This is a genomic window from Streptomyces flavochromogenes (assembly GCF_000717595.1).
Lineage (GTDB): Bacteria > Actinomycetota > Actinomycetes > Streptomycetales > Streptomycetaceae > Streptomyces > Streptomyces flavochromogenes.
This window is the reverse complement of sequence record NZ_JNZO01000004.1, coordinates 57,672-111,988: the sequence shown is the minus strand read 5'-3', so window position 1 is coordinate 111,988 and position 54,317 is coordinate 57,672. Positions and strand designations below refer to the sequence as shown.

The 54,317-nt window shown below is 72.7% G+C and carries 57 protein-coding genes and 2 pseudogenes (2 of these 59 cut by a window edge); 36 read left to right on the top strand and 23 right to left on the bottom strand.

From position 1 onward, the window contains the following. From IF00_RS0105690 to IF00_RS0105680, 3 genes are all read left to right on the top strand, one after another. A protein-coding gene (locus IF00_RS0105690) for a hypothetical protein (protein WP_030314891.1) crosses the window boundary here: on the top strand, positions 1-50 show its 3' portion. 271 nt of this gene lie to the left of the window's left edge; 50 of the gene's 321 nt are visible here — the last part of the coding sequence; its start codon lies off the left edge, out of view; the stop codon is at positions 48-50. Positions 51-293: 243 nt separating this feature from the next. Further along, positions 294-875 carry a dienelactone hydrolase family protein gene (locus IF00_RS0105685; RefSeq protein WP_030314889.1) on the top strand — a complete coding sequence of 194 codons (582 nt, stop codon included), beginning with the start codon at positions 294-296 and terminating at the stop codon, positions 873-875. Between the two features lie 201 nt (positions 876-1,076). Continuing rightward, complete coding sequence (locus IF00_RS0105680; RefSeq protein WP_030314887.1) at positions 1,077-2,258, top strand: YncE family protein; 1,182 nt, start codon at positions 1,077-1,079, stop codon at positions 2,256-2,258. 6 nt (positions 2,259-2,264) lie between these two features. On the opposite strand, the gene IF00_RS0105675 is transcribed toward IF00_RS0105680, so the two are convergent. Then, positions 2,265-2,834: an NADPH-dependent FMN reductase gene (locus IF00_RS0105675; RefSeq protein ID WP_030314885.1), complete on the bottom strand. Its 570-nt coding sequence runs from the start codon at positions 2,832-2,834 to the stop codon at positions 2,265-2,267. A gap of 172 nt (positions 2,835-3,006) precedes the next feature. Beyond that, entirely contained in the window at positions 3,007-3,279 is a 273-nt protein-coding gene (locus IF00_RS0105670; protein WP_158710430.1) for a hypothetical protein, read from the bottom strand. 23 nt (positions 3,280-3,302) lie between these two features. Between IF00_RS0105670 and IF00_RS0105665 the strand changes: the two genes are divergently transcribed. Next, positions 3,303-4,685, top strand: a complete 1,383-nt coding sequence (locus IF00_RS0105665) for an NAD(P)/FAD-dependent oxidoreductase (RefSeq protein WP_030314881.1) — start codon at positions 3,303-3,305, stop codon at positions 4,683-4,685. 193 nt (positions 4,686-4,878) lie between these two features. Here IF00_RS0105665 and IF00_RS0105660 read toward each other — a convergent pair whose 3' ends face one another. Beyond that, complete coding sequence (locus IF00_RS0105660) at positions 4,879-5,703, bottom strand: hypothetical protein (protein WP_030314879.1); 825 nt, start codon at positions 5,701-5,703, stop codon at positions 4,879-4,881. A gap of 176 nt (positions 5,704-5,879) precedes the next feature. Here IF00_RS0105660 and IF00_RS0105655 point away from each other — a divergent pair, with 176 nt between their 5' ends. The 3 genes from IF00_RS0105655 (at position 5,880) to IF00_RS0105645 (ending at position 7,976) form a co-directional block, all read left to right on the top strand. Next, on the top strand, positions 5,880-6,320 hold the full coding sequence (locus tag IF00_RS0105655; protein ID WP_030314876.1) for a GNAT family N-acetyltransferase: 441 nt from the start codon (positions 5,880-5,882) through the stop codon (positions 6,318-6,320). Between the two features lie 91 nt (positions 6,321-6,411). Beyond that, entirely contained in the window at positions 6,412-7,491 is a 1,080-nt protein-coding gene (locus IF00_RS0105650) for an NAD(P)H-dependent amine dehydrogenase family protein (RefSeq protein WP_030314874.1), read from the top strand. After that, entirely contained in the window at positions 7,488-7,976 is a 489-nt protein-coding gene (locus tag IF00_RS0105645; RefSeq protein ID WP_030314873.1) for a carboxymuconolactone decarboxylase family protein, read from the top strand. Before IF00_RS0105650 ends, IF00_RS0105645 begins: the two co-directional genes overlap by 4 nt. 75 nt (positions 7,977-8,051) lie before the next feature. Here IF00_RS0105645 and IF00_RS0105640 read toward each other — a convergent pair whose 3' ends face one another. From IF00_RS0105640 to IF00_RS0105630, 3 genes are all read right to left on the bottom strand, one after another. Next, complete coding sequence (locus IF00_RS0105640; protein ID WP_030314871.1) at positions 8,052-9,695, bottom strand: GMC oxidoreductase; 1,644 nt, start codon at positions 9,693-9,695, stop codon at positions 8,052-8,054. 286 nt (positions 9,696-9,981) lie between these two features. Continuing rightward, positions 9,982-11,415, bottom strand: a complete 1,434-nt coding sequence (locus tag IF00_RS0105635; RefSeq protein WP_051819863.1) for an aspartate ammonia-lyase — start codon at positions 11,413-11,415, stop codon at positions 9,982-9,984. A gap of 339 nt (positions 11,416-11,754) precedes the next feature. After that, the gene (locus IF00_RS0105630) at positions 11,755-12,870 is read right to left on the bottom strand and encodes an asparaginase (protein WP_030314867.1); all 1,116 of its coding nucleotides are present in this window, start codon (positions 12,868-12,870) and stop codon (positions 11,755-11,757) included. A 118-nt stretch (positions 12,871-12,988) separates the two neighbouring features. Here IF00_RS0105630 and IF00_RS0105625 point away from each other — a divergent pair, with 118 nt between their 5' ends. The 10 genes from IF00_RS0105625 to ehuA all read left to right on the top strand — a co-directional run bounded on the left by IF00_RS0105625 (position 12,989) and on the right by ehuA (position 21,256). After that, positions 12,989-13,453, top strand: a complete 465-nt coding sequence (locus IF00_RS0105625) for an Lrp/AsnC family transcriptional regulator (protein WP_030314866.1) — start codon at positions 12,989-12,991, stop codon at positions 13,451-13,453. Positions 13,454-13,685: 232 nt separating this feature from the next. After that, positions 13,686-14,489: an endonuclease I family protein gene (locus IF00_RS0105620; RefSeq protein ID WP_030314865.1), complete on the top strand. Its 804-nt coding sequence runs from the start codon at positions 13,686-13,688 to the stop codon at positions 14,487-14,489. Positions 14,490-14,850: 361 nt separating this feature from the next. Next, entirely contained in the window at positions 14,851-15,381 is a 531-nt protein-coding gene (ectA, locus tag IF00_RS0105615) for a diaminobutyrate acetyltransferase (RefSeq protein ID WP_030314864.1), read from the top strand. 52 nt (positions 15,382-15,433) lie between these two features. Further along, positions 15,434-16,705, top strand: a complete 1,272-nt coding sequence (gene ectB / locus IF00_RS0105610) for a diaminobutyrate--2-oxoglutarate transaminase (protein ID WP_030314863.1) — start codon at positions 15,434-15,436, stop codon at positions 16,703-16,705. A 73-nt stretch (positions 16,706-16,778) separates the two neighbouring features. After that, complete coding sequence (locus IF00_RS0105605; RefSeq protein ID WP_030314862.1) at positions 16,779-17,195, top strand: ectoine synthase; 417 nt, start codon at positions 16,779-16,781, stop codon at positions 17,193-17,195. A 48-nt stretch (positions 17,196-17,243) separates the two neighbouring features. Further along, entirely contained in the window at positions 17,244-18,140 is an 897-nt protein-coding gene (gene thpD, locus IF00_RS0105600) for an ectoine hydroxylase (RefSeq protein WP_030314861.1), read from the top strand. Then, positions 18,137-19,054: an ectoine/hydroxyectoine ABC transporter substrate-binding protein EhuB gene (ehuB, locus tag IF00_RS0105595; protein ID WP_030314860.1), complete on the top strand. Its 918-nt coding sequence runs from the start codon at positions 18,137-18,139 to the stop codon at positions 19,052-19,054. Before thpD ends, ehuB begins: the two co-directional genes overlap by 4 nt. Positions 19,055-19,141: 87 nt before the next feature. After that, complete coding sequence (ehuC, locus tag IF00_RS0105590; RefSeq protein ID WP_051819901.1) at positions 19,142-19,816, top strand: ectoine/hydroxyectoine ABC transporter permease subunit EhuC; 675 nt, start codon at positions 19,142-19,144, stop codon at positions 19,814-19,816. Continuing rightward, positions 19,816-20,451 (top strand): ectoine/hydroxyectoine ABC transporter permease subunit EhuD, encoded by a 636-nt coding sequence (gene ehuD / locus IF00_RS0105585; RefSeq protein ID WP_030314858.1) that lies wholly within the window; start codon positions 19,816-19,818, stop codon positions 20,449-20,451. Before ehuC ends, ehuD begins: the two co-directional genes overlap by 1 nt. After that, complete coding sequence (gene ehuA / locus IF00_RS0105580) at positions 20,441-21,256, top strand: ectoine/hydroxyectoine ABC transporter ATP-binding protein EhuA (RefSeq protein ID WP_078944554.1); 816 nt, start codon at positions 20,441-20,443, stop codon at positions 21,254-21,256. The genes ehuD and ehuA overlap by 11 nt, the downstream gene beginning before the upstream one ends. A 162-nt stretch (positions 21,257-21,418) precedes the next feature. On the opposite strand, the gene IF00_RS0105575 is transcribed toward ehuA, so the two are convergent. After that, positions 21,419-22,291: an RNA polymerase sigma factor SigF gene (locus IF00_RS0105575; RefSeq protein ID WP_030314855.1), complete on the bottom strand. Its 873-nt coding sequence runs from the start codon at positions 22,289-22,291 to the stop codon at positions 21,419-21,421. Between the two features lie 189 nt (positions 22,292-22,480). On the opposite strand from IF00_RS0105575, the gene IF00_RS40955 reads away from it, so the two are divergent. The 3 genes from IF00_RS40955 to IF00_RS0105560 all read left to right on the top strand — a co-directional run bounded on the left by IF00_RS40955 (position 22,481) and on the right by IF00_RS0105560 (position 24,824). Next, positions 22,481-22,906 (top strand): ATP-binding protein, encoded by a 426-nt coding sequence (locus IF00_RS40955; protein WP_209439733.1) that lies wholly within the window; start codon positions 22,481-22,483, stop codon positions 22,904-22,906. Positions 22,907-23,038: 132 nt separating this feature from the next. Then, entirely contained in the window at positions 23,039-23,842 is an 804-nt protein-coding gene (locus IF00_RS0105565) for an N-formylglutamate amidohydrolase (RefSeq protein ID WP_030314851.1), read from the top strand. Positions 23,843-24,107: 265 nt separating this feature from the next. Next, the gene (locus tag IF00_RS0105560; protein WP_030314849.1) at positions 24,108-24,824 is read left to right on the top strand and encodes a flavodoxin family protein; all 717 of its coding nucleotides are present in this window, start codon (positions 24,108-24,110) and stop codon (positions 24,822-24,824) included. Between the two features lie 64 nt (positions 24,825-24,888). Here the strand turns inward: IF00_RS0105560 and IF00_RS46775 are convergent. Continuing rightward, positions 24,889-25,230, bottom strand: a pseudogene (locus tag IF00_RS46775) (FtsX-like permease family protein); the annotation flags it as partial. A 99-nt stretch (positions 25,231-25,329) separates the two neighbouring features. Between IF00_RS46775 and IF00_RS0105550 the strand changes: the two are divergent. Beyond that, complete coding sequence (locus tag IF00_RS0105550) at positions 25,330-26,604, top strand: VWA domain-containing protein (RefSeq protein ID WP_030314841.1); 1,275 nt, start codon at positions 25,330-25,332, stop codon at positions 26,602-26,604. Further along, positions 26,604-27,440 (top strand): hypothetical protein, encoded by an 837-nt coding sequence (locus IF00_RS0105545; protein WP_030314839.1) that lies wholly within the window; start codon positions 26,604-26,606, stop codon positions 27,438-27,440. Before IF00_RS0105550 ends, IF00_RS0105545 begins: the two co-directional genes overlap by 1 nt. A gap of 148 nt (positions 27,441-27,588) precedes the next feature. On the opposite strand, the gene IF00_RS0105540 is transcribed toward IF00_RS0105545, so the two are convergent. Continuing rightward, the gene (locus IF00_RS0105540; protein WP_030314837.1) at positions 27,589-28,869 is read right to left on the bottom strand and encodes an MFS transporter; all 1,281 of its coding nucleotides are present in this window, start codon (positions 28,867-28,869) and stop codon (positions 27,589-27,591) included. Positions 28,870-28,931: 62 nt separating this feature from the next. Here IF00_RS0105540 and IF00_RS0105535 point away from each other — a divergent pair, with 62 nt between their 5' ends. Further along, positions 28,932-29,306, top strand: coding sequence for a MerR family transcriptional regulator (locus IF00_RS0105535; protein ID WP_030314835.1), 375 nt, complete (start codon positions 28,932-28,934; stop codon positions 29,304-29,306). A gap of 49 nt (positions 29,307-29,355) precedes the next feature. Here IF00_RS0105535 and IF00_RS0105530 read toward each other — a convergent pair whose 3' ends face one another. Beyond that, a complete protein-coding gene (locus IF00_RS0105530; protein WP_030314833.1) occupies positions 29,356-29,835 on the bottom strand; it encodes a (2Fe-2S)-binding protein in 480 nt (159 codons plus the stop codon). 17 nt (positions 29,836-29,852) lie between these two features. Further along, complete coding sequence (locus IF00_RS0105525) at positions 29,853-32,243, bottom strand: molybdopterin cofactor-binding domain-containing protein (RefSeq protein WP_030314831.1); 2,391 nt, start codon at positions 32,241-32,243, stop codon at positions 29,853-29,855. Between the two features lie 17 nt (positions 32,244-32,260). Between IF00_RS0105525 and IF00_RS47770 the strand changes: the two are divergent. Then, positions 32,261-32,887: pseudogene (locus tag IF00_RS47770) on the top strand (class I SAM-dependent DNA methyltransferase); the annotation flags it as partial. Positions 32,888-33,021: 134 nt separating this feature from the next. Here the strand turns inward: IF00_RS47770 and IF00_RS47765 are convergent. After that, on the bottom strand, positions 33,022-33,480 hold the full coding sequence (locus tag IF00_RS47765; protein ID WP_030314829.1) for a hypothetical protein: 459 nt from the start codon (positions 33,478-33,480) through the stop codon (positions 33,022-33,024). A gap of 188 nt (positions 33,481-33,668) precedes the next feature. On the opposite strand from IF00_RS47765, the gene IF00_RS0105510 reads away from it, so the two are divergent. Together IF00_RS0105510 and IF00_RS0105505 are read left to right on the top strand one after the other, a co-directional pair. Beyond that, the gene (locus tag IF00_RS0105510) at positions 33,669-34,061 is read left to right on the top strand and encodes a type 1 glutamine amidotransferase family protein (RefSeq protein WP_030314828.1); all 393 of its coding nucleotides are present in this window, start codon (positions 33,669-33,671) and stop codon (positions 34,059-34,061) included. A gap of 308 nt (positions 34,062-34,369) precedes the next feature. Beyond that, complete coding sequence (locus tag IF00_RS0105505) at positions 34,370-34,807, top strand: OsmC family protein (RefSeq protein ID WP_030314821.1); 438 nt, start codon at positions 34,370-34,372, stop codon at positions 34,805-34,807. A 91-nt stretch (positions 34,808-34,898) separates the two neighbouring features. Here the strand turns inward: IF00_RS0105505 and IF00_RS0105500 are convergent, their stop codons facing one another. After that, complete coding sequence (locus IF00_RS0105500; protein WP_030314819.1) at positions 34,899-35,600, bottom strand: RraA family protein; 702 nt, start codon at positions 35,598-35,600, stop codon at positions 34,899-34,901. A 207-nt stretch (positions 35,601-35,807) separates the two neighbouring features. On the opposite strand from IF00_RS0105500, the gene IF00_RS0105495 reads away from it, so the two are divergent. Both IF00_RS0105495 and IF00_RS0105490 read left to right on the top strand, forming a co-directional pair. Continuing rightward, positions 35,808-37,307, top strand: coding sequence for an APC family permease (locus IF00_RS0105495; protein ID WP_037637586.1), 1,500 nt, complete (start codon positions 35,808-35,810; stop codon positions 37,305-37,307). 1 nt (position 37,308) lies between these two features. Further along, a complete protein-coding gene (locus tag IF00_RS0105490) occupies positions 37,309-37,725 on the top strand; it encodes a universal stress protein (protein ID WP_030314815.1) in 417 nt (138 codons plus the stop codon). 127 nt (positions 37,726-37,852) lie between these two features. On the opposite strand, the gene IF00_RS0105485 is transcribed toward IF00_RS0105490, so the two are convergent. The 3 genes from IF00_RS0105485 to IF00_RS0105475 all read right to left on the bottom strand — a co-directional run bounded on the left by IF00_RS0105485 (position 37,853) and on the right by IF00_RS0105475 (position 41,912). Further along, positions 37,853-38,860 carry an NPCBM/NEW2 domain-containing protein gene (locus IF00_RS0105485; RefSeq protein WP_051819860.1) on the bottom strand — a complete coding sequence of 336 codons (1,008 nt, stop codon included), beginning with the start codon at positions 38,858-38,860 and terminating at the stop codon, positions 37,853-37,855. Positions 38,861-39,119: 259 nt separating this feature from the next. Beyond that, positions 39,120-40,619 carry a carboxylesterase/lipase family protein gene (locus IF00_RS0105480; RefSeq protein WP_051819858.1) on the bottom strand — a complete coding sequence of 500 codons (1,500 nt, stop codon included), beginning with the start codon at positions 40,617-40,619 and terminating at the stop codon, positions 39,120-39,122. Between the two features lie 57 nt (positions 40,620-40,676). Next, complete coding sequence (locus IF00_RS0105475; protein ID WP_051819856.1) at positions 40,677-41,912, bottom strand: MFS transporter; 1,236 nt, start codon at positions 41,910-41,912, stop codon at positions 40,677-40,679. Between the two features lie 136 nt (positions 41,913-42,048). On the opposite strand from IF00_RS0105475, the gene IF00_RS0105470 reads away from it, so the two are divergent. Both IF00_RS0105470 and IF00_RS0105465 read left to right on the top strand, forming a co-directional pair. Further along, positions 42,049-43,023 (top strand): LysR family transcriptional regulator, encoded by a 975-nt coding sequence (locus IF00_RS0105470; protein ID WP_030314806.1) that lies wholly within the window; start codon positions 42,049-42,051, stop codon positions 43,021-43,023. A 48-nt stretch (positions 43,024-43,071) separates the two neighbouring features. After that, positions 43,072-43,437 carry a hypothetical protein gene (locus IF00_RS0105465; RefSeq protein WP_245234442.1) on the top strand — a complete coding sequence of 122 codons (366 nt, stop codon included), beginning with the start codon at positions 43,072-43,074 and terminating at the stop codon, positions 43,435-43,437. On the opposite strand, the gene IF00_RS0105460 is transcribed toward IF00_RS0105465, so the two are convergent. The 3 genes from IF00_RS0105460 to IF00_RS0105450 form a co-directional block, all read right to left on the bottom strand. Beyond that, a complete protein-coding gene (locus tag IF00_RS0105460; protein WP_037637584.1) occupies positions 43,428-43,877 on the bottom strand; it encodes a nuclear transport factor 2 family protein in 450 nt (149 codons plus the stop codon). The genes IF00_RS0105465 and IF00_RS0105460 overlap by 10 nt on opposite strands. A gap of 4 nt (positions 43,878-43,881) precedes the next feature. Beyond that, positions 43,882-44,391 carry a DinB family protein gene (locus tag IF00_RS0105455; protein WP_030314801.1) on the bottom strand — a complete coding sequence of 170 codons (510 nt, stop codon included), beginning with the start codon at positions 44,389-44,391 and terminating at the stop codon, positions 43,882-43,884. A 158-nt stretch (positions 44,392-44,549) separates the two neighbouring features. Continuing rightward, positions 44,550-44,918 (bottom strand): cupin domain-containing protein, encoded by a 369-nt coding sequence (locus IF00_RS0105450; protein ID WP_030314800.1) that lies wholly within the window; start codon positions 44,916-44,918, stop codon positions 44,550-44,552. Positions 44,919-45,291: 373 nt separating this feature from the next. Between IF00_RS0105450 and IF00_RS40945 the strand changes: the two genes are divergently transcribed. The 3 genes from IF00_RS40945 to IF00_RS0105435 all read left to right on the top strand — a co-directional run bounded on the left by IF00_RS40945 (position 45,292) and on the right by IF00_RS0105435 (position 47,764). Next, positions 45,292-45,651 (top strand): SPW repeat protein, encoded by a 360-nt coding sequence (locus IF00_RS40945; RefSeq protein ID WP_245234433.1) that lies wholly within the window; start codon positions 45,292-45,294, stop codon positions 45,649-45,651. Between the two features lie 192 nt (positions 45,652-45,843). Beyond that, positions 45,844-46,197 (top strand): DUF805 domain-containing protein, encoded by a 354-nt coding sequence (locus tag IF00_RS0105440; protein WP_030314798.1) that lies wholly within the window; start codon positions 45,844-45,846, stop codon positions 46,195-46,197. A 277-nt stretch (positions 46,198-46,474) separates the two neighbouring features. Next, positions 46,475-47,764: an ATP-binding protein gene (locus IF00_RS0105435; RefSeq protein ID WP_030314795.1), complete on the top strand. Its 1,290-nt coding sequence runs from the start codon at positions 46,475-46,477 to the stop codon at positions 47,762-47,764. Here the strand turns inward: IF00_RS0105435 and IF00_RS0105430 are convergent. Then, positions 47,742-48,680, bottom strand: a complete 939-nt coding sequence (locus tag IF00_RS0105430) for a carbohydrate kinase family protein (protein WP_030314793.1) — start codon at positions 48,678-48,680, stop codon at positions 47,742-47,744. The two genes, IF00_RS0105435 and IF00_RS0105430, sit on opposite strands and share 23 nt — an antisense overlap. A 208-nt stretch (positions 48,681-48,888) precedes the next feature. Here IF00_RS0105430 and IF00_RS0105425 point away from each other — a divergent pair, with 208 nt between their 5' ends. Then, on the top strand, positions 48,889-49,440 hold the full coding sequence (locus tag IF00_RS0105425) for a YdeI/OmpD-associated family protein (RefSeq protein ID WP_030314791.1): 552 nt from the start codon (positions 48,889-48,891) through the stop codon (positions 49,438-49,440). 33 nt (positions 49,441-49,473) lie between these two features. Here IF00_RS0105425 and IF00_RS0105420 read toward each other — a convergent pair whose 3' ends face one another. Further along, complete coding sequence (locus IF00_RS0105420) at positions 49,474-49,983, bottom strand: GNAT family N-acetyltransferase (RefSeq protein ID WP_245234432.1); 510 nt, start codon at positions 49,981-49,983, stop codon at positions 49,474-49,476. Between the two features lie 123 nt (positions 49,984-50,106). Between IF00_RS0105420 and IF00_RS0105415 the strand changes: the two genes are divergently transcribed. After that, entirely contained in the window at positions 50,107-50,784 is a 678-nt protein-coding gene (locus IF00_RS0105415) for an NADPH-dependent F420 reductase (protein WP_425338258.1), read from the top strand. 28 nt (positions 50,785-50,812) lie between these two features. Here IF00_RS0105415 and IF00_RS0105410 read toward each other — a convergent pair whose 3' ends face one another. Beyond that, positions 50,813-51,949 (bottom strand): hypothetical protein, encoded by a 1,137-nt coding sequence (locus tag IF00_RS0105410; protein WP_388309696.1) that lies wholly within the window; start codon positions 51,947-51,949, stop codon positions 50,813-50,815. 320 nt (positions 51,950-52,269) lie between these two features. On the opposite strand from IF00_RS0105410, the gene IF00_RS0105405 reads away from it, so the two are divergent. Continuing rightward, entirely contained in the window at positions 52,270-53,739 is a 1,470-nt protein-coding gene (locus IF00_RS0105405; RefSeq protein ID WP_030314785.1) for a PP2C family protein-serine/threonine phosphatase, read from the top strand. Positions 53,740-53,985: 246 nt separating this feature from the next. Here IF00_RS0105405 and IF00_RS0105400 read toward each other — a convergent pair whose 3' ends face one another. Beyond that, positions 53,986-54,317, bottom strand: partial view of a DNA-binding protein NsdB gene (locus tag IF00_RS0105400; RefSeq protein ID WP_030314783.1) — the 3' end only. It continues 1,162 nt past the right edge of the window; the window shows 332 of its 1,494 coding nt (coding positions 1,163-1,494); the start codon falls outside the window, past its right edge; it ends in the stop codon at positions 53,986-53,988.

The window sequence follows — 54,317 nt, the reverse complement described above, 5'->3', positions numbered from 1 at the left end:
GGGTCGTGGGTCAGGCGGGCGCCGTCCTGCCGCAGCGGCCGATGCGCTAGCCGACGGTTCCGGGGCCGTCCGTCACGCTTCCGGCCGGCCCCGGCCCGTACGCGTCGTTCCCGGTGGTCGCCCCCGGCCCGTCCGCGTCCGTTCCCGGTGGTCGCCCCCGGCCGTCAGCCCCCCTCCGCGCCTCGGCCCGGCCGCCCGTTCCCGGGCGTTGTCAGTGGCGTGGGCCATGCTGCTGCCCATCGGCCCGTGCCGCAGTGGGGGCGGGCCCCGTACGGACGACTGGGGATGACGACATGGCCGAGGTTCTACTCTTCCACCACTCGCTCGGGCTGACCGAGGGAGTCGGCGCGTTCGCCGATGAGCTGCGGCGGGCGGGCCACACGGTGCACACGCCCGACCTGTACGAGGGCCGGACCTTCACCGACCTCGAGGCCGGCGTCGGGTATGCCCAGGAGATCGGCTTCGACACGCTCGTGGCGCGCGGCGAGCGGGCGGCCTCGGCGCTGCCCGGGGCCGTCGTCTACGCAGGGTTCTCGCTCGGTGTGCTGCCCGCCCAGAAGCTGGCGCAGACCCGGGCCGGGGCGCTCGGCGCCCTGCTGTTCAGCGCTTGCGTGCCGGTGTCGGAGTTCGGCGAGGCCTGGCCGGAGGGCGTTCCCGCGCAGGTGCACGGGATGGACGCCGACCCCTTCTTCGTCGACGAGGGCGATCTGGCGGCCGCCCGCGCGCTGGTGGCGGACGCGGCGGACCGGAGACTCTTCCTGTACCCGGGGAGCGCGCACCTGTTCGCCGAGCGCGGGGCGCCGTCCTTCGTACCGGAGGCGTCCGCGCTGTGCGTGGAGCGGGCGGTGTGCTTCCTGGACGCCGTCGAGAGTTGATCACTCCCCACCTCACTCCCCACCGACCGGGGTGGGCAGACGGGGTCAGCCGATCGGTTGACCCCGGTGTCCTCCGACCCGCCGTCGGGCCGGGGCCGGGCGTCGGACCGTACACGGCCGCGCATGGGCGGAGGATCGGTGCAGGGTGCGGCCCCGTCCTCGGACGGGGCCGACCGTGTCCGCCGTACCGAGGAGTCCGTCATGACGAAGTTCCGCCGTGCGCCCCGTACCGCCGCCCGGCTGCTCCTGCCCGGCGCCGTGGCCGTGGTCCTGCTCGCCGGGTGCGCGCAGGAGTCCGGAGGGGCGGTCTCCGCGACGGGATCCGCATCGCCGGCCGGGGTGTCCCCCACCGGTGCGCCGCCCACCGCCGGCTCTTCCGTGACCGTGACACCCGCCCCGGCGGGCAAGCCCGCGCCGTGCACGCTCCTGGTCGCCGACTTCGGCTCCGACACGGTGACGTTCGTCGACCCCGCACGGGGTGCCACCGGCTCGGTGACGGTCGGCACCGCTCCCTACGGTCTGGTCGTCGGCGAGGACGGGCGGGCCTGGGTGGCGACCGCCGAGGGCGTCGCGGTCGTGGACACGGCGACCCGGCAGCGGCTCGCGCTCGTCCCGTACGAGACGGACGCGGGTCCCGTGACCACGGGCGAGTACCGGGGCGGCGGCATGGGCATCGCGCTCTCGCCGGACGGTCGCCGGGTGTACGTGGGGGTCAACGTGCCCGACGGGAACGGCACCCTGGAGGTGATCGACACGACGTCCCTGAGGGTCACGGACACGGTGCCGGTCGGCCGGCGCCCCTTCGACGTGGACGTCTCACGTGACGGCGCCGAGGTGTACGCGACCAACCACGACTCCTTCGACGTCACGGTCGTCGACGCGGGGACGCTGGACCCGCGCCGGGTGGAGGTCGCACCGTACGGCACGCAGGGCGGGCTCGGGTCCTGGCTGAAGCCGCACTACACGGCCGTACGCCCCTCGGACGGCAAGCTGCTGCTGCCCTTCGAGGGCGAGCGGCTCGCGGTCGTCGACCCCCGCACCGGCCGGACGACCGTCGAGCCGATGACCGCGAACACCCACCAGCACGGCGCCACGATGACCGCCGACGGCACGCTCGTGGCGGTGGGCACGGGGCCGATCGACCCGGACGAGGACGAGGGCCCCTCCCTGACGGTCCGGGCCCCCGACGGCACCGAGCGGGTCTACCCCCTGGAGGGTCCGCACGAGGACGTGGCGGTCTCCTCGGACGGGCGCACCGCCTATGTGACCGGTGGGTTCACCCGCGGCGGGTACTGGGACGGCCTGAGCGTCGTCGACCTCGACACGGGTGAGGTGCGCCGGCTGGAGGCGGGCTCGCGTCCGCTGGGGGTCGTGGTCCTCTGACCCCGTTCAGCGCTGGGGCAGGACGGTGAGGACCCGTTCGATGAAGGTCTTGAAGTCGGCCATGAAGTCGGTCAGGAACTGCTGGGTCGTCGGGTCGGTGACCTCGCCGTCCGGTGTGAAGAGCCCGGGGACGAACTGGATGTAGGCCTCGGGGGCGTTCATCTGCGGGGAGTTGCAGAAGCTCAGCACCGAGCGGAGGCTCTGCTGGGCGACGGCGGTGCCGATCTTGCCCGGCGAGGCGCCGATGACGGCCGACGGCTTGTGGGTGAAGGAGTTCGTTCCCCAGGGGCGGCTGGCCCAGTCGATGGCGTTCTTGAGGCCGCCGGGGATGGACCGGTTGTACTCGGGGGTGACGAAGAGGACGGCGTCGACGGCGGCGATGGCGTCCTTGAGGGCGCGGCCCTCGGGCGGGTAGTCCGCGTCGAAGTCGTGGTTGTAGAGCGGCAGGTCCTTGATGGGGATCTCCTGGAACTCCAGCTCCGGCGGCGCCACGCGGAGGAGGGCGCGGGAGAGGATCCTGTTGATGGAGTCCTTCGACAGGCTGCCGACGAAGTAGCCGACCTTGTACGTGGTCATGCCTGGTGTTCCGCCTTCCGGGAGGGGGTTGCGGCCGTCGCGCGGGCCTTCGGCAACCTAACGCGCCCGTGGCCCCGCTGCGACCGGAGTCCCGCCGGGGACGTCGGCCCGGCGGACGGGCCGGGCGACCGCGACGAAGGCACGAGTGAGGACGACGGCAGGGGGTAGCCGATCACAAGGCCGGGCCCGCTGCGAGACCGACGGTGTCCCCGTACGGGGCGAGCCCGCGGACGGAGGGTCCGGCGGGCACGGCCGGGCCGATGCCGGGCGGCAGCCCGGCGAAGAGGACGCCGGCCGGGCCGGGCTTCACCGGGCCGAAGCGGACCGTGCCGAAGAGCGATCCAGTCGCAATGACGATAGAAAGGGTGAACCGGACGAACCACGGATAGTCAATGAAAAACTGCCACATGCGGCCTACTCGGCCATATCCGATGGTTTCTTGCACGCTCCTACGGAAGGGCGGACAGCGTGACGCGACCGAGGATTCTCGTGGTGGGCGCCGGATTCGCCGGAGTGGCCTGCGTACGGCGGCTCGAACGACGCCTCACGGAGCGGGAGGCGCAGCTCGCGCTCCTCTCACCGTTCTCGTACCAGCTGTATCTGCCCCTGCTCCCCCAGGTGGCGGCGGGGGTGCTGACCCCTCAGTCGGTCGCGTTGTCGCTGCGCCGCAGTGAACGACACCGCACCCGGATCGTGCCGGGTGGCGTGGTCGGCGTGGACACGACGGCGAAGGTCTGTGTGGTGCGCACGATCGCCGGCGAGTACGTGACCGAGCCGTACGACCATCTGGTGCTCGCGCCCGGCAGCGTGACCCGCAGTTTCGACATCCCCGGGCTCGCCGAGCACGCGCGGGGGATGAAGACCCTCGCCGAGGCCGTGTACATCCGCGACCACGTCATCGCCCAGCTCGACCTGGCCGACGCGAGCAACGACGAGGAGGAGCGGGCCGCGCGGCTGCGGTTCGTGGTGGTCGGCGGCGGTTACGCGGGCACGGAGACGGCGGCCTGTCTCCAGCTGCTCACCCACAACGCGGTCAAGCGGTATCCCCGCATCGATCCGAAGCTCATCAAGTGGCACCTGGTCGACATCGCGCCGAAGCTGATGCCCGAGCTGGGCGACAAGCTGGGCGCCGCCGCGATGGACATCCTGACCAGGCGCGGGATCGAGGTGTCCCTGGGGGTGTCGGTGGCCTCCGTGGACGAAGACGCCGTGACGCTCACGGACGGGCGGGTGCTGCCGAGCCGGACGTTGATCTGGACGGCCGGGGTGGCGGCGAGCCCGCTGATCGGCACGCTCGGTGCGGAAACGTTCCGGGGACGGCTCGTGGTCACGGCCGAGATGACCGTGCCGGGCCTCGACGGGGTCTGGGCCCTCGGAGACGCGGCGGCGGTGCCGGATCTCGCCAAGGGCGAGGAGGGCGCGATCTGTCCGCCGACCGCCCAGCACGCGATGCGGCAGGGCAAGGCGCTCGCCGACAACCTGGTCTCGACGCTGCGCGGCGAGCCGACCCATCCGTACACCCACAAGGATCTGGGTCTGGTGGTGGACCTCGGCGGGATGGACGGGGTGTCGAAGCCGCTCGGTGTGGAGCTGCACGGGGCGCCGGCGCAGGCCGTGGCCCGCGCGTATCACTGGGCGGCGCTGCGGACCAATGTGGCGAAGACCCGGGTGATGACGAACTGGCTGCTGAACGCCGCGGCCGGGGACGACTTCGTACGGACCGGGTTCCTGGCGTCGAAGGCGGGCACGCTGCGGGACTTCGAGTACACCGACGCGTATCTGACCCCGGAGCAGGTGCTCAGCCACACGGGCGCGTTCCGCGGGGCGGTCGGGGCCGGCGGCGGGAACTGAGGACACGCGCGCCCCGCGCCGGAGGGCGCCGCGTACGGAGCCGCACGGCAAGGGCGCGCCGCGTCGGAGGCCACCGCGTACGGCGCAGGACGGCGCACATGTGGAGGACGCCGGACGCGCGCGGTGAGGGGGCCGGACGACGAGGAAGCGTCCCGCCCCGTCGCCGTGGGCCGACGGGCGCGCCCGTCGTCGGTCAGCGGGCCAGTTCGGGCGCCGGGCCCATGACGATGACGGGCTCCTTGGCCGGGTCGAGGGCGCGGATGAGTTCGCGCAGCGGCTCTCGGTCGAGGGCGACGCAGGCCTGGGTGGGGCCGCCGTGGTCGACGTGGATCCAGACTCCGCCGCCCTTCTCGTCACCGAGCGGGCGTTCCTTGTCGAGCGGGGTCCGGCCGGGGACGCGGTTGTAGTCGATGGCGATCACATGGTCGAAGGAACCTTCGAGGGGTTCGCCGGAGAAGCCGGTGCCGCTGATGGCGAACTCGTCGTCCTGGTCGTACGGAAGGCGGGAGCCCGGGTCGGGCAGCCGGCCGCCCGCGTCGCCGAGCCGGAAGACCCCGATGGGGCTGCGCAGGTCGCCGGCCGTGTGGTCGGCGGTCCAGCCCCGTAGCGCGTTGTGGGTGGGCCACGGCCCCGCCGACTCGGTCCAGTGGCCGCCGGGGCCCTTCTCGTAGAGGGTCGCGGTGGAGGTGTTGTCGTCGGCGGTGGCGCCGGTGACGACGAAGGCCTGTGTGGTGCCGTCGGGAACGAGAGCCTGGGTGGCGGGGCCGACGCCGGGGAGCCGGGGCGCGGGGACGGGTGCGGAGGCGATGCTGCCGGCCGGCTCCCCCGGCCCGCCGGCCCCGCGCGCCGCGCCGGGTGGGGCGCCCGCGGGACGGGAGTCCCCCGCGGCCGCCGCGGCGGCCGTCCCTGCGGGCGCGACGGGGGCGGGGGGCGCGGTGTTCGCGCAGCCGCTGAGCAGCAGGGCCGCGCACAGCGTGCCGGCACTCAGCAGCGCGGGGGCGCCCTTGTGGACGGACATGGACGGATCCTCCTGGCCGGGGGCAATGCGTGGATCCGTACCCGTTCGGCGGGCGTCACTGCGGCGGTTCCGATGCCCTCACCCGTGCGGCCGCGTCCGAAGGTGTCACGTCCCTCGCCACCGTCCGCAGCCGAATGCGGTTGACCGGGCCGGACGGGGCACGCTTTCCTGCACGCATGAACGATCTTCGTATCGAGCCGGCCCTGAGCGAGGCCCACCTCGCGGACTGGCGGGCCGTCCACAACACGATCATCCCGACGGCCGTGCTCTCCCCCGACGAGGTGCGCGAGCGCGCGGGCCGGAACCGGCTGGACGTCGCGTATCTCGGGGAGGTGGCGGTGGGTTGTTCGACGGTACGGCCGCCCGACGAGGAGACCGCGGCCGCGACCGTCATCGCGCGGACGCTGCCCGCGTTCCGGGGGCGCGGTGTCGGGACCGCACTGTACGAGCGGGGGCTCGCGCACGCGCGGACGCTGAGCGACGAGGGAGTGGAGACGGTGGTGCTGGCCTCGAACGAGGACGGTCTGCGGTTCGCGCTCGCGCGCGGCTTCGTCGAGGTGGAGCGGTACGTACTGCCGGGCGACACGGTGCCGTTCGTGACGCTGCGGCTGGCCTGACGCGCGTCGGCCCGCACCGAGATCTGACGATTCGTCAGATCATTGCGTCACGGGTCTGGGAACCTTCGGGGCCCGGCGCTACCCTCCGCGCATGATTCGGACGGTGGTGTGGGGTACCGGAAATGTAGGGCGCGCGGCGATCCGCGCCGTGGACGCCCATCCAGGGCTGGAACTCTCGGCCGTGCTGGTCTCGGATCCGGCGAAGGTCGGACGGGACGCGGGCCGGCTCGCGGGGCTCGGCCACGACCTCGGGGTCGTGGCCGTCGACGATGTCGGCGCGGTGCTCGACGGGCGGCCGGGGGCGGTGGTGTACGCGGCTTCCGGCGACACCCGGCCCGACGGGGCGCTCGACGACGTGGCGCGCGCGGTGCGGACGGGCGCGGTGGTGGTCACCCCCGCGCTGTACCCGCTGTACGACCAGCGCAACGCGCCGCCCGAGTTCCGGGATCCGGTGCTGGCCGCGATCGCCGAGGGCGGCGGTTCGCTGTTCGTGTCGGGAGTGGACCCGGGCTGGGGCAACGACGTCCTGCCACTGCTCGTGAGCGGGCTCGGCAGCACGGTGGACGTGATCCGCTGCCAGGAGATCTTCGACTACTCGACGTACGAGCAGGAGGAGTCGGTCCGGGACCTGATAGGGATGGGCCGGCCGCTCGACTACGAGCCGCCGATGCTGCTGCCGTCGGTGCCCACGATGGTGTGGGGCGGGCAGATACGCCTGATGGCCCGCGCGCTCGGCGCCGAGCTCGACGAGATCCGCGAGACGGTGGACCGGCGCCCGCTGGAGTCGACCGTGAAGACCCGGACGATGGGGGTCTTCGAGGCGGGCACGCAGGGCGCGATCCGCTTCGAGGTGCAGGGCATCGTCGGCGGGGAGCCCCGCATCGTGATCGAGCACGTGACCCGTATCCATCCCTCGTGCGCGCCGGACTGGCCGGTGCCGCCGGACGGGGCGGGGGCGCACCGGGTCGTCGTCGAGGGCAGTCCCCGGATCGAGGTGACGGTGGCGGCCACGGCCGAGGGCGAGAACCGCTCGGCGGGCGGGAACGCGACGGCGGTGGGCCGGCTGGTCGGGGCGATCGACTGGCTGGTGGCGGCGGAGCCGGGACTGTACGACGCGCTGGACGTGCCGTTGCGGCCGGCGGTCGGGAGGCTGGGAAGGAGACCACGGTGATCATCGACATTCCCGAGGGCCAGGAGCCGATCGGGTACGTGTGGGGCGACATGGTCCCGGAGATCGGGACGGCGGCGGCGAACTTCTCGCTCTCGGTGTACGCCCATACGACGCTGGGGCTGCGCGAGTTCGAGGCGGCGCGGCTGCGGATCGCGCAGATCAACGGATGCGGGTTCTGTCTGGACTGGCGTACCGACCGGGACGGCGTGAAGGTCGAGGAGGGCTTCGACGAGATCGTCGCGGCCTGGCGGGAGACGGAGGTCTCGGAGAGCTTCGACGAACGGACGCGGCTCGCGGCCGAGTACGCGGAGCGGTACGCGCTGGACCACCACGGTCTGGACGAGGAGTTCTGGGAGCGGATGACGGCCCGGTACAGCCAGGCGGAGATCGTGGAGCTGACGATGAGTCTGGGCTCGTGGCTGGCGTTCGGGCGGCTCAACCGGGTGCTCGGGCTCGACGAGGTGTGCGTGCTGCCGACGCACTGAGCGCGCGGGGAAGGGCCGGCCGGGTGGTTCCCGGCCGGCCCTTCCCGTTCGACGTGACGGTGTCGCGCCTCGGGCTCAGAAGTCCTCGGCGACGATCCGTTCGATGTTGCGTTCGGCGAGGGCCGTGATGGTGACGAACGGGTTGACGCTGGCGTTGCCGGGGATCAGGGATCCGTCGATGACGTACAGCCCCGAGTAGCCGTGGAGGCGTCCGTGGTTGTCGGTCGCCCTGCCCAGGACCGCGCCGCCGAGCGGGTGGTACGTGAGGTGGTCGCCCCAGATCTTGTACACACCGAAGAGGTCGGTGCGGTAGATCGTGCCCTCCTTGGAGTTGATCTTGTCGAAGATGGTCTTCGCCGCGTCGATGGAGGTCTGCTTCCAGGCCCTGTCCCAGCTCAGGTCGACCTTGCCGGTGGCCGGGTTCCAGGTGAACTCGGCCCGGTGGGGGGTCTTGGTGATGGAGAGGTAGAAGGAGGCGTACGTCTCGATGCCGGTGGGCAGCGGGGCGACCTCGGCGAAGGCGCCGCCCGCGTCCCAGTTGTCGATGCCCGCGGTGGGCATGGCGGACTGGAGCTTGCCGGTCGGGTCCCACATGTGGTTGGCGCGGCCGCACATGACGTTGCCGTTGTCGCCCCAGCCCTTGCCGATCTCGTTGTTGAGGGCGGGCAGGGCGCCGGTGGCCTTGAGCCGGGTGAGGAGCTTGCTCGTGCCGATGCTTCCGGCGGCGAAGAAGACCTTGTCGGCGGTGACGGTCTTGCTCGCGAGGGTGGCGCCCGTGGTGTCGATCTGGTCGATGGCGACGGTGTAGCCGCCGCCGGCCGCCGGGGTGACGGAGGTGACCTTGTGCAGGGCGGAGACGGTGACCCGGCCGGTGGCGGCGGCCTGGGCCAGATAGGTCTTCTGGAGGGTCTTCTTGCCGGCGTTGTTGCCGTAGATGACCTCGCCGTCGAGGGCGGACTTCGGGACGGCCCCGGCGGCCTCCTGCTTCATGTAGTCCCAGTCGTACACGTTCGGGACGAACACGAAGGGGAAGCCGGAGCGCTGGGCGTGCTTGCGGCCGACGCGCGCGTACTGGTAGCAGGCCGTGCTCTCCCACCAGGCCTGATCCACCTCGGTGACGCCGAGTCCGGCATTGGCACGCGGGTAGTAGGTCGAGTACATCTCGGCCGCGTCGACGGTCGGGAGGATGGCCGCGAAGTTCTCGCGGCGCGGGGTGACGGCCATGCCGCCGTTGACGAGGGAGCCGCCGCCGACGCCCCTGCCCTGGTAGACGGTGATGCCGGCGAAGTCCTCGGCGTCGAGGATGCCGGTGTGCCGCGGGACGTCCTTGTCGAGGGGGAAGCCGAGGAAGTTGCTCAGCGGCTGCTTGGTGCGGGTCCGCAGCCAGAAGGATCGGTAGTCGGGCCGGGTGGTGTTGGCGAAGATCCTGCCGTCCGGTCCGGGGGTGTCCCAGGCCATGCCCATCTCGACCATGTGGACGGCGACGCCCGCGCGGGCGAGCCGGAGGGCGGCCACGGAGCCGCCGTATCCGGTGCCGATGACGAGGGCGGGCACGTGGGCGCCGGTGGGGATGGGGGTGTCGACGAGGCGGGTTTCGGCGTGGGCCGGAGTGCCGTGGCCGACAAGGGCGGCAGCACCGAGAACAGAACCTGTTCCCGCGAGGAATCGGCGGCGGCTGACACCACCGATTCCCTTTGCGGGCAGGGGGAGTTCGCTCATGTGATGTTCCTCACTCAGAGGCGAATGGGAACATGTTCTACTGTCGGCCATCGGGGAAGTCACGAGAAACCGACGGGTAACTTCAGGCCGGGTACACCTCTCGAACGGATGCCGGCGGATACCGGGCCGGTGCATGGACGTCCGACAGCCTCTCCGTCCGACTCCCGTACTCCCACGCCACAGAGAGCGCACGAGCCTCGATGCGGGAACGCCGCTCGGCCCCGGTGGTGCGCCGGCGCACGGGCGCGAACCCGTCACCGGACCCGGGGCCGAGGAGGGGTCCGGATCAGGCGAGGGCCGGGCCCGGGGCCCCGGTGAGGCGCTCGGGAGTGAGCAGCTCGGCGAGGCGCTCGGCGGGCAGCAGTCCCTTCTCCAGGGTGAGTTCGACGACTCCGCGACCGGTGGCGAGCGCCTCCTGCGCGATGGCCGTGGCCGCGGTGTAGCCGAGGTGCGGGTTGAGCGCGGTGGCGAGGCCGATGGAGTTCTCGACGGCCGCCCGGAGCGCCTCGGTGTTGGCGGTGATGCCGCTGACGCAGCGGTCGGCGAGGGTCAGGCAGGCGGCGCGCAGGGAGAGGAGGCTCTTCGACAGGGCATGGAAGATGACCGGCTCGAAGGCGTTGAGCTGGAGCTGCCCGGCCTCGGCGGCCATGGTGATGGTGATGTCGTTGCCGATCACCTCGAAGGCCACCTGGTTGACGACCTCGGGGATCACCGGGTTGACCTTGCCGGGCATGATGCTGGAACCGGCCTGGACCGGCGGCAGGTTGATCTCGTTGAGCCCCGCGCGCGGACCCGAGGACAGCAGCCGCAGGTCGTTGCAGGTCTTGGAGAGCTTGACCGCGATCCGCTTGAGGACTCCGGAGAGCTGGACGAAGGCGCCGCAGTCCTGGGTGGCCTCGATCAGGTTGGCGGACGTGACCAGCGGCAGGCCGGTCAGCCCGGCGAGGTTGCGGCGGGCGGTCTCGGCGTAGCCCGGGGCGGCGTTGAGGCCGGTGCCGATGGCGGTGGCCCCGAGGTTGATCTCATGGATGAGCTCGACCGCCTCGGCGAGCCGGCTGCGGTCCTCCTCCAGCATCACGGCGTACGTGGAGAACTCCTGGCCCAGTGTCATGGGCACCGCGTCCTGGAGCTGGGTGCGGCCCATCTTGACGACGTCGCGGAACTCCAGGGCCTTGGCGGCGAAGGCGTCCTGGAGCACGGCTATGGCGAGGAGGAGTTCACGCGCGGCGCCGATCGCCGCGATGCGTATGGCGGTCGGGTAGACGTCGTTGGTGGACTGGCCGAGGTTGACGTCCTCGTTGGGGTGGAGGCGGTGGTAGTCGCCCTTGGTGTGGCCGAGGAGTTCCAGCGCACGGTTGGCGACGACCTCGTTGGCGTTCATGTTCGTGGACGTGCCCGCGCCGCCCTGGACGACGTCCACGACGAACTGGTCGTGGAGCTGCCCCGTACGGATCTCGCGGCAGGCGCCGGCGATGGCGGCGGCCTTGTCGGCGGGCAGCAGCCCCAGTTCCTCGTTGGCGCGGGCCGCGGCCTCCTTGACGGCGGCGAGCGCGTCGATCAGGAGCGGGTAGACGGAGATCGGCGTGCCGGTGACGGTGAAGTTCTCGGTGGCGCGCAGGGTGTGGACACCCCAGTAGGCGTCGGCGGGAACGTCCCGGTCGCCGAGCAGATCGTGCTCGCGACGGACGGGAAGGGGGTGCGGGGCCGGTGCGGGAACCATGAGCGTCCTTGAGGGATGGGGAGGGTGGGGCGCGCGTCGCGGGTGGCGCGCGCCGAAGTGCGGGAGAGGGCGCGGAGAGGTGTCGGCGGGGCATGCCGAGGGGCGGGTCCGGGTGCACGCGCACGCGTGGGGCCTGTCCGGGGTACGCGGACGCGCCCCGGCCCTGTCGCGGGTACGCGGGGCGGGTGCGGCTTCGGTGACGGGCGAGCCGCGCAGGGTGGCGGGCCGCTCCCGGGCCGTACGGGCACAGCCCGGGAGGAGGCCCGCCAAGGTTGGCTCCGGCTCGCGGACGGGCGGGGGGGGCGGCGCCCGCGAGCCGGGGTTCTGTGGTGCGCCGGGTCAGGCGCGGGCGGCGACGGCCGAGGCCGAGCGGGAACCGCCGGTGGCGAGGGCCGGTTCCGCGCGGACGGGCCCGTCGAGGAGGCGCCGCAGCAGGGCGGTGCTGCGGACGGGGTCGCCCCCGCCGTTGCCGCCTTCGGCGAGGAGTGTCGCGAGGAGTGCGATCCGTGCCTGCGCGGCGCGGAGCGTGCCGGTGAGCAGGGCTCCGGCGGCGACGAGGTCGACGGCGCCGCCGCCGGTGTAGATCTCGGCGAGCGGCCCGGCGGGGACGCGGGTGGTCACGGCGACCAGGACGCCCTGGGCGACCGCGTCGGCCACGGCCGCGGCGATCTCGGGGGTGGCGTTGCCCGCGCCGGTGGCGACGAGGACGATGCCCCGGGCGCCGGCGCCGACGGCCGCGTTCAGGAGGAAGGGATCGCCGTCGGAGTGGTGCGTGACGATGGCGACCCGGGGCAGCGGGACGGCGCCGGGGACGTCGGGGTCCGCCTTGTCCGCGGCGACGGGCAGCGGCAGCGGCGTCGGGCGCTCCGGCTGCCGCTCGATGTCGACACGGGAGAAGCCGACGCGGCCCAGGCGCTCGGCCGAGGGGTCGGAGAAGGCGTCGGCGGCGAGCGTCTGGGTCTTGACGGTGCCGCGGGCGGCGTGGACGCGGCCGTCGAAGACGACCAGGACACCGAGGTCGCTGACGGAGGAGGCGACCTGGAGCGCGTCGTACAGGTTGCCGGGGCCGTCGCCGTCGCCGGTGCCGAAGGGGCGCTGGGCGCCGGTGAGGACGACCGGGCGGGCGTCGGCGTGGTGGAGGTCCAGGAAGAAGGCGGTCTCTTCGAGGGTGTCGGTGCCGTGGGTGATCACGATGCCGTCGACGCCGGGGTCGGCGAGGGTCTCGTGGACGGTCCGGAGCAGGGCGAGCTGGTGTGCCGCGGTCATGAGGGAGCTGTTGACGTTGAAGAGGTCGACGACCTCGACGGTGACGCCCTCGGGCAGCGGGGCGGTGGCCAGCACGTCGTTGCCGGAGGCGTCGGCGGCGTAGCCGGTGCCCTGCCAGCGGCTGGCGATCGTGCCGCCCGTGCTGATGACGACGATCCGGCGCGCTCCCCCGTCGTTCGTCCGCTTCATGCCTGCCGTCCTTACTCCGTACCGAAATCGCCCTGCGTCGCAACGATAGGACAGAGGGCGCGCAAGAGGATTGCGAAATCAGCCGCCGTATCGTTTCCGCGTGGTAGATAATTGCGTCATGGACCGAATCGATCTCCACATCTTGCGCGAGCTCCAGAACGACGGCCGGCTGAGCAACCAGGAGCTGGCCCAGCGGGTGGGGCTCAGCCCGTCACCCTGCCTGCGCCGGGTCCGCCAGCTGGAGCAGGACGGGGTGATCCAGGGGTACCGGGCGATCATCGATCCGGAGGCGGTGGGGCGGGGCTTCGAGGTGCTCGTCTCAGTGGAGGTGCGGCGGGACCGGGAGACGGTGGAGGCCTTCGAGGAGGCGCTCCAGGAGGTGCCGGACGTCATCGAGGCGTACCGGCTGTTCGGGAGCCCCGGCTGTCTGCTGCGGATCGCGGTCGCCGATCTCGCGGCGTACGAGCGACTGTGGATCGAGCGGCTGACGACCCTCACCGGGGTCACCGAGGTCAACTCGCAGATCATCATGAAGCGCATCAAGGAACCGAAGGGGATGCCGGTGGGCGTCCGGGGCACCTGAGGACGTCCGGGGCGGCCGGGGCGGCCGGCCGAACCCGACGAGGCCGAGCCCCGGAGGGGCCCTGGTCTCGGCCATATGCGAACTCGTCATGGAACAGCCTCCTCCTCGTTACATGACAGGTACCTGTCGTGTGCCACTCTCCCGGTGACACGAAGTCAACACGCGTAGACAGCTGAAACGTTGAGCCGACGTCCGCCGTCCCACGCGTACCGTCCCCGGGAAAGGGCCCCCCATGTCCGTTGTGCGGATCGGCAGATGGAAGGTGTGGGCAGCGGCCGTCGCCGCCACCCTCGTCGGCGTCACGCTCCCCACGGTCGCCGCTACCCCCGCCGGCGCCACCACCACCGCGTACGACAGCACGTACTACAAGAACGCGATCGGCAAGACCGGCACGACCCTCAAGTCCTCGCTGCACACCATCATCAGCAGCCAGAGCAAGATCTCGTACGACGCGGTCTGGAACGCGCTGAAGGTCACCGACCAGGACCCCGTCAACACCAACAACGTCATCCTGCTCTACAGCGGGACCTCGCGGAGCAAGAGCCTCAACGGCGGCGACGTCGGCGACTGGAACCGCGAGCACACCTGGGCCCAGTCCCACGGAAACTTCGGCACCTCGGCCGGCCCCGGCACCGATCTGCACCACCTGCGTGCGGCGGACGTCCAGGTCAACGGCATCCGCGGCAACAAGGACTTCGACAACGGCGGCAGCGCGGTCAGCGGAGCTCCCGGCAGTTACACGGACAGCAACTCGTTCGAGCCGCGCGACGCCGACAAGGGCGACGTGGCCCGGATGATCCTCTACATGGCCGTCCGCTACGAGGGCGACGACGCCTGGGCCGACCTGGAGCCCAACGAGTCGACCACCAACGGCAGCGTCCGCTTCCACGGCCGCCTCTCGGTCCTGAAGCAGTGGAACGAGCAGGACCCGCCGAGTGCCTTCGAGGAGCGTCGCAACGACGTCATTTTCAACACCTACCAGGGCAACCGGAACCCGTTCATCGACCACCCGGAGTGGGTCGAGGCGATCTGGTAGACCGCCACGGCGGTGCAGGAGCCGGGCCGGGGTCGTCGCACCCGGCCCGGCTTCGGCGTGTTCCGGACCCGGCGCGTCGGGCGCCGTTCACGGGCGAGCCCCTACGCCTGACCGCCGAGGCCGCCTTCAAACGTCAAATGGCGGATGTTCTCACGCTCTTGACGCGAAGGATGAATGCATCCAAGAGGCGTTATCCATCCGTTACAAACGGTGAGTTTGTCCCGTTTCTTGAGCCTTTTCCGTGCGACGTGGCGCACATTTCCACCCCTGGAGGACGCCAACCCAACTATCACGCCCACCTGTCCGTAACAAGCCCTCCGGACCAGGAAGTTCCGAGATCCACTCGGTAGCTTCGGCGCCCATGACCCCGCTGACCACTGACCGTACGACCACGACTCCCCGCACGACTCCCCCGACGATCGCGGACGGCGCCGAGCTCTGGCGGATCGCTCGCGGCTCGGGCGAACTCGACCTCAACTCGCCGTACAGCTATCTGCTGTGGTGCCGCGACTTCGCCGGCACGACCACGGTCGCCCGTGACGCCTCCGGGCGCCCGATCGGCTACGTGACCGGCTATCTGCGCCCCGACGAGCCGGAGACCCTCTTCGTCTGGCAGATCGCCGTCGAGGGTTCGCACCGCGGAAGCGGGGTAGCCGGGACCCTGCTCGACGCTCTGTCCGCGCAGGTCGCGGCCGAGCACGGAATCAACCGGATCGAGGCGACCGTCACCCCGGGGAACCTCGCCTCCGACCGGCTGTTCCGTTCGTTCGCACGCCGACATGGCGCGGAGGTGACGCAGGAGGTGCTGTTCCCTGCCGCCGCGTTCCCCGCGGCCGGCCACGAGTCCGAGGTGCTGTACCGCATCGGCCCCCTCGGCCCGCCGGCCTCCTGAGCCGTCGACCGCGCACGCCACACCCCCGAACAACACTCTGGAGAAGAGTTTCGTGACCCTGACCGACATCGCCACGCCCTCCGTCTTCGAGACCGTCGAATCGGAGGTCCGCAGCTACTGCCGCGCCTGGCCCGTCGTGTTCGAACGCGCCAGTGGCAGCAGGCTGTACGACGAGCAGGGACGTCCTTACCTCGACTTCTTCGCCGGCGCCGGCTCGCTGAACTACGGCCACAACAATCCCGTGCTCAAGCGGGCCCTCCTCGAATACCTCGGCAACGACGGCATCACCCACGGCCTCGACATGTCGACCACCGCCAAACGCGACTTCCTGAAGACCTTCCACACCACGGTCCTGGAGCCCCGCGCCCTGCCCTACAAGGTGATGTTCCCGGGCCCCACCGGTACCAACGCCGTGGAGGCGGCGCTGAAGCTCGCCCGCAAGGTCACCGGGCGGCAGACCGTCGTCTCCTTCACCAACGCGTTCCACGGCATGTCGCTCGGCTCGCTCGCCGTCACCGGCAACGCCGCCAAGCGCGCCGGCGCGGGCGTCCCGCTGCCCCACGCCATCCGCATGCCCTTCGACGACTACCTCGACGGACAGCTCCCCGACTTCATGTGGTTCGAGCGGCTCCTCAACGACGCCGGCTCCGGCCTCGACCACCCGGCGGCCGTGATCGTCGAGACCGTCCAGGGCGAGGGCGGCATCAACGTCGCACGGGCCGAGTGGCTGCGCGCACTCGCGGAACTCTGCCGCCGGCACGAGATGCTCCTCATCGTCGACGACATCCAGATGGGCTGCGGCCGCACCGGCGACTTCTTCTCCTTCGAGGAGGCGGGCATCACGCCCGACATCGTCACCCTCTCCAAGTCCATCAGCGGCTACGGCCTGCCCATGGCCCTGTGCCTGTTCCGGCCGGAACTCGACGTCTGGCAGCCCGGCGAGCACAACGGGACCTTCCGCGGCAACAACCCCGCCTTCGTGACCGCCACGGCCGCCCTCGACGCCTACTGGCGCGACGGCGCCCTGCGCGGGCGCACCCTGAGCCGGGCGGACCGGGTGGAGCGCGCCCTCCTCGACCTGTGCGGGGGCGACGGGCGCACCGGCCTGTCCGTCCGCGGCCGGGGACTCGTGTGGGGCCTGGAGTTCGCCGACGGGGAGCGCGCCGACGCGGTGTGCCGGCGCGCCTTCGAGACCGGCCTCCTCGTCGAGACCTCGGGCCCGAACGGCGAGGTGGTCAAGCTGCTGCCGCCGCTGACCGCGACGGACGACGAACTCGACGAGGGTCTCGGGATTCTGGCCCGCTCCGTCCGCCACACCGCCTGACCCCTCTCCCGAACCCACGTTCCGCCGGCCGGCCGACCCGCCGGCCCGATGACCCGAAAGGCAGTCGTACCCCATGATCGTCCGTACCTTCGACGAGCTGGAGAACACCGAGCGGCACGTGAGGGCCGCCTCGGGCACCTGGGAGAGCAAGCGCATCGTCCTGGCCCGTGAGCGGGTCGGCTTCTCCCTCCACGAGACGGTGCTGTACGCCGGTACCGAGACCGCCATGTGGTACGCGAACCACGTCGAGGCCGTCGTCTGCACGGCCGGCGAGGCCGAGCTCACCGACCACGAGACCGGCCGCACGTACACGATCGTCCCCGGAACGATGTACCTGCTCGACGGGCACGAGCGCCACACCCTCAAGGTCAAGGCCGACTTCCGCTGCCTGTGCGTCTTCAACCCGCCCGTGACGGGCCGGGAGGACCACGACGAGAACGGCGTCTACCCGCTGCTGACGGAACCCGAGCCCGCATCCGACGACGTCTGAGCCCGGCACGCCACCGACATCCCCACGCGAAAGGAAGCACGCTCCCTCATGCCCTCCGCACCCACCCGCCCCGTCGACCTCTACCCCACCCGTGGCCCCAAGGAGGAACTGATCGGCCGCAAGGACCCCGTCGTGTGGTCCGGTCCCGGCACGGCGGGCCCCTTCTGGGCCCGTGAACTGGAGGAGTACGACCGCGACGGCTTCGTCACGGTGGACGAGATCGTCACCCCGGACGAGGTCGACGTGCTCAGGGCGGAGCTGGACCGGCTCGTCTCCGATCCCGCCGTACGGGCCGACGAACGGGCGGTCGTCGAGCCCCGTTCCCAGGAGATACGTTCCGTCTTCGAGGTGCACCGGATGAGCGAGGTCTTCGGCCGGCTCGCCGAGGACCCGCGGATCGTCGGGCGCGCCCGCCAGATCCTCGGCTCCGACGTCTACGTCCACCAGTCACGGGTCAACGTCAAGCCCGGCTTCGGGGCCAGCGGCTTCTACTGGCACTCGGACTTCGAGACCTGGCACGCCGAGGACGGGCTCCCGAGGATGCGGACCGTGTCGGTGTCGATCGCGCTCACGCCGAACCACACCACCAACGGCAGCCTGATGATCATGCCGGGTTCGCACCGCACGTTCCTCGGCTGCGCCGGTGCCACTCCGAAGGACAACTACAAGAGGTCGCTCCAGATGCAGGACGCGGGTACGCCGTCCCACGAGGCGCTGACCACGTTCGCCGACGCCTGCGGCATCCGCCACTTCACGGGTCCGGCCGGCTCCGCCACCTGGTTCGACTGCAACGCCCTGCACGGGTCGGGCGACAACATCACCCCGTACCCCCGGAGCAATGTGTTCCTCGTCTTCAACAGCGTCGAGAACCAGCCGGAGGCGCCCTTCGCCGCCCCGGTCCGGCGGCCCTCGTTCATCGCCGCGCCCTCATGGGATCACGTATGACCGGCTCGGCGCGCCTGGACCGACGCGGCTTCCTCGGCAGAACGGCGCTCCTCGGCGGCCTCGCCCTGACCTCCGGGCTCGTTTCCGCCTGCACCCGCACCCAGGCCGGTTCGGGCGCGCCCGAGGACGACGGCGCGCTCCTTGCACGGCTGCGGAAGCAGGGCTTCGTCCGGGTCGGGTTCGCCGGCGAGGCGCCGTACGGCTTCCAGGACGGAGCCGATCCGGCCGGTGAGGGACCGACGCTGCACCGCGAGGTGTTCGCGGCGCTCGGGGTGCGCGAACTGCGCCCGACGCTGACCGAGTTCGGGGCGCTGATCCCCGGCCTCCTCGCCGACCGCTTCGACGTCGTGAGCGCGGGCATGTCCATCACGCCCGAGCGCTGCGCCAAGGTGATCTTCTCCGAGCCGGAATTCGTCTCCCCCACCGCGCTGATGGTCCGCAAGGGCAATCCGAAGGGGCTGAGCGACCTGGCGTCCTGCGCGGCGAAGGGTGTCACCGTCGGCGTGCTGACGGCCGCGGTGGAAGCGTCCTTCGCCAAGGCCGCGGGGGTTCCCGACGGGTCGGTGAAGACCCTGGCCAAGCAGCAGGACGGTCTCGACGCCCTCCTCGCCGGACGGATCGACGCCTTCGCGCTCACCGCCATCTCGCTGCGCTGGCTGGCGCGGACGAACCGGGACGCCGCGGTCGAGGTGACCGAGGCGTTCGTGCCGGTGGTGGACGGCGTACGGCAGCTGGGCGCGGGCGGAGCCGTGTTCCGGCCGGGTGCGACCGGGCTGCGGGACGCGTTCGACAAGGAGCTCCTCAAGATCACCGGATCCCCCGACCGGTTCGTGGACCTCCTGGGCCGCTACGGCTTCACCGCCCGCGAGGTACCGCCCCGGACCCTGCGGACCGCCGACCTGTGCGCCGCGTGAAGGGCGACCGGATGACGGGCGGAACGGTGACGGGCGTGGTGTCCGGGGGTGGCCGCGTGGCGGGCCCCGGGCCTGGGGGCGGCCGGAATGGCTGAGTTCCTCCCCGAGCTCCGCCGGGCAGTGCCCCGGCTCGGCGAGGGGCTCCTGACCACGGTCGAGGCCACGGTGCTCGGCGCCGCGCTCGCCCTGCTCCTCGCGTACACGCTCGGTCTGCTGTCCCGGTCGGCGCGGCTGCCGGTCCGCGGAGCGGTGCGGGTCGTCGTGGAGTTCTTCCGGGGCACCTCGCTGTACGTGCAGCTCTTCTGGCTGTTCTTCGCACTGCCGATGGTCGGCTTCCGGCTGGAACCCCTGGTCTGCGGGGTGCTCGCGCTCGGCCTCAACTTCGGGGCGTACGGCTCCGAGGTCGTGCGGGGCGCGGTGACCGCGGTCCCCCGCGCCCAGACCGAGGCGGCGATCGCGCTCGGCATGGGCCCGGTGCTGCGGCTGCGGCGGGTCGTCCTGCCGCAGGCGCACGCCCTCATGGTGGCGCCGTTCAAGAACCTGCTCGTCCAGCTGCTCAAGGCGACGCCGCTGCTGTCCCTCGTCACGGTCCCGGACCTCACCTTCCAGATCGACCAGTTGCGCTCCTCGACGGGCGCGACGGCGGCCTCGTACCTGCTGCTCCTGGGGCTCTACTTCGGCATGGCCGTCGTCCTGAGCCTCCTGATGAACGCCCTGGAGCGGGCGGCGAAGGCCCGCCTCGGGCAAGAAGGAGGCACCTGATGTGGGACGGAGAGGCGGCCCGGGCCGCACTGCCGACCGTGCTGGAGGGCTTCGGCGTCACCCTGGTCGCGACGGTGCTCGCCTTCGCCGTCGCGATGGTCATGGGGCTCGTGCTCGCGCTCGCCCAGCGCGGGGGTCCCGCGTGGCTGGCCCTCCCGGTGCGCGGGGCGGCCGGGTTCGTCCGCTCGACCCCGCTCCTGGTGCAGTTGTTCGCGGCATGGGTGCTGATCCCGGGGCTCGACGCGCCGACGCTCGGGGTCCTGGTCCTGGGCGTGCACTACGCCACGTACCTCTCCGAGGTCTACCGGACGGGCATCGACGCCGTACCGAAGGGGCAGTGGGAGGCGTGCACGGCGCTGTCACTGCCGCGCCGGCGGGTCTGGCGGGCGGTGGTGCTGCCGCAGGCCGTGCGCAACGTGCTGCCGCCGCTGGGCAACTACGCGGTCTCCATGTTCAAGGAGACACCCCTGCTCTCGGTGATCACGGTGCACGAGATGGTCCACGAGGCGAACACCTTCGGCAGCACCCACTTCGCCTATCTGGAGAGCTTCACCCTGGCCGCCGCGGTGTTCCTGCTCGCGAGCTGGCCGACCTCGGTGCTGATACGACGACTGGAGGCACGCCTTGCCCATTGAGGAGCTGTCCGAGGACCTCACCAAGGTCCCGACCGCGCACCCGGCGGTCCGCTTCGACCGGGTCACGAAGCGGTTCGGGGACCACACCGTGCTCGACGGCCTCGACCTGGAGGTGGCGCGCGGGGAGCGCGTCACGCTGATCGGCCCGAGCGGATCCGGGAAGACCACGATCCTCCGGCTCCTCATGACGCTGGAGCGGGTCACCGACGGCGTCATCCACGTGGACGGGCAACCGTTCTCCCACATGCCGGGACGGACGGCGGGGAAGCTGGTGCCGGCGAGCGAGCGTCATCTGGCCGCGCGACGGCGGCGGATCGGCATGGTGTTCCAGCAGTTCAACCTCTTCCCCCACATGAGCGTCCTCGAGAACGTCGTCGAGGCGCCCGTGCACGTGCTCGGCGAGGGCCGGGAGGAAGCCGGGCTCCGGGCCCGTGAGCTGCTCGACCTGGTCGGGCTCTCCGACAAGGTCGACGCGCGGCCGACCCGGCTCTCCGGCGGTCAGCAGCAGCGGGTGGCCATCGCCCGCGCGCTGGCGATGCGGCCCGAGATCCTGCTCCTGGACGAGGTGACCTCGGCGCTCGATCCGGAACTCGTGGCGGAGGTGCTGGACGTGCTGCGTGAGGTCGCCCGGCGGACCGACATCACGCTGCTCTGCGTGACGCACGAGATGGGCTTCGCCCGGGACGTTTCGGACCGGATCCTGATGTTCGACGGCGGCAGGATCGTCGAGTCGGGACCTGCCGACGCGCTCCTGGACGCGCCCGGGGAGGAACGGACCCGCGCGTTCCTGAGCTCGGTCCGCTGACGCCCCTCACTCCGCCGGCCCAGGTGGGTCCGGTGCGTCGCGTGGGTTCGGTGGGTCCGAGGGGCCGGTGAGACCAGAGAGACCGGTGACGAGGTCGCGCGGCCCGTGCGGGCCGGGTCAGGCCGGGCGTACCTCTCGTCCCCCGCAGTCCTGCCGGCCCTGTCAGTCCTCACCGCCGTCCTCGACCATGCCGTCCCGCAACCGGTCCAGGTTGCGGGCGAGCAGCCGTGAGACGTGCATCTGCGAGACGCCGAGCCGCTCGCCGATCTGCGACTGGGTGAGCTCCTCCACGAAGCGGAGGTGCAGCAGAAGCCGGTCGCGCGGGGCGAGGGCGTCCACGAGCGGGGCGAGGGTGTGGAACTCCTCGAAGAGGCTGAGCGCCGGGTCCTCCTCGCCGATGAGATCGGCCAGGGCGGCGTCCTCGTCCTCGCTGTCGCCGCCTGCGAGCCTGGCGTCGAGGGACGTGGAGTGGTAGCCGTTGGCGGCGACCTGGGCCTCGACCACCTCGTCCTCGGACAGGTCCATGGCCGGCGCCAGCTCGGAGATGCGCGGGGCCCGGCCGAGCCGTGAGCTCAGCTCGTCGGTCGCCTTGGCCAGCTCCACCCGCGCCTCCTGGAGGCGGCGCGGGACGTGCACGGCCCAGGTCGTGTCGCGGAAGAAGCGCTTGATCTCGCCCACGATGTACGGCACGGCGAAGGTGGCGAACTCCACCTCGCGCGACAGGTCGAAGCGGTCGATCGCCTTGATCAGGCCGACCATGCCGACCTGGAGGATGTCCTCCCGCTCGTCGCCGCGCGCCCGGAACCGTCCCGCCGCGTACACCACCAGCGACATGTTCATCTCGATGAGGGTGTTCCGGACGTACTGGTGCCCCGCGGTGCCCTCCTCCCGTGCCGCCAGTTCACGGAGGAACACCTTCGACAGGGCACGCGCGTCCTGGGGTGGAACCGCGTGCGGGACCTCGGGAAAGGGAAGTTCGTCTCCCACGGCGTTCGTTTCGTACGTCGTCGTCGCCTCGGCCGGATCGGTCCGCACAGGAACAACCTCCTCTGGCTCGCGGTCCGTTCAGCGGTCCCGGTTCTCGTACCCCCGCTTCCCGGTGGCACTCCTGGGCCGCTCCCGGCCGATTCCGCCCGGAAGGTGCGCATCACCCCGGTTCGAACGGGCAGACGAAACCCATCACCTGCTGAGGAACCGGCCAGAAGAGGAAGAAAGGGATCTGTGATGAAGACCTGGAGCGACACCCGGCCCCCGGCCCCCGGGGCTGACCCGCGCGGCGCCGGGAACGCCGGTCCGCCCCCGGTCCGTACCCCGGCCGAGGCGCGGCAGCTCGTCCGCCACGCCCTCGCGGCGCTCGGCCCGCTGCCGCCCGCCAAGGTCGAGGACCTGCTGCTCGTCACCTCGGAGCTGGTCACGAACGCGCACCGGCACGCGGGCGGCGTCACGGGCTTCGGGATCGGGGTCGGACGCGACCGGGTGACGGTGTCCGTGTCCGACGCCAGCGGGAAGGCGCCGGCGCACGAGCGCCGCGAGGGGCTGCGGCTCGGTGGCTACGGCTGGCCGATCGTGCTCCGGCTGTGCCGTGAGGTGACCGTGGACGCGGGTCCGGACGGCAAGACCATCCACGCGGCGGTGACGGTCGACCGGTGACCGGCGACCCGTGGCCCGCGACGTGCGGTCTCCCCGAGGCGCACCCGGAGCCAGGCGCCCGCTCGTCGACAGGGCGCACGGCGCGCACCGGGCGCACGGCGCGGCGGGCCCGACCTGTGGAAGGCTGAGCCGATGACCTCACGCTCGTACGACGTCCTCGCCGGCGACCCGGACTCCCCCGTCATCCTCCATGTCCCGCACTCCTCCCGGGTGATACCCCCTGAGGTGCGCGACGGCATCCTGCTCGGCGACGGGGAACTGGCCCGCGAGCTCGACCACATCACCGACGCCCACACCGCGGAGATCGCGGCCGTCGCGGCGGCGGCCGCCGGCGCGACCCCCTGGCGGTTCGTCAACCGGCTGTCGCGGCTGGTGGTCGACCCCGAGCGCTTCCCCGACGAACGCGAGGAGATGCTGGCCGTCGGGATGGGCGCGGTGTACACGCGGACCACGCACCGGGGCGCGCTCCGCCCCGCCGGATTCGACCCGGCGCCGCTGATCGACCGGTACTTCACGCCGTACGCCGAGGGCATGGCCGCGGCGGTCGCCGGGCGGCTGGAGGCCACCGGGCGGGCCGTGATCGTCGACGTCCACTCGTACCCGACCGGGCCCCTGCCGTACGAGCTCCACGGCGAGGGTCCCCGCCCGCCGGTCTGTCTCGGTACCGACGCCTTCCACACGCCGCCGGCTCTGCTGGACGCGGCACGGGAGGCGTTCGAGGGGTTCGGGGGCCTGGCGACGGACACGCCCTTCGCCGGGACGTACGTGCCGCTGTCGTACTACGGCAGGGATCCGCGGGTGAGTGCGCTCATGATCGAGATTCGGCGCGATGTCTACATGAGTGAGCCGGGCGGCGCGGCGGGACCCGGCGCGCAGGCGCTCGGAACGGCCCTGGCGGCGCTCGTCGACGCCGTGCCGCCGCACCCGGCGGCGTAGGGACGACATCGCGGTCCCGGCCCCCTGCCGGCGGCATCCTCGTGCCGTGCGGGCCGATCCGATGCGGGCGTACAGGTCATCGGTTCGGGCCATGCGGGTGATCGGGGGGCGACTTCGCCGCCGTTGGCGCGGCGTTCGGTCGTCGCGCTCGACGAGGCGGGACAGTGGACGGGATTTCCGGCCGGGCCGACCCGGGGCCGCACCGACGTCGCGGCCGGGGACGTCTCGCCGTCCGACCGCCACTCGCCCGCAAGGGGATGCATCGATGACCGACGCCGGCACCTCCTTCCGCGATCTCCGCGCCCTGGTGATCAACTGCACCCTCAAGCGGTCGCCGGAGCGCAGCCACACTCAGGGACTGATCGACATCAGCACCGGGATCATGGAGCGCCAGGGCGTGCAGGTCGAGGTGCTCAGGGCGGTGGACATCGACATCGCCACCGGTGTCTGGCCGGACATGACGGAGCACGGGTGGGAGACGGACGAGTGGCCGGTGATCTACTCGCAGGTGATGGCCGCCGACATCCTGACCCTGGCGGGGCCCGTGTGGCTGGGAGACAACTCCTCGGTCATGAAGAAGGTGATCGAGCGTCTGTACGCCTGTTCGTCGATCCTCAACGAGCGTGGCCAGTACGCCTACTACGGTCGTGTGGGCGGCTGCCTGATCACCGGCAACGAGGACGGCGCCAAGCACTGCGCGATGAACGTCCTCTACAGCCTCCAGCACCTCGGATACGTCATCCCGCCGCAGGCGGACGCGGGCTGGGTCGGCGAGGCCGGCCCGGGCCCGTCGTACCTCGACCCCGGCTCCGGCGGGCCGGACAACGACTTCACGAACCGCAACACGACCTTCATGACCTGGAACCAGCTCCACCTGGCGAGGATGCTCAAGGACACCGGCGGCATCCCCGCCCACGGAAACCAGCGCTCCGAGTGGGACGCCGGCTGCCGGTTCGACTTCGAGAACCCCGAGCACCGTTGAGCCCGGGGCCGTAACGGTCGGAGGTCCGGGGGAGGTCGGCTCCGGATCGAGCCGCGACCTCCCGTCAGCAGCGGAGGGCTTCGGCTGGTTGCACGGAGGAGGCGCGGCGGGCGGGGATCACGCCGTGGGACACCTCGGCGCCGGGGCGGTTGTAGCCGTAGAACGGCCCCGCCGGAACGTCGGCGTAGAACTGGGCGCGGTTGGCGACGAGCGAGGCACGGAAGCCGTCGAAGACCCGCCTCCGCGCGCCGAGTGCGCGGCGCAGGCCGATCTCCCCCGTGCGTTCCAGGACTGCCACCAGGGTGGTGTTGGCGATCCCGACCGCTCCGATGACCAGGCACACGGCGGCGAGCAGCGGAAAGAGCTGTTCGAGGTCGGAGGTCACCGAGGACCGCAGGCGTCCCGGCGGATGCCGCCGCACAGGTGAGGACATTCTGACCGCATCTCATGCCCCGGCACCCGTCCCCGTTTTGGATTGTCGGAGGATCATCAATACGATCCGGCGATGATCACGAGAAAACGGCTGGCGACCGGGGCCTGCGCGCTGCTCGCCGCCCTGAGCGTCGCGCTCCTGCCCACGGGCGCGACCGCGGACGCGCCGGTGGCGAAGGAATCCCCCAAGGTCGAGCTGGTCCTCGACGTGAGCGGCTCCATGCGGGCCAAGGACATCGACGGCAAGTCGCGGATGGCCGCGGCCAAGCAGGCCTTCAACGAGGTCCTCGACGCGGTGCCCTCGGAGGTCCAGCTCGGCATCCGCACCCTGGGCGCCGACTACCCCGGTCCGGACCGCAAGCGGGGCTGCAAGGACACCCGGCAGCTCTACCCGGTGGGCCCGCTCGACCGGACCGAGGCCAAGACCGCCGTGGCCACCCTGGCCCCGACCGGCTGGACCCCGATCGGTCCGGCGCTGCTCGGCGCCGCAGAGGACCTGGAGGGCGGTGAGGCCACCCGGCGGATCGTGCTCATCACGGACGGCGAGGACACCTGCGCCCCGCTCGACCCGTGCCAGGTGGCGCGCGAGATCGCGGCGAAGGGCATCCATCTCGTCATCGACACCCTGGGCCTGGTCCCGGACGCCAAGACCCGGCAGCAGCTCACCTGCATCGCGGAGGCCACCGGAGGCACGTACACCTCCGTCCACCGCACCGAGGACCTCTCCCGCCGGGTCCGGCAGCTGGTCGACCGTGCCGCCGACCCGGTCGTCACGCCCGTGGCCACCGTGGGCACGCAGCGCTGCGCCGACGCGCCGCAGCTCAAGCCCGGCCTGTACACCGACCGCGAGGCCTTCGGCCAGCACCGCTGGTACCGGGTGGACCTGCTGCCCGGTCAGGAACTCCGCGCCTCCGTCAGCGTGTCGGCCGACCGCGCCGTCAACAACGACTACGGCGTGCTGCTGCGCGCCGTCACCCGCCACGGCCGGGAGATCGTCCGCGGCTCCGAGGCCGGCGACGGACGCACCGACGTCGTCTCGACGGGCCTGCGCTACCCGAAGCCGGAGCTCGACGACGAGCCCGAGGACGGCAAGCCGGCCGCGGAGACGGTCTGTCTCCAGATCAGCAACTCGTTCTCCGCTCCCCCGTCGGTCAAGACGACGCCGGGCATGCCCATCGAGCTGACGGTGGACGTCGTCGACGGCCCGTCGACCGCCTCGGACGTGGCCTCGTTCGGTCTCGGCCGCGGCTGGTGGCTGCTCGGCGCGCTCGTGCTCGTCGGCTTCGTGGCCGGTCTGCTCTGGGGCTGGCTGTCCCGCTGGCGCTTCGCTGTCTGGAGGACCCACTGATGCGTACCGTACGCACGCTCGCCACGGCCGCCCTCGCGGGCGCCGCTCTCCTCGGACTCGCGGCCCCGGCCGCCCTGGCCGAATCCCCCTCGCCCTCGACGGGCTCGGGCAAGGACGGTTCCACCGCGGGGCCGACGGAAGCCGGCACCACGTTCCGTACGGCCGCCAGGTTCCTCCCCGGACAGGAGGCCACCGCACAGGCCGCCACGGGTGACTACCTGTACTGGGTGTTCCCGGCGGACACCGGACAGCGGCCCACGGTGCACGCCACCGTCACCCTGCCCGACGCGGCCCTGCGGCACGGGCCCGCCACCTGGCGGGTCGACGTGTACGACGGACTCCGGCGGCGCCAGCCGTGCATGTACGGGACCCAGTCCCGCGCCGCGGGGAAGGAGACCGCGACCGTACAGCTCACCTGTGTGCTGCGACCGGTCCGCGCCTCGGCCGACACCTGGTCGAACGACCCGCTGCCGGGCAGCTACTACGTGCGGCTGACCGCCACCTCGCTGCCGGACGAGGACCTCGGCCAGCCGTTCACGGCCCGGCTCGGGGTGAGCACCGTCGACAAGGGCGGCGCCTACGCGACCGACGGCTCGCTCGCCGCGCCGCTCGTGCCCGGCGCGACCACGGCCGACCGGGCGGAGGCCGACGAGGAGGCCGGCCGGCCCTCCATCGTCGAGGCCGCGGCCCCGGAGGACGGCTGGTCATCCGGCTGGTGGTCCGACCGCTGGCTCTGGACCGCGGCGGGCGGCATCCTCGCGGCCCTCGCGGGCATCGGCGGCTATGTGCTGACGCGCGGCGGCGGACGGCCGTCCCGGGTGCCGCCGGCCGTCTGACCGGGGCCGCCCGACCCGTCCGGGGAACACCCGAAGGCCCCCACCGTGTCGATGCGGTGGGGGCCTTCGGGCGTTCCCGAAGAACACGGTCCCGGGGCGGTCCTGGCCGGTGCGGGGTCGCTCCGGGTTCCGGCGGCTCCGGTGCCGTTCACCGGCGGGAGGCCGGGCCGGCCGGGAACCCGTGGGCGTGGGCCCCCGCCACGATCACGACCACCGGGACGAGGAGGACGAGCACGCTCCAGGACAGGGCGCCCGCGCCGAGGACGTCGAGCAGGACACCGCCGGCGATGCCGCCGGCCGCCATGGCGGCGTTCCAGAGGCTGACCAGCAGCGTCTGGGCGGTGTCGGCGTGCTCTCCGCCCGCGTCGGCGACGGCCGTCTGGAGGAGGGTGGGCGCGCCGCCCCAGCCGAACCCCCAGAGCACGGCGGCCGCCAGGACGAGCCCGGTGCTGCCGGCCGGGACGGCGAGCAACGCGGCCGCCACGGCGACGAGGACCGTGCCGGCGAGGGTCAGGATCCGGAGCCTGCGGTCGATGTGCCGGCCGGTGAACCAGATCCCTGCGAGCGAGGCGGCGCCGAAGACCAGCAGGACGAGGCCGGTGGAGCCGGCCAGGCCGCGATGGCCGAGGAAGGCGGCGACGTAGGTGTAGAGGACGGTGTGGGCCAGGACGAGGGTGAACGTGACGGCCAGGACCGGGAGTACGCCGGGCACTCTCAGCGTCCGGGCGACCGGAGCGCGCCCGCCGTACGCCTCGCCCGGCAGGTCGGGGACGGCGAGGCCGATCCAGCCGAGGAGCCCGACGGCGATCACGGTCATCGCGGTGAAGGCGGCCCGCCAGCCCACGGCCTCACCGAGAAAGGTGCCGGCCGGCACGCCGAGGGAGAGTGCCAGGGGGATGCCGGTCATGGCGACGGCGACGGCCCGGCCCTGGAGGTGCGGCGGGGCGATGCGCCGGGCGTATCCGGCGAGCAGGGCCCAGGCGACGCCCGCCGCGACCCCGGCGAGGAACCGGGCGCCCATGGTGAGGGCGTACGAGGAGGAGACGGCCGTCACGGTGTTGGCGGCGGCGAATCCGGCGACCGAGGTGAGCAGCAGACGCTTGCGGCGCCAGGCGGCGGTGCGGGCGGCCAGCGGGACGGCGGTGAGGGCGGTGCCGAGGGCGTAGACGGTGACCGACTGGCCCATGGCCGCGTCGCCGACGCCGAGGTCGGCGCTCATGCCGGGCAGGACACCGGCGGGGAGGGTCTCGGTGAGGCTGGTGACGAAGACGGCGGTGGCGAGGGCGAGGAGCGCGAGGAGCGGCAGCCGGCCGGAGGGGGTCCCGGGGGCGGAACGAGCCTCGGGGGCGGAAGGGGTCTCAGGCGCGGGAACGGCTTCAGGGGTGGCGGGCGCGGCGGAACGGGCCGCCGCTGTCGTGTCGTTGGCCATGGATCTATGCTCGAACCCTCACATTGATGTGAAGGTCAAGCGAGTCCCTGAAGGGGGCGTCCATGCGGATCGGGGAACTGTCGGAGCGCACCGGGACACCGCGCCGGCTGCTGCGCTACTACGAGGAGCAGGGGCTCATCGTCGCGGACCGGCTGCCGAACGGCTACCGCGTCTACGACGAGTCGAACCTGGACCGGGTCCTGCAGATCCGGGGCCTTCTGGACGCCGGTCTGCCGACCCGGATCATCAAGCAGATCCTGCCCTGCCTGAACAAGCCGCGGATCATTCATTTCCCGGACGCCACCCCGGAGATGCTGGCCACCCTGGAGGACGAGCGGGACCGGATGACCGAGCGGATCCGCTGCCTCACCCGGAACCGGGACGCGGTGGCCGAGTACCTGGACGCGGTACGGGAGAAACGGGAGGCGTCCGTCTGACCCGGATCAGACGCCGCCCGGCTGCGCGCCGCCCGCCCGGCAACGCGGGTCAGGTCATCCTGCGCGCACCGTCGAGCACCGCCTGCCGGATGCGGTGGTAGGTCCCGCACCGGCAGATGTTGCGGATCGTGTCCAGGTCCGCCTCGGTGATCTCGCGCCCGGCCTCCCGGGCCCGGCGCACCTCCGCGACCGCGGTCATGATCTGGCCGGGCTGGCAGTAGCCGCACTGGGCGACGTCGAGGTCGAGCCAGGCTTCCTGCATGGGATGGAGGTCGCTTCCGACAGTGTCGGGGAGTCCCTCGATGGTGGTGACCTCGTCGTTCGGGGCGAGATCCTCTACGGGCACGGCGCAGGGCGTGAACGCCTTGCCGTTGAGGTGGCTCGTACAGGCCCGGCAGACGCCGACCCCACAGCCGTACTTGGGTCCGGTGACGCCCAGGACGTCCCGGAGGACCCAGAGGAGCCGGACGTCGCCCTCGACATCGGCGGTGACGGCCTTGCCGTTCAGGATGAAGGTGTGCTGCGGCACGGATGCTGCTCCAGGTCTCAGAGGGCGCGGTCGCGGCCGTCGGTCGGCGAGGCGGGGACGGGCGGGACGGTCGGCAGGGGGGTGAAGGCGAGTGGATCGGCGTGGTTGACGGGGAAGACCGTCGGCATGGTGCCGGTGGCCCGGCCGTAGGCGCAGGCGACGGCGGCCATGGCGCCGGCGACCGCGAGTTCGCCCGCGCCGCCCGGCTTGTCGCCGGTCGAGGGCATGACGATGATCTCGAGCTCGGGCGGGGTGTTCCACTGCCGGGTGTAGAAGTACTGGTCCCAGCTGCCTTCGAGGAAGTGCCCGTCGCGCAGGTGGAGGCCGGACGTCAGGGTGATGGCGATGCCGTCCGAGATACCGCCCATCATCTGGGCCTCCAGGCCGCGCGGGTTGACGGCGAGACCGACGTCGACGGCGCAGACCACCCTGGTCACCCGGGGTCCGGTGACCGCGCCGGGGATCTTCCGCCCGGTGGTCTCGGGGCGGCAGTCGATCTCGACGAGCATGGCGACGACGGAGTGGTACTCGGTGTGGACGGCGATGCCCTGGGCGGTGCCGGCGGGCATGGTGCGGCCCCACTCCCCCACCTCGGCGACCTTGTCGAGGACGGCGCGGGCGCGCGGGTCCTTCATGAGCCGACGGCGCATCGCGTACCCGTCCTGGCCCATACGGCGGGCCAGTTCGTCCATGACGAGTTCCTGTGCGCAGCGGACGTTGGGCGAGTAGATGTTGCGCATCGACCCGGTGTTGAAGCCCTTGTCGGTCTCGGAGAGCAGCTGGGTGGTGACCCCGAGGTGGTAGGGGCTGATCTGGGTGAGCTGGAACATCGTCTCGGAGAAGGCGAGGTCGCCGACGGGCAGCCGGGCCGCCTCCGCCGTGAGGACCTCGCCGATGCCGTGCCCGAAGTCGGTGGCCACGGAGGTGTGCCGCTGTTCGTACGTGAGGACCTCGCCGAGCGTGTACGTGGCGCGGACCCGGGAGGTGGACATCGGGTGCGTACGGCCCTGGCGGAAGTCGTCGGTGCGGTGCCACATCAGCTTGACCGGCTTGCCCATGACGCGGGAGATCTCGGCGGCCTCGTCGGCGGCGTCGTGGAAGAGCTTGCGCCCGAAGGAGCCACCGCCCTCGGTGACATGGACGCGGACGGCGGAGACCGGCAGACCGAGCTTCAGGGCGATCTGTTCCCGGGCGACGATCGGGGCCTTGAGCGAGCCCCAGATCTCGGCGGAGTCCTCCCGGACGTCGGCGATCGCGCAGTTGGTCTCCAGGGCGGCGTTGCTGGCGAAGTGGAAGGTGAAGCGGGCGTCGACGGCCTTGGTGAGCAGCGGCAGCGGCGGTACGACCAGGGGGAGTTCGGCCCGTCGGAGCTTCGCCAGAACAGTGGCGTCGGAGGCGCCCTCGGCGGTGCCGGGTCCCCAGTCGACCCGGAGGGCGCGCACGGCGTCGATGCACTGGCCGAAGGTGCGGCCGCGGACGGCGACGCCGGTGGAGACGGTGACGACGTCGGTGATGCCGGGCATGGCCCGGACCTCGGCGAGGTTGGCGACGGAGCGGACGGTGCCGTTGATGGTGGGCGGACGGCAGACCATGGTGGGCAGCGCGTCCGGGACCTGGAGGTCCATCGCGAACTTCTTGCGGCCGGTGATCGCTTCGAGGGCGTCGACGCGGCGCTGTCCGGTGCCGATGAGCCGGAAGCGGTCGGAATCCTTGAGGGTGACCTCGACGGCGGTGTCGGACACGGCGGCGGCCTTCACGGCGAGCTCGCCGTAGCCGAGCAGTGCGCCGGCCGGGGAGAGGACGGCGCCGGCCTTGGTGGTGAGGGTGCCGACGGCCTCGCCGAGGACGAGGGAGGCGGCGCGCAGGAGCCGGCCGCGGGCGACGGCGGCGGCGACGCGCAGGGGGTGGTAGGTGGAGTACGTGGTGTTGGAGCCGCCGGTCAGCTGGTTGAAGAGCAGTTCGGGCCGCGCGTCGGCGAGTGTGACCTTGACCTTGTCCAGCGGCAGGTCGAGTTCCTCGGCGACGATCATGGCGCTGGAGGTGGTGATGCCCTGGCCCACCTCGGCGCGGGGCAGCGCGAAGTGGGCGGTGCCGTCCTCGTCGAGGCGGATGGTGATGAGGTGGCTGGTGGGCAGGGCCGCGAGGGTGAGCAGCTCGTTGAGGTCGAGGAGTTCGGCGGGCCCGGGGAGGGAGGGGATGAGCGCCGGGGCCGCGGCGGCGGCCTGCCGGGGCGCGAGGGCCTCGGCGCCGAGCTGTGCGGCGACGGTGAGGGTGGGGGCGGCGAGGACGTACCCGAGGAACCGCCTCCGGCTGGTACCGCGCGTCGCGTCGCCCTCGCCCTCGGAACGCGCGGTTCCGTCCCCGCTGCCGCTCGGGTGGTCGTCCCGCAGGGGGTGCCGCCTCGCCATTCGGTGTGCCCTTCGTCATGGCCCCGAAGCTGACGCCCGGATGCCGCCTCGGATGTGAAGATCATCGCTCATGTGGGCGCCCAGCGGGAGCCGTTCGGACCGGCGAATGTCAGGTCACCGTCAAGCCCATCCTCTCCCCTCCCCACCGTCCCGCGCCGTCCGCCCCCTGGCCGCGTCCGGAAGGCCGTCGGGCCATGGACGGGCCGACCACCCGGGGCTGGGGTACGCCGCGCGGGGCGCCCGAGGGTGCGTCCATGACCGAAGCCGCGCACGTCACCGCCACCCGCCGCTCGTACGACACGGTCGCCGTCGACTACGAGCGGCTGCTCACCGACCAGTTGGCGGAGGTGCCGCTCGACCGGGCGATGCTCGCGGAGTTCGTGAGGGCGGTGGGGACGGGAGAAGGGCCCCGTGCCGTGGGCGATCTCGGCTGCGGTACGGGGCGGGTGACGTCGCACCTGCGGGACATCGGCGCCGACGCTTTCGGCGTCGACCTGTCGCCTGGGATGATCGCGGTCGCCCGGGGCACGTACCCGGGGCTGCGCTTCGAGGTGGGGTCGATGACCGCGCTCGGTCTCCCGGACGCCTCGCCGGGCGGGGTCCTGTCCTGGTACTCGACGGTGCACATGCCGGAGGCGGAACTCGTCGCGTCCTTCGCCGAGTTCCGGCGCGTCCTCGCGCCCGGCGGTCATGTCCTGGTCGCCCCAAGGTGGGGAACGGGCGCGTACGCCTTGAGCGGGCCTACGGCCACGAGGTCACGCTCGACGTGTACCGCCGGTCACCGGAGCGCGTCGCCGAGCACCTGGCGGCGGCCGGCCTCGTCGAGTCGGCCCGTCTGGTGCGTGAGCCGCACCCGGAGGAGAAGACGCCGCAGGGATTCCTCCTGGCGCGCAGACCGAGCGGCTGATCCGGCCCGGCCCGGCAGTGCAGCCGTACGGGAGAGGCGGCGGACCGGTGCCGTACGGGCGCCGCGGGGCGGGCGGGCGGCCCCCCGCGTCGCCCGGGAGCGGAGTCGCGCGACCGGGCGGCGCAGGGCACCCGAGCGCAGCTGGGCGGACGAGATCCTGGCGCGCTGGCCGCCGCCCGCGATCAGGGCGTTGACGGAGGCCATCGGGTCACCGCCCACCGACCGGGCCAGCAGCGCACCGACGACCACCGGACCGAGCGCGACGGCGAGTGCCGCGCCGGTGGCGGTGACGTGGTGGAGGGGGCGGGTGCGCCGGACGTCGGAGGTCATGGTCACAGTCCAGCAGGGCGCGGACGGCGCCGTATCGGTCCAGGTACTCAGACGGGCGCGGGCGGCTACTCAGACGTGACTGCGGAAGATCCCTCCGAGGGGTCCCGCACGCACGTTTCTTCAGCGATGCTCGGGGGCGGCGGACGCGACGAGGCGTTGCCGGGCGGGCCAGGGGAGGCGGACCGACCGTGACGACGGAGACGACAGAAGCGACGGGGACATCGCGTGCAGCGGAGGCGGCGGCGAGCACGGCGGAGATCTTCGGGAGCCGCGCGTCCTCGACCGGCACCGCGCGCGGGCCCGCCGCCGTCCTCGTGGTGCAGCACGAGGAGGAGGCGGGCGCGGGGCTCGTCCGGGTGGGGAGCGCCGGATGGGCGGTGCAGTTCCATCCGGAGGCGGACGGGGCAACGGTCGCGGAGTGGGCGGCCGAGGACGGCGAGCGGATGCGGGAGTCGGGCACCGACCCGGAGGCCACGGTGACCACGGTGCGGGCCGCGGAGCCCGGACTCCGCACGGTCTGGGGCGCGGTGGCGGAGGCCTGGGGTGCGGTGGTCCGGGCCCGCGCGGACGCGAGGCGGTAGCGGCGGCGCCGACGCTCGATGCTTCCGCCGGCCGTGTCCGGCTCGTCGCCGCCGTCGGTCCAGGGCCGGTCGAAGAGGCCCAGGAAGAGGAGAGGGAGCAGCACGAAGGAGCCGGGTCACGGCGTCGGTGCGGTGGGGCGCGGCCCCGTCCCGTCCCCGGGCCCGTCCGCGCCCAGGGGTCCGGGTGCTGACCTCTCCGGTGAGTGCCCGACCGGCGCGTCCGTTTGGCCGGGCGGGGGCGGTGGGGTTGCTTGATCGGGGCGCCGTACCGTACGAGCACGCACCCCAGAACGAAGGAGACCGCCGCCATGGCCGACTACCGGATCGAGACCGTCCGCACCGGGTACCGGAACTGGACCGCCCGGAACGACCGGGGCGCGGAGGTCCGGATGGCCGCCGCCGACGACGCCGACGCCCAGCCCTCCTTCACCCCGGTCGAGTTGCTGCTCGCGGCGATGGGCGGCTGCGGCGGGCTGGTCGTGGACCGGACCGCGCGGGCCGTGGACCACGACGACCTGAAGATCGTGGTGGAGTCGGTCTCCGGGCCCGAGGACGACGGCCGGGTGGGCCGGATCCGGGTGAGCTACGAGTTCGAGCTCCCGGACAACAACCCGAAGGCGGCGGAGGTGTTCGCCCGCGGGGTGCGTCTGACGCACGAGAAGTTCTGCACGGTGAGCCGCACCGTGGAACACGGCGCGCTTGTGGAGGCGATCCTGCCTGACGGCACGGTCGGCTTCGAGGGCTGATCCCCCGCACCCCCGGCGCACTCCCCGGCTCACACCCCGACCCCCGGCGCATTCCCCGGCTCACACCCCGACCCTCGGCGCACTCCCCGGCTCACTCCTCGATCGCGCCGCCGATCCGGCGCAGATGCTGCCGGAAGGTGTACGTGGGGTCCTCGGCCCGGGCCGCCATATAGGCGTCGAAGCGGGTCTGGGCGCGGAGCGTCTCCCCCGCCCTGATGCGGCGGGCCTGTTCCCGCTCCGTGCGGAACAGCGTGCGGGCCACCTCCAGGACGGCGGCCACCCGCGCGGCCGGCACGAACAGCACACCGTCGTCGTCGGCGAGGACGACATCGTCGGCGGTCACGGCGTGCTCGCCGAAGCGGGCCGTGGTCAGCGCGTCGGGGTCCCGGGGGTCGGCCCGCAGGGGGCCGGGGGCGTGCCGTCCGTACGAGAACACGGGCAGCCCGATCTCGACGAGGTCGGGCGTGTCCCGGTGCAGGCCCCAGACGACGACCCCGGCCACACCCGCCGCCTCCGCCTCCAGGACCGCGAGGTCGCCGATGCAGGCCTCGTCGCGGCGGCCCGCGTTGTCGATGACGAGGACGTCACCGGGCCCGGCCCGGGTGAAGGCCTCCAGGAAGACGTCGACGCTGCCGTAGTGGCGTACGGGCAGCGCACGCCCCGCGAGGCGCCGCCCCGCCACGACGGGCAGGATCCCGGCAGGCGCGGCGCGCAGCGGCTCGCCGAGGCGCACGCAGGCGTCGGCCACGAGAGGGGTGGAGAGTTCCGCGAAGTCGTCCAGGTCCTTCGGCATCGGGCGCTCCGTTCGGTGACGAGTACGGTACGGCGGGCCGCGCGATGCTATCGGGTGACCGTGCGCGACCGGCGGCGTACCGCCGGAGTCCCCGGCCGCCGGCGGGCCCGTCCCACTCACCCGGTCGGCGTCCGCCGCGTGCTCCTGGCGTGCAGCCCTGGTGCGCCCTCCCTACGATGAAGGCACACCTCACCAGAGCGAGGCACCATGGCCGCAGAGGATGCCGCCTCACCCGGGGGCCGTCCCGCGGGTCTGAAGGCGAATGCGATCGGGTTCGTCGACGCCCTCGTCATCGGACTCAACTCCACCTCCCCCGCGTACTCCCTGGCCGCCGTCATCGGCCCGATCGTCGCGCTCGCCGGGATCTACGCGCCCGGCGTGATGTTCGCGTCCTTCGTCCCGATGCTGCTCATCGCGTCCGCGTTCTACTACCTGAACAAGGTCGACCAGGACTGCGGTACGACGTTCTCCTGGGTCACGCGCGCGATGGGCCCGTGGGCCGGGTGGCTCGGTGGCTGGGCCATCGCAATGACCGGCGTCCTGGTCGTCGGTTCGCTCGCGGACGTGGCCGTGAGCTTCGCCCTGCTCTCCTTCGGCCTCGACAGCTGGGTGGACAACGCCTTCGTACGGCAGTCCCTCACCGTGCTCCTGATCCTGGTGATGACGGCCGTCTGCGTCATCGGCACCGAACTGTCGGCGCACGTGCAGAACGTCCTCATCCTGGCGCAGGTCGCCTTCCTGCTGATCTTCGTGGGCGTGGCGCTGTACAAGGTGTACGACGGCACGAGCGCGTACGACTCCGTCGAACCCGCCCTCAGCTGGCTGAACCCCTTCGGCGCCGGAGGCGCGGCGCTGACCGGCGGGCTGCTGCTCGGCGTGTTCATCTACTGGGGCTGGGAGTCGGCGGTCAACCTCACCGAGGAGGTCAAGGACTCCGCGACCGCACCCGGCAAGGCCGGCCTCTGGTCGACCGTCATCCTGCTGATCACATACGTGTCGGTGGGGTTCGCGGTCGTCGCCTACGCCGGTCCGGCGTTCCTCGCGGAGAACGCGGGCGAGGAGGAGTTCATCTTCGCCCAGCTGGCCACCGACGTGCTCGGCGGCTGGGACTGGATCCTGCTCCTGGCCGTCTCCACGTCCGCCATCGCCTCCACCCAGACGACGATCATCCCGGCCTCACGGACCGCGCTCTCCATGGCCCGACGGCGTGCGCTGCCCGCGCACTACGGCCACATCAGCCCCCGCTTCCGTACCCCCGACGTGAGTACGTGGTGGGTCGCGGGCATCGCCATCGCCTGGTATCTGGTGGTGAACCAGATCAGCGCCAACGCCCTCTTCGACTCGCTGACCGCGCTGTCGCTCCTGATCGCCTTCTACTACGCGCTCACCGGAATCGCCTGCGCCGTCTACTACCGGCGTCACCTCCTCGAAAGCGTCCACAACTTCCTGCTGATCGGGCTCGGCCCGCTCGTCGGTGCCGGGCTCCTGACCTGGCTCCTGGTGAGGTCGGTCTCCGACATGTCCGATCCCGCGAACTCGTACAGCGGCACCTCGTGGTTCGGCCTCGGGCCGCCGCTCGTCATCGGTATCGGCATCGCCCTCACCGGGGTACTCGTCATGATCGTGTGGCGGCTGCGGGCGCCCGCCTTCTGGGAGGAACGGCCGGGCGTGGCCGACCCCGATCTGGTGCACGGCAAGGAGCGCTGAGATGTCGGTCGTGCTCGGTTACGACGAATCCCCCGGCGCGGCCCGGGCGCTGCGGATCGCGGTCGAGGTGGCCGCCGCGTTCGACGAGCGGCTCGTGCTGGTCTACGGCGCGGCGGTGCCCGGTCCGATGGGCGAGGAGTACCGGTCCCACCACGAGGCCATCCGCCAGACCGGCCGCGCCGGCCTGGAGCACGCGGTCACGGAGGCCGACAGGGCGGGCGTGCCGACCGTCGTCGAGGTGCTCGACAAGAACCCGGCCCAGGCCCTCATCGACGCCGCGACCCGCCACGCGGCCCGTGTCATCGTGGTGGGCAGCTGGGGCGAGAGCCCGATGCGCGGCGCGCTACTGGGTTCCACACCCCACAAGCTGCTCCACATGTCGACGGTCCCGGTGCTGTGCGTGCCGCCGGAGGAGTGACGGCGCGGGAGGAGTGACCGCGCGGAGAGTGGCTGCCCGGATGAGGAGCCGCCCGGAGGGGAGGCCACCCGGCGGCGTGGCCTGCGGGCGCGTCCCCTTCCCCGGACGGCCTGGACGCGCCCGCAGGTCATGTCCCCGGGAGGACCGTGACGCGGGCCAGTGCCCAGGAAGTGCGGTCGAAGGAGCTCTCGGCGTCGGCGTCCGCCACCTCCAGGCGCAGGACCCGGACGCCCCGCACGTCGACGTCCACCGGGAGGGGGCCGCCGGCCGCGGTCAGGACGGGGCTGGTGAACAGCACGCGGTCGTCGCCGTACACCGTGGCGCGCGTGGCGCCTGCGGAGCTCCGGCGGGCCGAGCGGTCGTCGATGCCGACCAGGGCGGTGAACCGGTTCCCGGCGCCGCCCAGGTGGAAGGCCACGTCGCTGAAGGCGTGGACGCCGAGCCCCTTGGCGTAGGTGGTTCCGCCGAAGGCGATCGGGGTGCCGCCCCCCGCGTTCACGCCGTCTGAGGCGTCGCGTTCCACCGGGCCCCGGCCGTTGACCGCGTGGATCCAGGTGAGGTCGGAGAGGTAGCTGTCACGGGTGGGCGCCCGGGGCGGAGTGGTGACGAAGCCCGCGTCCTCGTACCGCACGGAACCTCCCGGGGCGAGGGCGGTTCCTACGGCGGTGAGGGTCCACGGGGTGGAGGCGGGGGCCCCGGCGGGCGGGGTGACCTGCCAGCCGGCGGTGAACGCGGCGCCGGGAACGAGCTGCCCGGCGGTGGTGGCCGTGATGGCCTGTACCGTCCAGCCGGCGGGCGCACGCAGGGCGAGGGCCGCGGAGCTCCAGGGCCGGGACGAGCCGTTGCCGAGCGCGGCGGTGACGGTGAAGGCCTGGCCGGGGGCGGCGACCGACGGCACGGTGAGGGTCGTGCCGAACTCGGCACGCGGGGAGGTGTCCTGCCAGGAGGAGCGCCTCGGCGGGACCGGTGCGGCGACCCGGGCGGGGTGGCGGGACGCGCGGTCCGAGCTCTCGCCGACGTCGACGGCCAGGTCGTACGGCTCCACCTGCCACGGGTCCTCAGGCAGGGCGTCGTGGCGGACGCCGAGGCCGAGGGTGGCGGCGGACCCCGCGAGGAAGCGGTGGCTACGGGACATGGTGGGGCTCCTTGGGCGGGGAGTCGGACGCCGCCCGCGGGCATGCCGGGAACGGCTGGATGCCAGGGGCGGGCAAGGGCCTGTCGTCCGCCCCTGGCGTCCAGCCGAGCATGTCGGCCCCCGCCCCGGCGGACCATGCACGGCGTATGAAAAGCGTGTGACACACGCCTGTTGAGCCGGTCCGCCCCCGCCACGAGCCGGACCGGCTCCCCACCCGGGGCCGCGCGGGCCCGTCACCGCCCGCGCCCGCCGTCACCGCTCAGCCCTGGCGTCCCGGCCCGCCCGGCGCTCCGTCCAGCCAGAGTTCGCGGACCCGGTGGACCGGGTCCGGGGCGACCCGGGGTTCGGAGTCCCAGATCATCGTGGCCCGCCCGGCCTCCGTGTAGCGGGGCCAGTCGGCGCCCGGGTCCTGGTCGGTCACGAAGGTGACCCAGGCCCGGTGCACGGCGTCGGCGAGCGCGCGCGGCGGCAGGTCCCCGGCGACGGCCGCCACTCCCTCGGCGTCGAGGAGGTCGAAGGCGAAGGGCAGGTCGACGCAGTGGAAGGCGAGGTCCGCGGCGGGTGAGCGCCAGGCGAACTCGTAGAGCCAGGTGGGCCGTTCACGGGCGGCCCGGGCGTCGGCGACGGCGAGGTTCGGGGCGCGGAAGGTCGCGTCGGTCAGCGCCTGGCCGAAGATCCGCTCCGGGCCGCACTCCGCGTACGCCGCCATGAGGGCGTCGGTCCGCTCGGGGTCGAGGCCGAGGCCGCCGAGGAGGACGGGCAGCGGCGGACCCCCCGGGCCGGGCGCGGGGAACATCGTGAACTCGTGCTCGGTGAAGCCGAGCATCAACGGCACCTCCGCGCCCGCCCCGCCCGTCGTGAGGGCGTCGAGGACGGGCAGCGGGATGAGCTCGCCGTCGGCGAAGGGGGCGAAGGAGAGCATCGGCGGCAGGCCCTCGCGGTCGGGGCCCGGCTCGTTCATGCGGTCCTGGAGGGCGAGGATCTCGTCGTCCCCCAGGTCGCGGAGGGCCGCGGCGGTGGCCGGTACGCCGGTGCGGGCGGTGAGGAGCCGCGAGGCGGCGCGGGCGACCTCGGGGCCGTCGGGCCGCGGAACGGCACCCGAGACGGAGAGCGCGCCGCGGAACAGGCCCTGGGCGGCGGGGACGGCGAGGAGGGTCTGGACGGCGCCGCCGCCCGCCGACTGTCCGGCGACGGTGACCTTGGCGGGGTCGCCGCCGAAGGCCGCGATGTTGTCCCGCACCCATTCCAGGGCGGCGATCCAGTCGCGTACGCCCCGGTTGTCGGGGGCGTCCTCCAGGTGGAGGAAGCCCTCGATGCCGAGGCGGTAGCCGACCGAGACGAGGACGACGCCGTCCCGGTTGAAGGCGGCCCCGTCGTACCAGGGGCTGGCCGCCGAGCCGGCGACGTAACCGCCGCCGTGGATCCAGACCAGGACGGGCCGCGCGGCGGCGGGTTCGGTACCGGGGGTGAAGACGTTGAGGTTGAGAATTCCGGCGCCCGGGACGGAGGGCTCGGGGATGGTGGTGATCTCGGCGAAGGGGCGGCGCTGTGCCGTCGGGCCGTACGCGGTGGCGTCCAGCGGCTCCGTCCACCGCTCCGGCGGCACGGGCGCGGCGAACCGCAGGTCGCCGACGGGCGGCCGCGCGTACGGGATGCCGAGGAAGCGCAGGCTGCCGTCGGCACGGCGCTCGCCACGGACGGGCCCGCGGCCGGTGGCCACGAGGGTGCCGCTAGTGCCATTGGTGCCGGGGGTGCTCATGGGTGCTGCTCCTTCTGCGCGGGGGCACACGAAGCCCGGGGCAGGAGCCTGCCATCGTCACTTACACGTGTCAACGCCCTCCGTCGCCCGCACCTCCTCCCTGGGCAGCAGCAGCGGTGTCGCCAGCAGGAGGACGCCCGCCAGACCGATCGCCGCGCGGGGCCCGACCGCGGCCGCGAGAAGCCCCCAGAGCGCGGTCAGGGCCGCGGCGGAGGCCTTCGCGGTGACGGACCAGGCGGTGAGGGTACGGACGACCCGGTCGGTCGGCGTCAGGTCGAGGCGCTGGGCGGCGAGCACCGGGGTGAACACGCCGGCGCAGGTGATCAGCGCCAGCTCGACCGCCATCACGAGCACCAGCCCCGTGACACCGGAATGGACGAGGGCGAGACCGACGGGCCAGCACGCGCGGAGCACGCCCGAGGTCCACAGGACCCGGCGGCGGCCGTGGCGCGCGACGAGCGGCCGGGAGATCCGTGAGCCGAGGAGCCCGCCGAGGCAGGGCACCGCGAAGGCGAGCCCGTACTGCCAGGGGGCGAAGCCGAGCGGACCCAGCATCAGGACGGCGAGGAGGGGCGCGGTCGCCATGATGAGGCCGTTGACCAGGACGGAGTTGAGGAACAGCGGGCGCAGGACGGGCTGGGCGAGGATGTGCCGCCACCCTTCGAGGAGGTCGCCGGCCTGCGTCCCCCGCCCCTCCTTCCGCGCGGGGCGGGACTCGCGCCCCTTGATCGCGCGGACGCCCGCCGCCGAGAGCAGATAGCTCAGGGCGTCGACCAGCACGGTCGCCACCGGGCCGAGGAGGGCCACCAGGGCGCCGCCGAGCGGCGGCCCGAGGACGGTCGCGGTCCACATCGTGGATTCGAGCCGGGCCTGCGCGACCAGCCGCCCCTCCGCCGGGACGAGCGCCTTGAGACAGGCACCCGAGGCGGCGCCGAAGGTGATGTCGGCCGCGGCGACCAGCACGGAGACCACGAGGAGCTGGACGAAGCCGAGCCGGTCCAGCGCGTACGCGGCGGCGACGCTCAGCATCGCGGCGCACCGCACGAGGTCCATGGCGACCATCACGGGCCGCTTGCGGCGGAACTCCACCCAGGGGCCGAGTGGCAGCGCCACCGCCGCTCCGACGGCCGCCCCCACGGCGGCCAGCGCCGCCACCTCGGCGGAGCCCTTGTGGAGCACGGTGATCGCGAGCAGCGGCAAGGCGTTGAAGGCGACCCAGGTGCCCAGGGTGCCGGCCGCGTAGGCCGCCCACAGCCGCCCGAAGTCCCGTCCGAGGGGCACCCCGCCCGCCATGCCCGTACCCCTCTCGTCGGCCGGCCGCACAACCACGGACCGTCGGTCGCCATCAAAGCGAGCCGAGGACGCGCAGATCAAACAACCAGGGCGCGCATACGACACAACCTGTGGTTGTCGGCCTAGGCTGCACGGCGTGGATCTCGATGCCGTACGTACGTTTCTGGCCGTGGTGGACTCGGGCCGGTTCCGGGAGGCCGCCGCCGAGCTGGCGGTCACCCAGCAGGCCGTCTCCAAGCGGGTCGCCGCCCTGGAGAAGGAGCTCGGCGTGCGGCTGCTCGCCCGCACCGCACGCGGGGCGGAGGTGACGATCGACGGACAGGCGTTCCTGCCGCACGCGCGCGCCCTGCTGCACGCCGAGGAGCGGGCGATGGCCTCGGTGCGGCCCGGGCGGCGGGCACTGCGCGTGGACGTGATCGGCCGGCGGCTCGCGACCGCGGGGCTGCTGCGGGGGTTCCACCTGGCGCATCCGGAGATCGAGCTGGACGTCGTGACGCTCTTCGACGCCGACGCGGCCGTCGCCGCCCTCGGGGCCGGCACGATCGACACGTCCTTCCGGGCGGTGACCATGCCCGGCCGCCGGCTTCCCGAGGGCATCGAGGCACTGCCGGTCCTGGACGAGCCGCTGCAGCTCCTGACGGGGCCGGGGCACGCGCTCGCGGGCGCGCGTTCCGTCCCGCTCGCGCGGCTGGCCGGCCACCGGATCTGGATCCCGGGCATCGTCGGCGGGACCGAGTGGGCGGCCTACTACGCGGACCTGGCCGCCCGGTTCGGACTCACCATCGAGGTGACGGGCCCGGACTTCGGCCCCGAGGCGCTGTTCGACACCATCGCGGACTCCCCCGAGCTGGCGACGTTCGTCGGCGAGGGCACCCGCCTCGTCTGGCCACAGGGGCACGACCTGCGTCGCGTCGCCGTACACGGGCCGACTCCGGTCTACCCGCACTCGCTTCTGTGGACCGCGGACAACCCGCACCCCTCGCTGCGCACCCTTCGCGACCATCTCGCCGCCTCACCCGAGGCCCCCGGGTCCCCCGCCGCGGCGGTGCGGGAGGCCGACATCTGGTCACCTGCCTGGGCACGGCCACGGGATCGTCGTCCCGCGCTCTAGACTCTGAACGTCCGGGGGACGGGCAGGTCCAGGGGAAGGCGGCCCATGATGCAGTGGGTGCATGACGCCGTGGGGGGCGCGCTCGTTCTCCTGCTCGGTGCGGGGCTCATCACCGCCGGCGTGCTCTGGAAGGGGCGCGCGGTCCGGCCGTTCGCCGCGTCCCGAGCGCGTTCCGTGGCTCAGCGGGAGTACGCCCGCGATCTCCAGCGGGCGGCCGACCATGTGATCGCGCTGGCCCGCCGGTCCGCCGGCGAGGGCGAACCGGCCATCGTCACCGTCGAGGCCGTGGTGCGCACGACGCAGGAGCGTTACGGGTATGCCGGGGTGGAGCGGAGGCACGCGGCGGCCGCGCTGCGCCGCCGGTTCGAGCACTGGCGCTGCGCGGTCGACTGCGTCACCGACGCCTACGGCTGATCCAGGGCCGGTCCAGGGCGTCCGTCCTGTGCCTGAACGTCCGCCTCGGGTACGGGCGTTCCCTGGTGGTAGTACATCCGCAGGCCCGTTCCGGCCGGAGCGGCGGGGTCGCGGCGCCAGAGGGAGCTGCGCCTGGCCCGGTGGCCGTCGACGTGCGTCTCGTACGTGAGGTGGACGAGGCCGGGGGCGAGCAGGGTCCCGGAGAAGGCGGTGGGCTCGTAGCGCGGTCCGTCCTGCGTCGCGCCGGACATCTCGGGGAGCTCGGCGAGCATCTCCTCGTACGTCCAGCGCCGGCCGGAGGCGCCGACCTCGACGAACTCGGGGTCGAGCAGTTCGGCGGCGCGTGCCCGGGAGACGCGTACGGCCGGGTCGAGGAGCGCCAGTTCGCCGGCGACGGCCTCGGCGATGTCGGGGTCGTCGGGAGTTCCGAGGGACGTCACGGCGTCACTCCCCCGTCGTGCCGTCGAGGCGTTCGCGCAGCAGGTCGGCGTGGCCGTTGTGCCGCGCGTACTCCTCGATCATGTGGGCGAGGACGTAGCGCACGGAGTACGTCTCCTCCTCGTGGGTGCCGGTGACGTCGAGGGAGTCGGCCGCGGCCACGATCGCGCGGGCGCGGGCACACTCCTCCCGCCAGACGGTGAACGCCTCGTCGACGTCGGCCTCCTCCACGTCGAAGTCGGCCCAGTCGGTGGAGCCCGGCGGTGTCCAGCGGCTGCGGCTCCGCTCGCCGTTGATCGTGTTCCGGAACCAGCCTCGCTCGACCTCGGCGGCATGGCGGACCAGACCGAGGAGGGAGAGCCCCGAGGGGTCGACCGCCCGCGTGCGCAGCTGCTCCGGGGTGAGCCCCTCGCACTTCAGGGCGAGGGTGTCGCGCTGGAAGTCGAGCATGGCCGTGAGGACGGCGCGTTCGTCCCCGGTGTACGGCACGGACGTGCGGTGATCTTGAATCGTCATACGGGCATTGTGCCGCCGCCCGTCCGAGGGTGGTCCGGAATTCTCCGGCCCTCGGACGGGCCGGTGCACTCGGAGGCTGCGGCCTCCTCCAGTGGGGCGGCGACCGCTTCGGACGCGTCGGGGCCGGAGGCCCGGGCCGATCCGGACGGCTCGTCCGGTCAGCCGGACGGCTTCGCGTAGTCCGTGAAGCCCGTCCAGTCCAGCGCGACGCAGGCCTCGTCGCCGAGAACCCACGCGTCGTGGCCGGGCTGGACCTCCATGTAGTCCCCGGCGCCGTACTCGGTCGTCTCGCCGTCGTCCATGACGACCTTCATGTGGCCGCTGACGATGTATCCCACGTGCGACGCCTGGCAACTGTCGGTGCCGGCGATCGGTTTGACGTGCTTGGACCATTGCCAGCCCGGCTCGAACACGGCGCGGCCGACTGCGCCGCGCGCACCGCTGACCAGGTCGAGCCTGCCCTTGCCGTCCTCGAAGGGGCGGGTCTCGTCCGCTGCGTCGAAGCTCTTCTTGACGATGCCGGTCATCGTTCGCTCCCGGCGATGGAGAGGTGGAGTCCCCGAGTCCACTTCCAGGCTACGCGGCGGCATTCCCGCGGGCACCTCGCATACCCACGCCGGAGGCGGTTCGCATGTGCATTGAATTTTTGTTGAACGAAGACCACCCGTTGGCAGATCCATGCATCTCCGCAGCTCAAATTCTGTACGCATCCCTTACCGGGCAGACCTACACATAAAGGCCAGATAAGAGCACAATGAAGCAGCGGCAACATTTGCCGCAAGTGCGGTCAGACGTGCATGACGCCAGAAGGAGGCGAGTCGTATGGCCGACGTCTCTCACCGTCCTGGTGATATCGCAGGACACCCCGATGCGCCGGAAATGCGGGACCGTTATGCCCGCATGCTCCAGACCCGAGGTGTCGCGGCGGTCGAGGAACTCGTGATCCTCGCCGGTATCTACGCCGCGATCTCCGCGTGGACGGTCCACTTCTCCGCCACCCAGCCCGCGCTCGCCATCAGCAACCTGGTCGTCGGCATCGCCCTGGCGGTCCTCGGCCTGTGCATGTCGATGGTTCCCGAGCGGTCCCAGGACCTCAACTTCGTCGTCCTGCTGATGGGTGCGTGGCTGATCATCGCCCCGTGGGTGGTCGGGTCGAGCCCCGACACCGGCACCATCCTCAGCAACGTCATCACCGGCGCGTGCGTCTGCCTGTTCTCCCTCACGGCCGGCGGACTGCTCATGACCAAGCGAAGGACGTGACGTTCTGATCCTCTCCCGGAACGGCGGCCCCTCCACCCCCGGAGGCGCCGCCGTTCACTGCTTTCCGCCCCGGAACGGCCACTGCACGGTAACGAATTGACCCATGTGGTTTCAGCCACCTAAGTTCTGCGTAAAGCTTGCTCCACAGGGACAGGCTCTCCCGCTCGCATACCCAGTCCTTGGGGGGACAAAGTGAACTGGTACCTCGACGTCATCAAGAAGTACGCGGTCTTCAACGGCCGGGCACGCCGCCAGGAATTCTGGATGTTCGAGCTGTTCAACATCATCATCGCGATCGTGCTCGCCATCATCGGCGTGATGCTCGACTTCTCGCTCCTGAGCACGCTGTACTCGCTGGCCGTCTTCCTGCCGTCCCTCGGCGTGACCGTCCGCCGTCTCCACGACACCGGCCGCTCGGGCTGGTGGATCCTCATCGGCCTGGTGCCGCTCGTCGGCTTCATCGTCCTCATCGTCTTCGCGGCCACCGAGGGCGACCAGCACGAGAACGCGCACGGCCCGAACCCGAAGCTGGCCCCGGCCTACTGACGATTCCGGCCCTCGACGGGTCCCGACCTGCCGAAGGTCCCGGCCCGCTGAAGGCCTCGTACGCGCATGCGGCCCCCGGAGGATTCCTCCGGGGGCCTTCCGCATGCCGGAAGACCTTCCCTCGATCCGCCCCGGTCAGATCGGCGCGCGCCGCAGTGCCGCATAGAGCCGTCACGGCGCGTTCGCCCGCGCCGCCTTGTGCAGGATGGCGCACGACCGGGACCGGAGGCCCCGCCTAGCCTCGCCGCAACGGCACCAACGAGGGGCGGTACCACCGGTGAACTGGCACATCCACGACTACCGCGAGAGCGATCTCGCCGCCGTCGTCCATCTGATCGACACGACCGCGGAGCTCGGTCAGGAGTCCGTGTTCTCGCTGGCCGAGTGCATCAGCGCCCTGACCACCCGACAGCCCGCCGTGGTGGCCGTCCACCAGGGGGTGCCCATCGGCGCCGCGCTCGCCTCCGTCTCAGGCGAGCGGGCGTGGGTCATGCGGATCGCGATCTCCTCGGCCTGGCGCGGCCGCGGCCTCGCCAGCGCGCTCCTCGTGGAGCTGGAGCGCCGGCTGGTCGCGGCCAGGGTCGGGCGGATCGCGTACGTCCTGCCGGAGGAGGAACTCCTCGGCGAGGGTCTCCTCAACGCCGGGTACACACGTCAGCCGGCCGTCGCGTACTTCGAGAAGGTGGAGCCGCTGCACGGTCCTGCCGCCGGGCTCCTCGACGATCTGGGCGGCCGGCTCCTGCCCGGCGACCTGTGGGCCAAGGTCGCCGGCATGGAGCGGGAGAAGGATCTGATCGAGCGCCGGGTGGTGCTGCCGCTCGCCGAGCCGGAGCGGGCCGGCCGGCACGGGGTGCGGCCGCCGCGCGCGGTCTGCCTGTTCGGTCCGCCGGGCACCGGCAAGACGACGTTCGCGCGGGGGATCGCCTCCCGGCTCGGCTGGCCGTTCGTGGAGATCCTGCCGTCCCGCCTCGCCGACGAGGGGAACCTCGCCACCGCCCTGCGGTCCGCGTTCGCGCGGATCGCCGAGCTGGAGCGGGTACTCGTCTTCATCGACGAGGTCGAGGAGATCGCACCCGTTCGCACAGAGCCCGCGCAGCCCGGTGGCATGCACGGGGTGACGAACGAACTCCTCAAGCTGATACCGGGGTTCAGGGAGCGGGACGAGCGGCTGCTCGTCTGCGCCACCAACTCGATCCGCTCACTGGACCCGGCGTTCCTGCGGCCCGGCCGCTTCGACTACCTCATCCCGATCGGTACGCCGGACAAGGCCGCGCGGGCGGCGATCTGGGCCCGCTACACCGACGGCAGGACGGACGTCGACATCGACGAACTGGTGCTGGCGAGCGACCTGTTCACCCCGGCCGACATCGAGCACGCGGCCAGGGTCGCCGCCCAGGCATCCTTCGAGCGGGATCTGCTCGCCGTCGGCGGGCGGGGCGGCGAGGGTTCGGCGCCCGGTGCCGGCACCGCGGACTATCTGGCGGCCATCGGCGAGTGCCGGCCGACGGTCACCCCGGAGATGGTCGAGCAGTTCGCCTCGGACATCACCACGCACGCACGGATCTGAGGGCGAACGTCTGGCGGGCGGCGTCCAGTTCGGCCCGGTCGGGCGGCTGGGCGCCGGCCCGGGAGACGGTGACGGCCGCCGCCGCGCCCGCCCTCTCCAGAAGCCTCGCGAGGGACTCGGCGTCGAGGGTGCCCAGGGCGTCCCGCTCCCACCCGGCGAGGGTGTCGAGGACGGCGGACATGAAGGAGTCGCCCGCGCCGACGGTGTCGACGACGGTGACCGGCGGCGCCTCGGCGGCGACCGTGCGGTGGCGGGTGACGGCGAACGATCCGGCCGCTCCCAGCGTGACGAGGACGACGGCCGGGCCGAGGCCGAGCCAACGGGCGGCGACCGCGCGCGGATCCTCCCCCGGGTACAACCAGGCCAGGTCCTCGTCGCTCGCCTTGACCAGGTCGCTGAGGGCGACGCAGCGCTCGACGCGGGTCACGGCCGACGCGTGCTCCCCCATCAGCGCGGGCCGCACGTTGGGGTCGTAACTGACGGTGGCACGCTCCCGCAGCCGCTCCGTCTCGGCGAGGACGGCGGCCGCGCCCGGCGCGGTGACGGCGGCGATCGAGCCGATGTGCACATGGCGGGGCGCCAGGTCGGCCGGCGCCCCGCCCTTCAGCGTCCAGGCGATGTCGAAGCTGTACGAGGCCTGCCCGCGCGCGTCGAGGCCGACGGCCGCCGACGGGGTGCGTTCGGGCACGTCCCCGACCTCCACCCGTACGCCGCCGCCCGTGAGATGGGCCTCGATGAGCCGGCCGGCGGGGTCGTCGGCGAGCTGGGTGAGCAGGGTGACGTCCCTGCCGAGCCGCCCCAGGCCGTAGGCGACGTTGGCGGGGCTGCCACCCGGGTGGACGCGGTCGGCGGCGTCGGAGCCGGCCGGGGCGCGGACGATGTCGGCGACGCACTCGCCGATCACCAGGAAGGACATGGGTCAGATGGTACGTGGCTCCGTGCCGCGCCGGGGCGGGGGCCCGGGCGAGCCCCGGCGCGGAGCAATATCGTGGTCACGAGCGCTCCCGTACGACGTCCGGGAGCGGCGGTCGACACGGAACGACGACGACCGACGGCGAAGGCCGCGAGGGCAAGGCGACGACAGGGGGACCGCTCCGGTGGAGCAGTACGAGGGACTCGAGCTGATGACCGTCACGCGGACCGAGGAGCTGGAGGCGTGGCTGGAGAGCCACCATGCCGACCGGCCCGGGGTCTGGCTGAGGATCGCCAAGAAGGGCAAGGGGGGCGAGTCGCTGACGAATCCGGAGATCCTCGACTGCATGCTGTGCTTCGGCTGGATCGACGGACAGCGCAAGGGCGGCGACGGCTCCTACTACTTCCAGAAGTACACGCCGCGGCGGTCCCGGAGCCTCTGGTCGCGGGTGAACGTCCGCAAGGTCGCGGTGCTCACCTCGGCGGGCCGGATGCGTGAGCCGGGCCTCGCCGAGGTGCGGGCCGCGCAGGCCGACGGCCGGTGGGAGTCCGCGTACCCGTCGCAGGCGGAGGCGACCGTACCGGACGACCTCGCGGCGGCACTCGCGGCCGACGAGGGGGCGCGGGCCTTCTACGAGGGGCTCGGCAAGACCGATCAGTACCTGGTGATCATGCGGCTGTGGCATGCCCGCACCGAGAAGGGGCGGGCGCAGCGTCTCGAACGCATGGTGGCGAAGCTGGCCGCGGGCGAGAAGGTCCGGTGACACGCGCCCGGTGAGCGCCCGGGGTCGGTGCGATCAGCGGCTGCGGCGGTAGAGGACCTGGTGGGCGTCGTACTCGACGAACGAGGAGACGTGGGTCATGCCGACGGCCTCCAGGAGCCGCCGGGAGCGGTGGTTCGCCTCCTGCGTCAGCGCGACCACGCTGGGGGTGTCGCGGAGCGTCGCCTCGACGACGGCGGCGACGGCCTCGCGCGCGTAGCCGTGCCCCCAGTGCTCGGGCAGGAACTGGTACGAGACCTCCGTCTCCCCTTCCCGTGCCGCGGGTTCCACCGTGACGAGGCCGAGCAGGACCTCGTCGACCGTCCGTACCACCGCGTACACGCCGGGCGCCCCGGCGACCCGCCGCTGCCGGATCCGTACGACCTGTTCGGTGACCGGCCCGCCCAGATGACGCCTGACCTCGGGGTCCGTCCACAGCCGGGTGACCGCCGGCACGTCGGCGGCGCGTACGGGGCGCAGCAGCAGCCGCTCCGTGGAGAGGGAGGCGGTTCCCGGTGTCGGGGCTGAGATCGACGAGGCGGCCATACGTCCGATCATCTCAGGACCCGGCACCCGGCCGTCGGACCGGCCGTCGATTCGGCCTAGGACGAGGGGCGGACGCGGGTCCGGTCTCCGGGCCGAGGTGCGGGCGGGGACGGCGGCACCAGGATGACGCTCATGCGAATCGGAATTCTCGGTACAGGAAATGTGGGACGTGCGCTCGCCTCGGCGTGGGCGCGGGCCGGCCACGACGTGGTCCTCGGATCACGTCGTCCGGACGCCCCGGAGCTGCTCGCGGAGCTGAAGGAACTCACCGCGTCGGGATTACGGGTCGACGGCCCGGCGGGAGCGGCGGCGCACGCCGAGGTGCTGGTGAACGCCACCCCGGGCACGGCCTCCGTGGCGCTGCTGCGCACGATCGGCGCGGAGGTGCTCGCCGACAGGATCATCCTCGACGTCGGGGTCGGCTTCCTGGAGGACGGATCGCTCTCGCATCCGGGCGTCAGCCTGGGCGAGGAGATCCAGCAGGCGTTCCCGGAGACGCGGGTCGTGAAGACGCTCTGCACGATCGACCGGAAGGTGATGATCGCGCCGGACTCCCTGGAGGGCCCTGCCACGGTGTTCCTCTCGGGCGAGGACGCGGAGGCGAAGAAGGTGGTGCGCGGTCTGGTCGGCGATCTCGGCTGGGCCGACGACGCGCTGCTCGACCTGGGTGGGATCGCGACGGCGCGGGGCCAGGAGAACTTCGCCCTGCTGTTCATCGGGATCGCGGGGGCGACCGGCACCTACGAGTTCGGCGTCCGGGTCGTCCTCCCCACCTCGGGCGGGAGCGGCCTCGACCACTAGCCGTTCCCCCGCCGGCGCCCGCTCCGGCTCAGTCCGCCATGCGTCGTGTGAGCGCGGCCAGGGCTCCGGGCCGCCGGCCCGGGACGCGCTGCCGCAGGGCGATGAGCAGGGGGCCGAGGGCGCGGGCCCGCGCCCGGTCGCCGATCCTTTCCCACTGGTGGTGGGCCCGGTCCACGGCCCCTTCGACGTCGCCGTCGTCCGTGCGCTGCCCCAGCGCGAGCCGGGACTCGGCGGCGGCGAGCCACAGTTCGCAGCTGCGGGCGGCTTCCCCGGCGAGGCGGGCGAGGTCGGCCCGCACCTCCGTCCAGTGGACGGCCTCCGCGGACCGGGGCCCGTGGCGGCGCAGGGCCTCACGCTCCCAGGCCGCTGCCACCGCCGCCGCCTCGCCGTGACGCCCGGCCATCGCGGCGGCCAGGATCGCGGGATGCGGATCCTGCTCCACGACCGGTACGGACGCGGGGGCGGGTGCCAGGAGGAACGCCTCCGGCACGGCCGCGGCGGCCTGGGCGGCGGACTCCGCGTGGAGCGTGGCGTGGGGGAGGCGGGCGCCGGAGCGCCAGAGTTCCGCCCAGGACCGCAGATATGCGGGGGCGAGGGGCTCGCCCCTGCGCGGGGCGGGGGTCACCCTCCCGTAGAGGGTCGGGCCGGGGCCCAGGTACAGGAGGTCGGGTGTGCCGGTGAGGCGCTCCCATACGGCGGGGTCCGCCGCGAGGTCCGCGACGACCGTCGTGGTGCCGGGGGCGCGACCGGCGAGTTCGGCGGCGAGCCAGTGCCAGGGCAGCGCCGTGTAGCGGAGGGTCGCCGGGGTGGTGCGGGCGAGGGCGAGGTGGGGCAGCTGCTGGCGACGGTCGAGATGGAGCTGCCCCGCGAGGCAGAGCACGAGCGGGCCCGGGCTCGCCGCGGCGGCTCGCAGGCGGGTGAGGACGGTCTGCGGGTCGAGCGGATCGGCGAGTTCGACGAGGGTGGCGGTGCCGGTTCCGGTGAGGACGCCGGGCGGCACGGCGGCGAGGGCCGGCAGCACGGACGCGGCGTCCATGGCGCGCCCGCGCCCGGCAGGCGCCGCGGCGAGCAGAAAGGCGGTGCCGGTGGAGGCGCTTCCCGGAGCACCGGTACGGGCCTGAGGCATCACACCCGCCGCTCCGGTCACTCCTGCCGCTTCCGCCATACTCGTACGCATCCCACCCGTCACACCCGTAACTGCCGTACCCGAGAATCCCGTCGTGCCCTTCCCCGTCCCCGTACCCGCCCCGCCCGTGACCGCCGCGCGCGTGCTCACCGTGCCGATTCCGTCGTCGTTCACCACCCCCGCACCGTAACCCGTCGTGCGGCGGCCGCTCCCCGCTGGGCCTTTGACATATGCCAGAAGCACCACCGGATCGAGTGTTGCCAAATCCCTTACGGGTCGTCCCGGGCTGTGCAACAGTCGTATGCGGGCCTCACTTTCACACCTGGCCTGGCCATGCCGCGCCTGTATCGGAGTACGACATGCCGTCCCCACTGTTCGCGGATCACCCCGCCCAGCAGCCGGAGCCGGGCGCGGTGGACGCGCTGATCTCACAGACCCGCCGCCTGCGCGGCGAGCTCGTCGCCGTGCGCCGGGAAGCCGTGGTGAACGACGACGACCCCCAGCAGCGCTGGCAGCGCGCCCTGTGCGACCTGGCCGTTCACCAACTCGACGACCTCGGAGCTCACTTGGGCCAGCTCCGCGCGGGCGTCCCCGAGCAGGTCGTCACCGAGGAGCCCGCGGAGACGATCCCCGACACCGCGCTCCCCACCGACCCCGGCACCGCGTACGGCGAGATCGCCCCGCAGCGCACCGGCTCCCTGCTCTCCCGCGTCGGCAGCGCCGAGTGGAACCTCCTGACCGACGAGGTCAGCTGGTCCGAAGAGCTGTTCCAGATCTTCGGACGTACGCGCGAGAGCGGTCCGATGTCGCTGGACGAGATGCCCACGATGGTCTTCGTGGAGGACCAGTCCGTCCTCCAGGGGATGGTGACGGACTGCCTGATCGACGGAAAGCCGATCGACGGCGAGTTCCGGATCGTACGGACCGACGGTCGCGTACGCACCGTGCACATGACGGGAGAGCCCGTCCTCGACGCCGACGGCTGCACCGCCTCGATGTGGGCGGTGCTCCGCGATGTCAGCGAACTGCGGCGCAGCGAGCGGGCCGTCCGCGAGAGCCGGGACAGCCTTGAGCGCAGCCGCCACATCGAGCAGACCGAGCGACGAGTCGCCGTCGAGCTCCAGGAGGCCGTGCTCCCGCCGTGGCGCGGTTCGCTCCGCTTCGCCCACGACGGCCCCGCCCCGCTGGACGTGGCCGCCCACTACCTCCCGGCCGCCAGCACCGGTCTGATCGGTGGCGACTGGTACGACGCACTGGCCCTGCCCGACGGGGACGCGCTGCTCACCGTCGGTGACCTGACGGGCCACGGGGTCGCCGCGACCTCCTCGATGGCCATGCTCCTCGGCGCGCTGCGCGGCATGGCCGTCGCCGGGATCCGGCCCGCCGCTCTGATGGGTCATCTCAACCAGCTCCTGGAGACCTCCGTACAGCCGGCGCTGGGCAGTGCGATGTGCTGCCGCTACGACCCGGTCGCCCAGACACTGACCTGGGCGCAGGCCGGCCACCCCGCACCGCTGCTGTTCCGCGACGGGACGGGGCACGTCCTCCGGCGGCCCGAGGGCGTCCTCCTCGGGGCCACGACCGGGGCCGTGTACGGCGAGGCCGAAACCCGGTTGATCCCCGGCGACCTGCTGGTCCTGCACACCGACGGCCTCACCCGTGGCAGCGGTCCTGACGACGACACGGGCACGCGACGGCTGCTCGCGCTCGGCCGGCGGCTCATCGGGGCGCGGGACGCCCAGGACGGTGTGCGCGCGGTGGTCGAGGAGTTCGGCGAGGAGCGGCGCGAGGACGACGCCTGTGTGATGGTGGTCCGGGTCGGACACTGAACCATCGGGCGCCGACCGGGCGCGGGGCCCGTCGTGAGACCGCGGCCTTGCGCACCGGCGCGCCACGACGCTGTGGCACGGCAGCACGATCACGGGCGACCCACTCTGCCGTCGACCATCGTGACCCTCGGCTGCTCGGACGTCGACAGCCGGGTCGCCGACTGCCTCTCCGCGACGGCCCGTTGACGACCGCACGCTTCGGCCGCACGTGGGGCTCCCCCACCCGGCCCCCGGCGCTCGGCCGGCTCAGGCCTGCCCCGTCCTCGGCCGGTTGACCGGGGACCTCGGCAGAGCCAGTTCGATCTCCTCGCGAAGGTGCTCGATCCTCGCGTAGCCCGCGTACTGCCCGGTCAGCCGGTACATCTCGCGGAGCCGGTCCCACGTGCGGTGGGACGAGGTCTCCCCCATGGACATCAGCGCGAGCCGGGCGTACCGGTCGGCCTGCTCGGGATCGTCGGCGATGAAGCAGGCCGAGGCGAGCGAGATGTGGTCGAAGAGCTTCGAGCGGTCGTGACCGCCGCGCCGCAGTTCGAGCGCCAGCTTGGCGTGACGCTGGGCGGGTACGGCCGCGGCCGGGT

Excerpts from the sequence above, each read along its gene's own strand:
- IF00_RS0105620 (WP_030314865.1), top strand. The coding sequence starts at position 13,686 with ATGTCCGTTGTGCGGATCGGCAGATGGAAGGTGTGGGCAGCGGCCGTC.
- IF00_RS40955 (WP_209439733.1), top strand. The coding sequence starts at position 22,481 with ATGAAGACCTGGAGCGACACCCGGCCCCCGGCCCCCGGGGCTGACCCG.
- IF00_RS0105405 (WP_030314785.1), top strand. The coding sequence starts at position 52,270 with ATGCCGTCCCCACTGTTCGCGGATCACCCCGCCCAGCAGCCGGAGCCG.
- thpD (WP_030314861.1), top strand. The coding sequence starts at position 17,244 with ATGCCCTCCGCACCCACCCGCCCCGTCGACCTCTACCCCACCCGTGGC.
- IF00_RS0105635 (WP_051819863.1), bottom strand. The coding sequence starts at position 11,415 with ATGGTTCCCGCACCGGCCCCGCACCCCCTTCCCGTCCGTCGCGAGCAC.
- IF00_RS0105685 (WP_030314889.1), top strand. The coding sequence starts at position 294 with ATGGCCGAGGTTCTACTCTTCCACCACTCGCTCGGGCTGACCGAGGGA.
- IF00_RS0105655 (WP_030314876.1), top strand. The coding sequence starts at position 5,880 with ATGAACGATCTTCGTATCGAGCCGGCCCTGAGCGAGGCCCACCTCGCG.
- IF00_RS0105425 (WP_030314791.1), top strand. The coding sequence starts at position 48,889 with ATGACCGTCACGCGGACCGAGGAGCTGGAGGCGTGGCTGGAGAGCCAC.
- IF00_RS0105565 (WP_030314851.1), top strand. The coding sequence starts at position 23,039 with ATGACCTCACGCTCGTACGACGTCCTCGCCGGCGACCCGGACTCCCCC.
- ectA (WP_030314864.1), top strand. The coding sequence starts at position 14,851 with ATGACCCCGCTGACCACTGACCGTACGACCACGACTCCCCGCACGACT.
- IF00_RS0105455 (WP_030314801.1), bottom strand. The coding sequence starts at position 44,391 with ATGACGATTCAAGATCACCGCACGTCCGTGCCGTACACCGGGGACGAA.
- IF00_RS0105480 (WP_051819858.1), bottom strand. The coding sequence starts at position 40,619 with ATGAGCACCCCCGGCACCAATGGCACTAGCGGCACCCTCGTGGCCACC.
- IF00_RS0105675 (WP_030314885.1), bottom strand. The coding sequence starts at position 2,834 with ATGACCACGTACAAGGTCGGCTACTTCGTCGGCAGCCTGTCGAAGGAC.
- ehuB (WP_030314860.1), top strand. The coding sequence starts at position 18,137 with ATGACCGGCTCGGCGCGCCTGGACCGACGCGGCTTCCTCGGCAGAACG.
- IF00_RS47765 (WP_030314829.1), bottom strand. The coding sequence starts at position 33,480 with ATGACCTCCGACGTCCGGCGCACCCGCCCCCTCCACCACGTCACCGCC.
- IF00_RS0105660 (WP_030314879.1), bottom strand. The coding sequence starts at position 5,703 with ATGTCCGTCCACAAGGGCGCCCCCGCGCTGCTGAGTGCCGGCACGCTG.
- IF00_RS0105410 (WP_388309696.1), bottom strand. The coding sequence starts at position 51,949 with ATGGCGGAAGCGGCAGGAGTGACCGGAGCGGCGGGTGTGATGCCTCAG.
- IF00_RS0105420 (WP_245234432.1), bottom strand. The coding sequence starts at position 49,983 with ATGGCCGCCTCGTCGATCTCAGCCCCGACACCGGGAACCGCCTCCCTC.
- IF00_RS0105525 (WP_030314831.1), bottom strand. The coding sequence starts at position 32,243 with ATGGCGAGGCGGCACCCCCTGCGGGACGACCACCCGAGCGGCAGCGGG.
- IF00_RS0105605 (WP_030314862.1), top strand. The coding sequence starts at position 16,779 with ATGATCGTCCGTACCTTCGACGAGCTGGAGAACACCGAGCGGCACGTG.
- IF00_RS0105630 (WP_030314867.1), bottom strand. The coding sequence starts at position 12,870 with ATGAAGCGGACGAACGACGGGGGAGCGCGCCGGATCGTCGTCATCAGC.
- IF00_RS0105540 (WP_030314837.1), bottom strand. The coding sequence starts at position 28,869 with ATGGCCAACGACACGACAGCGGCGGCCCGTTCCGCCGCGCCCGCCACC.
- IF00_RS0105535 (WP_030314835.1), top strand. The coding sequence starts at position 28,932 with ATGCGGATCGGGGAACTGTCGGAGCGCACCGGGACACCGCGCCGGCTG.
- ehuC (WP_051819901.1), top strand. The coding sequence starts at position 19,142 with ATGGCTGAGTTCCTCCCCGAGCTCCGCCGGGCAGTGCCCCGGCTCGGC.
- IF00_RS0105490 (WP_030314815.1), top strand. The coding sequence starts at position 37,309 with ATGTCGGTCGTGCTCGGTTACGACGAATCCCCCGGCGCGGCCCGGGCG.
- IF00_RS0105485 (WP_051819860.1), bottom strand. The coding sequence starts at position 38,860 with ATGTCCCGTAGCCACCGCTTCCTCGCGGGGTCCGCCGCCACCCTCGGC.
- IF00_RS40945 (WP_245234433.1), top strand. The coding sequence starts at position 45,292 with ATGCTCCAGACCCGAGGTGTCGCGGCGGTCGAGGAACTCGTGATCCTC.
- IF00_RS0105640 (WP_030314871.1), bottom strand. The coding sequence starts at position 9,695 with ATGAGCGAACTCCCCCTGCCCGCAAAGGGAATCGGTGGTGTCAGCCGC.
- IF00_RS0105495 (WP_037637586.1), top strand. The coding sequence starts at position 35,808 with ATGGCCGCAGAGGATGCCGCCTCACCCGGGGGCCGTCCCGCGGGTCTG.
- IF00_RS0105505 (WP_030314821.1), top strand. The coding sequence starts at position 34,370 with ATGGCCGACTACCGGATCGAGACCGTCCGCACCGGGTACCGGAACTGG.
- IF00_RS0105545 (WP_030314839.1), top strand. The coding sequence starts at position 26,604 with ATGCGTACCGTACGCACGCTCGCCACGGCCGCCCTCGCGGGCGCCGCT.
- ehuD (WP_030314858.1), top strand. The coding sequence starts at position 19,816 with ATGTGGGACGGAGAGGCGGCCCGGGCCGCACTGCCGACCGTGCTGGAG.
- IF00_RS0105430 (WP_030314793.1), bottom strand. The coding sequence starts at position 48,680 with ATGTCCTTCCTGGTGATCGGCGAGTGCGTCGCCGACATCGTCCGCGCC.
- IF00_RS0105475 (WP_051819856.1), bottom strand. The coding sequence starts at position 41,912 with ATGGCGGGCGGGGTGCCCCTCGGACGGGACTTCGGGCGGCTGTGGGCG.
- IF00_RS0105680 (WP_030314887.1), top strand. The coding sequence starts at position 1,077 with ATGACGAAGTTCCGCCGTGCGCCCCGTACCGCCGCCCGGCTGCTCCTG.
- IF00_RS0105450 (WP_030314800.1), bottom strand. The coding sequence starts at position 44,918 with ATGACCGGCATCGTCAAGAAGAGCTTCGACGCAGCGGACGAGACCCGC.
- IF00_RS0105415 (WP_425338258.1), top strand. The coding sequence starts at position 50,107 with ATGACGCTCATGCGAATCGGAATTCTCGGTACAGGAAATGTGGGACGT.
- IF00_RS0105465 (WP_245234442.1), top strand. The coding sequence starts at position 43,072 with ATGCAGTGGGTGCATGACGCCGTGGGGGGCGCGCTCGTTCTCCTGCTC.
- IF00_RS0105550 (WP_030314841.1), top strand. The coding sequence starts at position 25,330 with ATGATCACGAGAAAACGGCTGGCGACCGGGGCCTGCGCGCTGCTCGCC.
- IF00_RS0105650 (WP_030314874.1), top strand. The coding sequence starts at position 6,412 with ATGATTCGGACGGTGGTGTGGGGTACCGGAAATGTAGGGCGCGCGGCG.
- IF00_RS0105625 (WP_030314866.1), top strand. The coding sequence starts at position 12,989 with ATGGACCGAATCGATCTCCACATCTTGCGCGAGCTCCAGAACGACGGC.
- IF00_RS0105560 (WP_030314849.1), top strand. The coding sequence starts at position 24,108 with ATGACCGACGCCGGCACCTCCTTCCGCGATCTCCGCGCCCTGGTGATC.
- IF00_RS0105500 (WP_030314819.1), bottom strand. The coding sequence starts at position 35,600 with ATGCCGAAGGACCTGGACGACTTCGCGGAACTCTCCACCCCTCTCGTG.